Source organism: Rhizobium sp. 21-4511-3d, from assembly GCF_053522545.1.
Genome location: NZ_JBNWCF010000007.1, coordinates 1 through 54,748 on the forward strand (window position 1 = coordinate 1; position 54,748 = coordinate 54,748).

Consider the following 54,748-nt stretch of genomic DNA (forward strand, 5'->3'; position numbering starts at 1 on the left):
AATCACCTTAGCGGCAAGGCGGAAAGCATTGATTTTCTTGAGGTTTGGAGTGGTGCCCAGACGCGGATTTGAACCACGGACACGCGGATTTTCAATCCGCTGCTCTACCAACTGAGCTATCTGGGCATTCCTGCTTCGGCCTGCATTCCTTCCAAGAAGGAACCGGAGGGTTTGGTGTGCCCCGGAAGCGAGCGGGGTTATAGCATCTTGTCGGGACATGGCAAGCGTCAAATGACAGTTTTTTGCCAGTTGTCGAATTTTTACAAATTAACGAGCAAAATGAATGAGTTCGCTCGCAAAAATCTGCGGCTATTCCTCGTCCTCGTAACCGGCCTTCTTCTCATCCTCGGCAACGGGGATGGCATAGGAGCCCGTCAGCCAGCGCGAGAGATCAACCTCGCGGCAGCGGTTCGAGCAGAACGGGTAGTGTTCGCGATGCGATGGCTTGCCGCATTCCGGGCAGGGACGCGTCTTGCGTAGCGGTTCGACCTTGGCGGTCGGCTTCTTTTCATCTTCAGACATGAGGATGTCTCCTCCGGGCTTAGCCCTCGGGCCACCGGCTGTGCACGTCGAAGCCTTCGCCAGTCAGCAAGAGGATGGTTTCATAGAGCGGCAGGCCCACGACATTGGTGTAGGAGCCAACCATTTTCTGCACGAAGCTACCCGCCAGGCCCTGGATGCCGTAGGCACCGGCCTTGCCGCGCCATTGCCCGGAGGCGAGATAGCTTTCGATCTCGAAACCGGAGAGGCGCTTGAAGCGCACCTTGGTCTCGACGATCTTCTGACGGACCTTGCGATCCGGGGTTACCAGGCAGACGCCGGTATAGACCCAGTGGCTGCGGCCGGAGAGCAGATGCAGCGAGGCAGAGGCCTCGTCCGCAAATTCGGCCTTGCCGAGGATGCGGCGGCCGACGGCCACGACCGTATCGGCCGCCAGAATGTAGCTGCCCTTCCAGGCCATGTCGCCCTTGATCGCAGCGAGAGCGGCTTCCGCCTTTTCAGTGGAAAGCCGGCGCGCCAGCGAGCGGGGATGTTCCGATTTCTTCGGCGTCTCGTCGATATCCATCGGCATCAGCCGCGACGGTTCGATCCCTGCCTGATTGAGCAGGTCGACGCGGCGCGGCGAACCGGAAGCCAGGATGAGCTTGTATGTGAGCGCCATGGAACCTCGACCGGAAAGGAAGCCTCGAGGGCTTGCGGCCCAAGCTTACTTGAAACGGTAGGTAATACGGCCCTTGGTGAGGTCGTACGGGGTCATTTCCACAAGAACCTTGTCACCAGCCAGAACGCGGATGCGGTTCTTGCGCATGCGGCCGGCGGTGTGGGCGATGATTTCGTGATCGTTCTCAAGCTTCACGCGGAAGGTCGCGTTCGGCAGAAGTTCGGTCACGATACCCGGAAATTCAAGGACTTCTTCTTTAGGCATATAAGGCTTTTCTTCCTGTCGGTTGAGATGGCGGAGCTGGGCCGCCTCAAAATTTGCGCGGAAACTACACAATCAAGGGTCATTTGTGAACCTAATTGATTGGGCTTTCTTCCTTTTGTTCACGCGGACTGCGCGGCGATGCCACTTCGCCTGAGTAGCCGGCTCTCGATCAGCGCCGATATGTGATCCCGCACCTCTCTATAGGCATCGAGAATCTGCTCGCGGCTGCCGGTTTCGCCGGTCGGATCCATGGTCGGCCAATACACCACTTCAACGGCGTTGACGCGCGTCAGTTCCAGGGCGGCGTGATGGGCCTGCGGCGACAGCGTGATGATGAGATCGAAATAATCGTCTTCGAGCTCGTCCAGCGTCTTCGGCAGATGGCGGCCAAGCGACAGACCGATCTCCTCGAGCACAACATCGACGAAAGGATCGCGCTCGCCGGCGCGAACGCCTGCAGAGCGTATATAGGTATTTGACGGCAGCACACTGCGGGCGATCGCTTCGGCCATCGGCGAGCGGATGGCATTCATGCCGCACATGAAGAGGATCGCGCCCGGCGCCTTGCCTTCAGCGGTGAGCGGAGCGGGCTCCATCCCGGTCATCCGCGCCAGTAGAGCACGCAGACCAGCGTGAAGATGCGGCGCGCCGTGTCGAAATCGACGTCGATCTTGCCCTTCAGCCTGTCCTTCAGGGTCTGCGAGCCCTCGTTGTGGATGCCGCGGCGGCCCATGTCGATCGCTTCGATGCGGCTGGGCGAGGCCGAGCGGATCGCTTCGTAGTAGCTCTCGCAGATCATGAAGTAGTCCTTCACGATGCGGCGGAACGGCGTCAGCGAGAGGATGTGGGTCGCGACATCGCCGCCCTCCTCCGTCCTGATGACGAAGACCAGCTTGCTGTCGACGAGCGAGATGTTGAGCCTGTAGGGCCCACCCGGATGACCGGCAGGCTCGAAGGTGTTTTCCTCGATCAGATCGAAGATCGCGACGGCGCGCTCGTGTTCGACATCGGGCGTCGAACGGCCGATCGTGTCGTCGAGGACGACATCAGAAAGCCGGAAGTCGCCCTTCGCCATGCCTCACCTTTCGAGATTGAGGCGGATCGCGACCGATCGCGCGTGGGCATCGAGGCCTTCGGAAACCGCAAGCGCGATCGCCGCCGGGCCGAGCTCGCGCAGCTGCTGCGGGCCGAGGCGCAGGATCGAGGTGCGCTTGACGAAATCGAGCACTCCAAGGCCGGACGAAAAGCGCGCCGAACGGGCCGTCGGCAGAACGTGGTTCGAGCCGCCGACATAATCGCCGATCACTTCAGGCGTATGCGCGCCGATGAAGATCGCGCCGGCATTGCGGATGCCATCGAGCAGCGCATCCGGATCGGCGGTGGCAAGCTCCAGATGTTCCGGCGCGATGCGGTTTGCGAGCGGGATAGCGTCCTTCAGATCCTTGACGAGGATGATCGCGCCGAAATCGCGCCAGCTGGCGGCAGCGGTATCGGCCCGGTTCAGCGTCTTCAGCTGGCGCTCGACGGCGGCTTCGACGGCCTTGGCGAATTCCGCATCATCGGTGGCGAGGATCGCCTGCGAGCTTGCGTCATGTTCGGCCTGGGCCAGAAGATCGGCGGCGATCCAATCCGGATTGTTGTCCTTGTCGGCGATGACGAGAACTTCCGAGGGACCGGCGATCATGTCGATACCGACGGTACCGAAGACATGGCGCTTGGCGGCTGCGACATAGGCATTGCCGGGGCCGGTGATCTTGGCGACCGGGGCGATCGTTTCCGTGCCATAGGCAAGCGCCGCAATCGCCTGCGCGCCGCCGACACGGTAGATTTCCGAAACGCCTGCCAGCTTGGCGGCAGCGAGAACGGCCGGGTTGACGACGCCGCCGGTTGCCGGCACGGCGATGACGATGCGATCGACACCGGCGACCTTGGCCGGAACGGCATTCATCAGCACTGAGCTCGGATAGCTCGCGGTGCCGCCGGGCACATAGAGACCGACGGCTTCGATCGCCGTCCAGCGCGAGCCGAGGCCGACGCCCATCGTATCCTCGTAGATATCGTCCTTCGGCAGCTGGCGGCGGTGATGGGATTCGATGCGGACGGCGGCGACCTTCAGCGCGCCCAGCACTTCGGCCGGTACGGCTTCGACGGCAGCGTCGATCTCGGCTTCGGTGACGCGCATCGGCACCTTGGCGAAATCGATGCTGTCGAATTTCTTGGAGTATTCGGCAAGTGCGACGTCGCCGCGGGCGCGGACATCATCGATGATGGCGCGGACGGCGATGTTGACGTCTTCCGAGACCTCGCGCTTGGTCGTCAGGAAAGCGGCAAAACGCTGCTCGAAACCTTCGGATGCCTGATCAAGCCAGATTGCCACGCTCAATTCCCTTCCAAACCAACGCTAAACGCCAAACAGCGCAGAAAAGATCGTTACGCGCCGGGATGGCGCGGCTTGGAGGCGGTTTCCCATGCTCCACCGATATCTGCAAGCTGAACTTCGATGCATTCGACATCAAGAACGATCTCGGCAGCACCCGACAGCGTGATTTCGATCGTGCCTTCCGGACCCTCGCCCTTCGGCTCGAAGACGACGGAGAGGAGCGACAGCACTTCATCGCGGCGCTTGCGGTCGATGCCGGTCGAGCGGACCGCAAGAACGCGCTTGAAAACGAGGGCGGCGCGGCGGCGCTCGAAGCCCTTGCGCTTGCCATTCGCCTCTTCCCAGACGAAGCGGTTTGCAGCGAAGGCGAACTGCGCGTCCTTGGGCGACCAGGCGATGTCGCCGATCTTGAAAACGGCGTCCTGCAGATGCGCGGAGACCACGGCGAGGTCTTCACTGTCGAGTGCAAGAAGCTTCAGATCGGTCATGCAGGCTGTACCCCCGGTCGATGATGCCGCATCGCCAGTATGACGATGCGCTAGACAAGGGAAATAGGACGCCGCGCGGCAATGCGCAACTCCCAAGCGGCAATGCGGCGCGGCCGCATTGCCGGGGGATAAAAGGGCGGAAACCGCCCTTCCCTTATTCGCTGACGCGCTCGACGATCGCGCCGCAGCGCGTGAGCTTTTCTTCGAGACGCTCGAAGCCGCGATCAAGGTGATAGACGCGCGACACCATGGTCTCGCCTTCGGCCGCAAGACCGGCGATGACGAGCGACACGGAGGCGCGCAGGTCGGTCGCCATGACCGGTGCGCCCTTCAGGCGCGGAACGCCTTCGATCTTCGCCGTCTGACCGGACAGCGAGATCTTGGCGCCGAGACGGGCAAGCTCCTGCACGTGCATGAAGCGGTTTTCAAAGATGGTCTCGGTGACATGCGAGACGCCCGAGGAACGGGTCATCAGCGCCATGAACTGCGCCTGCAGGTCGGTCGGGAAGCCCGGGAAGGGATCGGTGACGACGTCGACTGGCTTGATGCCGGCGCCATTGCGCTTGATGCGCACGCCGCTATTGGTGGCCGAGACATCGGCGCCGGCGCGGCGCAGGGTTTCGAAAGCGGTTTCGAGCAGCGCCATGTCGGTGTTCTCGAGAACGACGTCACCGCCGGTCATGGCAACGGCCATGGCATAGGTGCCGGTTTCGATACGATCCGGAAGAACGCGGTGGCGGGCGCCGGAGAGCGACTGCACGCCTTCGATGGTGATGGTCGAGGTGCCGGCGCCGGTGATCTTGGCGCCCATGGCGATCAGGCAATTAGCAAGATCGACAACTTCGGGCTCGCGGGCGGCATTGCCGATCACCGTCGTGCCGCGGGCAAGCGTTGCCGCCATCATCATGACGTGGGTGGCGCCGACGGAAACCTTCGGGAAGGTGTACTTGGCACCGATCAGGCCGCCCTTCGGGGCGGTGGCGTTGATATAGCCGCTGTCGATCTCGAGATTGGCGCCAAGCGCCGTCAGGCCTTCGAGGAAGAGATCGACCGGACGCGTGCCGATGGCGCAACCGCCCGGCAGCGAGACGCGGCACTGCCCTTCGCGCGCCAGAAGCGGACCGATGACCCAGAAGGATGCGCGCATCTTCGAGACCAGCTCATAGGGGGCGGTCGTATCGACGATGGTGCGGCAGGTGAAATGGATCGTGCGGGAATAGGCATCGTCCTGGCGCTCGCGGCGGCCGTTGACGGCAACGTCGACGCCATGATTGCCGAGAATGCGCATGAGCAGCTCGACATCGGCCAGATGCGGCACGTTTTCCAGCGTCAGCGTGTCGCTGGTCAAGAGCGAGGCGATCATCAGCGGCAGTGCGGCATTCTTGGCGCCGGAAATCGGGATGATGCCATTCAGCTCATTCCCGCCGACAATTCTGATACGATCCATGGGGGCTTACGGGCTGCGCCCGCCTTTCCTGAAAGTTCTGCCTTTAAAAGGGATGGGGGTCTTTAGACGAATTCCCGCGACGCTTCAATTCGCCGCGGAGCCAACATTACGATTCGTCCATTTTTGCGGCAGGCAGGCCGATCGTCTGATCTGCCTCGCCGGAACGGCGCGCCCGGGTCTGCTGTTTGCGCCTCGAAAGATTTTCCCGAAGTTTTTCTGCAGCCCGCTCCCGCCGGAGCCGGGCCTGCTCTTCGATCGCCGCCTTGCGGCCGTTTACAGGCTTTTCGCTATTGTCTTCCATGTGTTCTGCTTACCGGATTCCCGCCCTTGTCAAAAGAGCTTCGTCGTTAATCCACGCGAAGTTGGAAATTGCGGCTTGCGCTTGTCAAGAACCTGTGGCAATAGGCGCCCCGTCCACGCAACACAGCCCAACGGCTCGAAGCGTTCCTGGTCCTGCTGCCGTAGCTCAGTGGTAGAGCACACCCTTGGTAAGGGTGAGGTCGGTGGTTCAATCCCACTCGGCAGCACCAGTTTTTCTCTTTTCTTGAAACCATCCCCGATAAGCTTGAATAGTGCGGAGATTTTATCTTAGCGAACGGCCGAGCCTCTCTCGCTCCTACGGAGGCGCTCGCTTGCGGCGACGTATCGGTAGGCCTTCCTTTCGATATAACTCATCATCATCATCCTTCCGCGAGCATCTGCCAGCGTCCGATATCGATGATCCTGCGGCTGCGCATCAATCGTGGAGATAAACATCTCCTGAACATCTTTGAAAACGTGGAAAATGTCGGTAATCTCGCGCCTTTGCGTCGTTATGTTCTGGAATTCATTCCAAAGCAGTACCAACATACTAAGAGTAGATAGCGCTACCCCTGCTGCGGCGACTATTCCCGACACCCGTCCTTCAGTCAGAATAGCCTCAGGGGTAGCTCCTATCATCGAAGCGACCGAAAACGCCGTAGAACCCAGCGCCACACCAGTCGCACCTCCGACGATAAACAGCCTGAAGCGTCGGCGCGATGCTTCGTATCGATCAATTGCGAACGTGAGGCGGCTGGACCAGAAATCAACGATTTCCCAGAGACCCTGAACGTCCCTTTCTATCGCTGACTGATACTCAGTCATATTGCTTCCTAGCTGCGGCCAGTCGAAACTATTCATTCGCACATTCCGTCGATCAGCGCTTCGAATCTCTTCAGATGCGAGTTTTGTATGTTATCATCATACCCGGCCGCCGTGCTGAAAATTTGGTGATTATCAATTGTTCGATGGTTGAAATGACCATAGCTCACCGACCAAATCTCATGCGAAAAGTTGTTGGCTCCAAGAAGCCCGCGCAGTTTCGATATTGCCGCTTGGTATGGCAGTGCCTCTGATTGATAATGTTGCCTGACCGCCATCCTGTCTGGCCACCATAAGTCCTGCTTAGTTACCAACGTAATAAATTTGATTTTTGTCTTAAACAAATCGGCATGCGCGACTATTTCATCTAGGGCTTTCTGTTCATCCGCCAACCGCCTTGATCTATAAGAATTTATATTGTCGGAGGTGAGCCCCGTCGAAAACTCGGGAATGCTAGACAACTCTAACTTTGCAGGCGAGTGCATACCCCAACACACGACGTTTATTATTATGGGAACTCTCTTGGATTCGATTATCTCTCTAACAAGCTGAGACCAAGTGGCGCGATATGTTTCCTGACCCGGTGGAATTTTAACATTCACAAAAAATCGACCTTTTAGCCCCCAATTTTCCATCTTTGTTGACAGGTTGTACTCCCCGTTGAGCTGATTGCCCGCGCTGTTTCCTGAGAGGATTTGACCGGTAGTCGACTTGCCAGTTCCGCCGCATCCAAACATCACGATGAGGTTTTTTCCATCTTTGCATCGGGCGTAGAAATCCCTTCCCCACTGCAAAACGGCACTTCGGTTTTCATAGGCTGCATTGACCGCCGCATCAGCGGCGAGCCCCCCCACCAATTCTAGAAACATTTCTCTACCTCAAAATCAGCCGACGTATTTACTTGAACAAGACTATTTCAAAATGCAACCCTTGCAAGAACTTCGATTCGCCGGCTCGAGTGGTGTTAGCCGAAGCGTAGCAAAACATCTCCCCCATTGCCCCGCCAAAATAACCCGCTAAAATACCCTCATGCAGCGCCCTTCCGGGAGGAACGCGAGGGGCTGGCTGCGCGTTTTGGCGTACACACTGGAGGAATACGCCTATGGCAACTGAAAGATGGGATAGTCCGGTCAAGGTGGGTTTCGAAGATACCGATGCCCGTACCGTGAACGGTCCGTTCGATGCATTGAAGTGCCTTGCCGACCTGTGGCCCGCAGCGCGCGGCCTCCGTTACCTCAAGGCCCGCAGCACCTGCCGCGCCGCTCTCGATGGCCGCAAGACCGCAGAGGAAGCCCGGACGGAATTCGTCGCCGCCGCGCAAGAGGCGAAGCTCAAGCTTCATTAAGCAACCTCCCCGGCGGGAGCGACGCGCCAGCCGGGCATGGCTTGTCGGCGCGAGACGTTCGCTGTCCGGGTGCCGGACGATCATTGCTGAATGCGGTTTTGCCGGCGCCGTGCCGGAACGGGATGGCCGTTAATTTTTACTTAACTGTGAGGGAATCTGGCGCGGGATAGCCCAAGTATTGCCGTTGCGCCCTCGCGTTGTGCATCAATAGAACATCTGCAGCCATCATGATGATGGTCAGAGGCTCGTCACCCTCTGCACTATGCAGACGAGCCTCGCACAACCGATATTCTGGCAATACTTCAAGAATTTCATGCGTTAACAGCCGGCGTCGCTCTGGCTGTCCATCTCCAGATAGCCGACACCGATGATCGTTCCGTCGGGAGCGCGGATGAAGGACGGCACGTAGTGGGATTCGGGCTGCGAGCAGGCGACGGTACCGCTATATTCGTTCAGCGCCATCTGGTCCTGCGGCAGGGCCGAGTAATAATCGACATCGGTTTCGAGAGCGGCGGATGCGGGAATGGCGAAAGCGGCACTTGCAATAAAAAGGGCTGGAACCCCCAGACGGATGCAGGTCCTCATGACTATCTCCAGCGTTGAAATCCGCCCAATCAACCCGTGAAGGGCAGCTTTGGTTCCCCGCTTTTCTTCGCACGATTTCGTGCACACTTGCCGGAACTTTTCGGGCAGCGGCGCTGTTCAATAAGGTTGAGAACAGCATGGCCGGACGAAGTAGAATTAATCATGAAAACACTGATGCTGATCATCATCGCGCTCATGGTCGCTTCCATTCTGAGTATCCTCGTCGTCAAGCCCTTCGAACAGGGCGGCAGCCAGGACGACACACCGCAAAAGACCATCCAGCAGCCGGAGCCTAAGTAGCGCCCCGCTCTTGCCCCCGCAAATTTCGGCGCGCTCTACTTGGCGAAGCGGATTTTTGGCGCCATATCAATGATGGGTCGAAATGGGGGCAGCTTTCATGTTCAAGGTCATCGTTCCGGTTTTCACCGCCGCCGCCATGCTTGCGGCCTGCAGCGCCGCCGATAGCGCCGGGCCGACGCCGATCCCGGGAAGCCTCACCTATGGCGGGCCGGCGCGTTCGAAGCTGACGAAGTCGCCGCCCGGCAGCTATGTCTATAACAGCTTCTACAATTCGAGCGGCCAGAAGGTGCAGGAGACCTATATCCTGCAGCCGGACCGGACGCTGAAGCTGACGCGCCAGGAAGTGGTTTCAGACTTCGTTTACTGACCGCGCTTGACAGGAATCACTATCAAGAACATTCAAGGAACGTCTCATAGTCCGTGACGCCAAGCGCGCGGGCGCCAACCGGACGGCTGGATGTATCTCGAAAAGCTCAACCCGCAACAGCGCATGGCCGTGGAACACGGAACCCTTACCGAGGGCAGCCATGTCGCAGGCCCGCTGCTCGTCATTGCGGGCGCCGGTTCCGGCAAGACCAACACGCTGGCCCATCGCGTCGCGCATCTGATCGTCAAGGGCGCCGATCCGCGCCGCATCCTGCTGATGACCTTTTCGCGCCGGGCGGCCTCCGAGATGGCGCGGCGCGTCGAGCGCATCTGCGCCGAAGTGCTCGGCGCCAATTCGGGCATCATGGCGGATGCGCTTGCCTGGAGTGGCACGTTCCACGGCATCGGCGCGCGGCTGCTGCGCGATTATGCCGAGCAGATCGGTGTCGATCCGGCCTTCACGATCCACGACCGGGAAGACAGCGCCGACCTGATGAATATCGTGCGCCACGACCTCGGCTTCTCGAAGACCGAGAACCGCTTTCCGACCAAGGGCACATGCCTGGCAATCTATTCGCGCGTCGTCAATTCCGAAGGCGAGCTGCCGCTCGTCTTGCGCGATGCCTTTCCCTGGTGCGCGACCTGGGAGAACCAGCTGCGCGAGCTCTTCGGCGCCTATGTCGAGGCCAAGCAGGCGCAGAATGTTCTCGATTACGACGACCTGCTGCTCTACTGGGCGCAGATGGTGGCCGAGCCGATGATTGCCGAGGATATCGGCAACCGCTTCGACCATGTGCTCGTCGACGAATATCAGGATACCAACCGGCTGCAGTCCTCGATCCTGCTGGCGCTGAAGCCCGATGGGCAGGGCCTGACCGTCGTCGGCGACGATGCGCAGTCGATCTATTCCTTCCGCGCCGCAACGGTGCGCAACATTCTCGACTTTCCGGCCTCGTTCACGCCGGCCGCCAATATCGTGACGCTCGACCGCAATTACCGCTCGACGCAGCCGATCCTCGCCGCCGCAAATGCGGTCATCGATCTCGCCTCCGAGCGCTTCACCAAGAACCTCTGGACGGAGCGGCAATCTGCCGAGCGGCCGCGCCTCGTCACCGTGCGCGACGAGGCGGATCAGGCGCGCTTCGTTGCCGACAAGGTGCTGGAGAATCGCGAAGAAGGCGTGAAGCTGAAGAGCCAGGCGGTGCTGTTTCGCGCCTCGCATCACAGCGGCGCGCTTGAAGTGGAGCTCACACGGCGCAACATTCCCTTCGTCAAATTCGGCGGGCTGAAGTTTCTGGACAGCGCGCATGTGAAGGACATGCTGGCCGCACTGCGCTTTGCGCTCAATCCGCGCGACCGCGTCGCCGGCTTCCGCCTGATGCAGATCCTGCCCGGTGTCGGGCCCTCGACGGCGCAGAAGACGCTGGATCATATGGCGGCCGATCCGAGCCCGATCCAGGCGCTTGCCGAACTGGCAGCACCGCCGCGCTCCGGCGATGACTGGACGGCCTTCGTGTCCGTGATGCAGGAGCTGAAGACCGGCAAGGCGGGATGGCCGGCCGAGATCGGGCTCGTGCGGGAATGGTACCAGCCGCATCTGGAACGGCTGCATGAGGACGCCTCGACGCGCCAGGCCGACCTGCTGCAGCTCGAGCAGATCGCCGCAGGCTATCCTTCCCGCGAGCGCTTCCTGACGGAACTGACGCTCGATCCGCCGGATGCGACCAGCGATCAGGCCGGGGTACCGCTGCTGGACGAGGACTATCTGATCCTCTCTACGATCCATTCGGCCAAGGGGCAGGAATGGACCAAGGTGTTCATGCTGAACGTCGTGGACGGCTGCATTCCCTCCGACCTCGCTGTCGGCACCAGTGCGGAAATCGAGGAGGAGCGACGGCTTCTCTATGTCGCGATGACGCGGGCGAAGGACAATCTCGATCTCGTCGTGCCACAGCGCTTTTTCACGCACGGGCAGAATGCCCAGGGCGACCGTCACGTCTACGCCGCCCGCACCCGCTTCATCCCGGCAACGCTCTTGCAGTTCTTCGAAGTCTGCGGCTGGCAGCAGGCCAAGGCCGAAACGGCCGCTAGCCAGCACGCCCGTCAGGTGCGGATCGATGTGGGCGCGCGCATGCGCGGCATGTGGCGCTAGCACCGCCTAAAGCGACAGAGGTTTGACGCTGCCGAAAAACGGTTCGATCGTTTCCTGGCCGACGGCGGCAAGCTCGGCCGGTTTCCATTTCGGATTGCGGTCCTTGTCGATGACGGCGGCGCGTACACCTTCGTAGAAATCCGGAGTCTTCAGGATCTGCATGCATGCGGCGAGCTCGCGGTTCAGGCATTCGGCGAGATCGGCACTCGCCCTGCCCTGGCGCAGCAGCCTCAGCGTCACCTTGAGACTGGTCGGCGAGCGCTTGAGGATGGTGGCGCGTGTCTCGGCGGCAAACTCGCCCTCCTCTGCCTCCAGGGCCGCGACAATCTCCTCGACGCTGTCGAAGCGGAAGGCGCGGTCGATCACATCGCGGTTATGCTGCAGGTGGCCGGCATGCGGGTGGATGGCGATATGCTTCAGCAGCGCATCGACCGCGGTCGAAGACGATCCGAGCGGCATGCGGGCCAGTGCGTCGATCATCTCTGGCAAGCGGCCGGAGGCGATCTTGACGTCGGCGAGACCGGCATAGAGCGCGTCGGTGGCGTTCATCTCAAGACCTGTGAGGCCAGCCCAGGTACCGGTTTCGCCGGGCATGCGCGGCAGCAGCCAGGTGGCGCCGACATCCGGGAAATAGCCGATGCCGGTTTCCGGCATGGCAAGCCGAGTGCGCTCGGTCACGACCCGGTGGCGGCCATGCGCCGAGAGGCCGACACCGCCGCCCATGGTGATGCCATCCATGACCGCGACATAGGGTTTCGGGAAGTGGGCGATGCGATGATTGAGCGCGAACTCCTCGCGCCAGAAGGCTTCAGCATCCTCGGATCCGGAAAGACCGCTCTGATGCAGCGCGCGGATATCGCCGCCGGCGCAGAAGCCGCGCTCGCCCTCGCCTGTGACGACCACGGTTGCGACGTCAGAGTCATCCTCGAATTCGTCAAATGCAGCATCCAACATGCGCACCATCGGCAGCGTGAGGCTGTTCAGAGCCTTGGGGCGATTGAGGCGGACAATGCCGGCGCTGCCGCGCTTTTCGATGAAGACTTCCCGGTCGCTGTTCTTGTGCATGGTGTGCCGCGCCTCCTTGATCAGCTAATCAATAGACAGGCAGGGCACTTCGTTCCAGTGGGGATCAATACGGAAGCAGCGCGTGGAGCGGTTCGTGGGCCATCGTCATGGCGTCGCGCTGGAGCGCATAGTCGATCGCGGCGTTGAGTTTCAGCGGCCTGGAGAAGTGATAACCCTGGGCCAGCCGGACGCCCATGGCGCGCAGGCCATCGGCGATTTCCTCGCTCTCGACGCCTTCGGCGACCGAGGCGATGCCGAGGTTCTGGCAGAGATTGGCGACCGAGCGAGTGATGTTCATCGAGCGGACATCGCGATCGAAGTTCATCACGAAGGTCTTGTCGATCTTCAGCTTGTCGAAGGCCAGGCGGTGGATGTGGCTGAGGCTCGAGAAGCCGGTTCCGAAATCATCGAGCGCGATCGAAATGCCGGCGGCGCGCAGCAGGCCGATCACCTGGTCGGCAGTATCGAAGTCCGACAGCAGCGCCGTCTCGGTGATTTCGAACTCGATGCGTTTCGGATCGACGCCGGAGCGGTGGATCATCGCGAGCAGGTTCATCGAGGTCTCGTGGTCGCAGATGTCGCGGGCCGAGAGATTGAACGACAGGCAGAGATGATCGGGGATTTGCTTCAGCGCATCGAGCGCCTGGCCGAACAGCACGCGGGTCATCCGGCCGATGACGGCGGTGCGCTCGGCGGCGGGGATGAAGGCATCCGGGCTGATGCGGCCGAAGCGGGCGCTATCCCAGCGCGCAAGCGCCTCATAGCCGACAACACGGCCGCTCTTCAGCTCGATGATCGGCTGGTATTCCAACGACAGTTCGCTGGAGAAATCGTTGGCCTGCAGTTCGAGCTCGATCTGATAGCGCTGGTTGAGGATCTTCTCGTGCTCCGAAGAGAAGAACTCGACGCCGCCGCGGCGCTTGCTCTTGACCTGATAGAGGGCAAAGTCCGCCTTCTCATAGAGGTCTTCGGCGGTGGAATCACGATCCTCGGGATAGACGATGCCGCAGGAGGCCGACACCCGGACCGAGCCATCGGGGATTTCGAAGGCTTCGTGCACGGAGGCGCAGAGGGCGTGGCCGAGATCGGCGACATCCTTGCGGCTGATGCCCTGCGGGAAGATCAGGCCGAATTCGTCGCCGCCGAGACGCGAGACGACCGCTTCGCTGCCGGCAAGTGCGGCAAAGCGGCGGGCGGTTTCCTTCAGCACGAGATCGCCTGCCGAATGGCCGAAGACGTCGTTGACCGGCTTGAAGCCGTCGAGATCGATGATGCCGATGACAGGCGGCTCGTTGGGATTCTGCTGCAGCAGGCGCTCCAGCGACAGGAAGAAGCTGCGGCGGTTGGCAAGGCCGGTCAGCTGGTCCTGCAGCGCGTTGCGGCTGTTGACGAGATTGAGCTCCTCGGCTTCGGCCTGCTTCTTCTCCAGCTCCTCGGTCATCTGCACGAGACCGGCGAAGTTCTGGAAGTAGCTGTTGATCACCCTGAGGAACGGCAGGATCAGGAAGAGGCCGCTGACGGCAGTGGCGATGAAAACCGGATTGCCCGAGGACAGGAAGGTCAGCGCCATCGCGGTGAAGGTGATGACCGTGGTGATTGCAGCCGCGATCGGCAGATGCATGAGACAGAAGATGCAGGAAATGCCCGTTACGACCAGGAAGTAGGCGATCTGGCCCTGCTGAAAGGCATTGCCATAGCTATAGAGCGCCACCGCCCAGAAGCCGAAGGCAACCGTCAGGATGCAGGAGCCGACGATCGTGAAGCGCATCAGCTTGTAGGCGCGCTCGGGAGTGACGTTTTCCTTGCCGTTGATTTCCCACCAACAGAGACGGAAGAGGCAGACGACGCTGAGGCCGGTCGGAATATAGAGCGCCAGCCAGAGCGGCGCGGTCTTGATATGGGTGATCGCGACGGAGAGCGCGTTGATGATCAGCAGGACATAGAGAATCGGGATCTGTGTCGACAGAGCCTGAAACTGTGCCATCAAGAACTTCGGGTTGTCTTTTTGCAGCCGTAGCGAAGCGATGAAGCTTTTCATTGTCCCTTTTCCCTTGGCCATAAAGCAGCCAGAGAAAGCTTGATTTTTTCTTAGTTTCGCTGTTTTCGCACGGCTATCCCGCCGCGGATGGTAAATGCCGTGTTAGCGCGATCAGAACGACGCAGCAGCCAGTTCGCGGTAGATGCCCTGCAGATCGCCGACGCGGCGCTGCATCAGCTCCAGTTCCCAGTCGAGCGCGCTGCGCACGATGGTTTCGAGCGCATCATGCTGCGGCACCCAGCCAAGCACGCGGCGCGCCAAGGTTGCGTCGGCGACGACACTCGCGGAATCGCCTGGGCGGCGTGGCGCCATGTGGATCTTGAAGGAGTGGCCGTGAACGCGGGTCACCATATTCAGCACGTCGAGAACGGAGTAGCCGAAACCATAGCCGCAGTTGGCGACCAGCGAACCCTTGCCCTGGCGCAGGTGCTGCAGCGCCTTCAGGTGCGCATCGGCGAGATCGGTGACGTGGATGTAGTCGCGCACGCCGGTGCCGTCATGCGTCGGGTAATCGACGCCGTAGACGCTGACTCCGTCGCGCTTGCCGAGAGCGGCTTCGCAGGCGACCTTGATCAGATGCGTGGCGCCATTGGTGGACTGGCCGGCGCGGCCCTGCGGGTCGGCTCCGGCGACGTTGAAATAGCGCAGTGCCACATAGTTGAAGTCATAGGCTGCGGCGGCATCGCGCAGCATGAACTCGGTCATCAGCTTCGACTGGCCGTAGGGATTTTCAGGATTGAGGGTCGCGGTTTCCTTGACCGGATCCGACGTCTTCTGCGGACCATAGACGGCCGCGGTCGACGAGAAGACGAAATGGCGGACGCCGGCTTCGATAGAGGCGCTGAGCAGCGCGCGGGTCTTGCCGGAATTGTTGTCGTAGTATGAGAGCGGATCGGCGACAGAGACCGGCACGACGGCCGAACCGGCGAAATGGATGATCGCTTCGATATCGTTCTCGATGAAGATGGTCCGCAGGATTTCGGGGTCGGCGACATCGCCGAGATAGAAGCGGGCCGCCGGCGCCACCGCCCAGCGGAAGCCCGTCGACAGGCGGTCTAGAACGACGACGTCCTCACCTGCCTCCAGCAGTGTCCAGACCATATGGCTGCCGATATAGCCAGCGCCGCCCGTCACCAAGATTGCCATGTCCCGCATTCCCTGTTTTATCGCACAGGGGCATCAGACGGATTTTCCCTTTCGGATTTTCTTATCAAAAGCCCGTTTTGGGCCGTTCCGGCGGGTAAGTTTGCGGGTGTGGTTAGAGGCCGATTTCCGCTTTCGCTACAATTTTATCGAACCGGCCGAATCCGGGGCAGATGCCCGGCTGAGGGAGCCGGGCATGCCGTGTTCAGCGGCTCATGATGTAGTCGCAAAGACGCTCGGCGGCGATGCGCACCTGAGCCGGATCGCGCAGGAAGCAGGCGCGCAGGAAGAGCTCGCCGCCAGCGCCGAAGGCCGCACCGGGCGCCAGGCCGACGCCGGTCTTGTCGACGATATCGAGCGCCGCCTTGCGGCTGTCGGTGACGCCGTCGATCTTCAGGAACGCATAGAGCGCGCCATCCGGCTTCAAGGTCTCGACGCGATTGGTGGCAATCAGGGCGTCGCAGAGGATATCGCGGGCTTCGGTGGCCTTGCGGACGTTGGCGGCGACGAAATCATCGCCGTGGTTGAGCGCCGCAACCGCGCCCTTCTGCATGAACTGCGCCACACCCGAAGTCGAATACTGGATCAGGTTTTCCAGCACCTGGCCGGTTTCCGGCGGGCCGACGATCCAGCCGACGCGCCAGCCGGTCATCGACCAGTTCTTCGAGAAGGAATTGACGAAGAAGATCTTGTCGCCGGGCTCCATGACATCGAAGAACGACGGCGCGCGGCCGCCGGCATAGAAGTAGCGGGCATAGATCTCGTCGGCCATGATCCAGAGGCCGTGCTTGCGGGCGATCTCGAGGATCTGTTTCAGATCCTGCTTCGTCGCTGTCCAGCCCGTCGGGTTCGACGGCGTGTTGACGAAGAGGCCCTTGGTCTTCGGGGTGATGGCGGCTTCGATGCGGTCGAGATCGACAGCCCATGTGCCGCCTTCGAACTGCAGCTCGACGCCGACAGAGCGGGCGCCGGCGATTTCGAGGGCCGCCGCGATATTCGGCCAGGCGGGCGTCAGGTAGACGATTTCGTCGCCGGGCGAGGTCATCGCCTGCACGGCGATCTGGATCGCCTGCATTCCCGAGCCGGTGACGTAGAAATGTTCAGGAGACAGCGTCACGCCGAAGTGGCGGGCATAGTAATCCGAGAGTGCCTGGCGAAGCTCGGGAATGCCGCGCTGCCAAGTGTAGAAGGTCTCGCCGGCCGCCAGCGCATCCATCGCTGCCTTGCTGATGAAATCGGGCGTCGGCAGATCGCCCTCGCCGACCCAAAGGGGCAGCAGGCCTTCGCGGCCGCGGGCATAATTGACGACTTCGACGATCCCGCTTTCGGGTGCCGTGATGGCGCGCGGGCTGAGGCTATTGACGATCGACATGAAGGACTCCGGTTTTGGCCTTCATAGAACAAAACCCGGCGCAAATCCCAATGAGAATGCGTGATGTCACATCGATTTTCGTGATGGATGGAGCCCTGCCGGAAAGCAGGGCTCAAATGCCCCCGGATCAGGCCGGGCGCTTGGCCAGGAGATCGCGGATTTCGGTGAGAAGCGCGACATCGGCCGGCGGCGGCGCAGCTTCCGCAGCCTTCTCCTCGTTGCGCTCGACCTGCTTGCGCAGCGTGTTCACGCCCTTGACCATCAGGAAGATGATCCAGGCGAGGATCATGAAGTTGATGACGACGGTGATGAAGTTACCGTAGGCGAAGACGGCGCCCTGGGCACGAGCGGCAGCCAGCGTCGGTGCATTGACCGCCGACGACAGGCCGATGAAGTAGTTGGAGAAGTCGAAGCCACCGAAGATGGCGCCAACGATAGGCATGATGATATCGTCGACAAGCGACTTGACGATACCGCCGAAAGCGCCACCGATAATGACACCGACCGCCAGGTCCATGACGTTACCGCGGGCAATAAACGCTTTGAATTCGTTGAGCATCCGATCTGTCTCCCTCTGAAGTGCTCTCACTGACAGTCCGTGCGTTCATTAGCTACATCTCCGCCACAATTATTCAATTGTTAATTTTGAATAATCACCGGTTCCTGCGTCTTGGACTTAATGCCTAGATCACCCCAATTTCCAAAGTGGGGGATTTCACCTAATCTCGCATGCATCAGGGAGAACCGGCGCATGACACGCCGGTGGAGGATCGATGCTTCCGGGTTGGGTGATCATTGCTTCTGCCTTCGGCTACATGCTTCTGCTGTTTGCCGTCGCAAGCTATGGCGACCGCAAGAGCCGCCGGCTCGGCACTCTTGAGGGCGGCTGGCCTGTTGTCTATGCGCTGAGCCTGGCGATCTACTGCACCTCCTGGACCTATTTCGGCGGCGTCGGCCTCGCCTCGCAGCATGGGCTTGAGTTCGCCGGCATCTATATCGGCCCGATCCTCGTCTTCACGCTCGGCATGCCGGTATTGAGGCGGATCATCGAACTCGCCAAGGCCGAGAAGCTCACTTCCGTCGCCGACTTCATCGCGGCGCGCTATGGGAAAAATTCAACCGTCGCGACGATCGTGGCGTTGATATCGCTGGTCGGCGTCATCCCCTATATCGCGCTGCAGCTGAAGGCGATTTCGAGCACGGTATCAGTCGTCGTCAATCCGCAGGATTACGGCATCGGTAGCGGCAATCTCTATTTCCTCGACCTGCCGCTGATCGTGACTCTGGTGCTTGCCTGTTTCGCCGTGATGTTCGGCACCCGCCACACGGATGCGACCGAGCATCAGGACGGGCTGATCCTTGCCGTCTCGATGGAATCCGTCGTCAAGCTGATCGCCTTCCTGACAGCCGGGGTCTGCGTCATCTGGTTCCTGTTCGACGGGCCGATGGATCTCTGGGAGAAAAGTGCGGCGAACCCGCTGGTGACGGCGGCCCTCGATTACCAGACGCCGATCAGCCGCTGGATCGTACTGACGCTGCTTTCGGCCTTCGCGATCATCATGCTGCCGCGGCAATTCCATGTGACGGTCGTCGAAAACCGGACGGCGAAGCAGCTGAAGCTCGCGGGCTACCTGTTCCCGCTCTATCTCATCGCCATCAATCTGTTCGTGCTGCCTGTGGCGATCGGCGGGCTGCTGACCTTTGGCGGCGCCGGCAATGCCGACCTCTATGTGCTGTCGCTGCCGCTGGCGGGCCAGATGCCGGTCGTTTCGCTGATCACCTTCATCGGCGGCTTCTCAGCGGCGACGGCGATGGTGATCGTCGATTCCGTGGCGCTGTCGATCATGGTGTCGAACGACATCATCATGCCGATCTTCCTGCGGCGTAAGCTTGCCGGGCGGGCCAGCCAGCGTGACGATTTCGCCAAGACGCTCCTCAATATCCGCCGCAGCGCGATCTTCGCCGTGCTGCTGCTTGGCTATGCCTATTACCGCTCGACCGACAGCACGGCGGGCCTCGCCTCGATCGGCCTGCTCTCCTTTGCGGCAATCGGGCAGATCGCGCCGGCGTTGTTCGGTGGCCTCATCTGGCGGCGGGCGAATGCGCGGGGCGCGATCCTCGGCCTGACCTCCGGCTTCGTCATCTGGTTCTATCTGCTGTTCCTGCCGTCGCTCGGAGGGCCTGACTATTCCTATATCGCCAGCGGCTTCCTAGGCTTCCTGTTCCCCGGCACGACGGTTTTCACCGCCCCGGATGCCGATCCGCTGGTGAATGCCACGGCGATGAGCCTGCTCGTCAACACCGCCTTCTTCATCGTCGGGTCGATGACGCGCAATGCGCGGCCGCTGGAGCGCATCCAGGCGGGCATCTTCGTCAAGCGCCAGTCGCGCTCGCAGTTCGCCACGCGCGGCTGGAAGACGCGGATCAGCGTCGGCGACCTGAAGGCGGCGATTGCTCGCTATCTCGGCGAGGAGCGCATGCAGCGCTCGCTCGCGACCTACGAGCAGAGCTCCGGCCGCAAGCTGGAGGACGACCAGCCGGCCGACATGGCGCTGATCCACTTCACCGAACAGCTGCTCGGTAGCGCCATCGGCTCGTCTTCTGCACGGCTGGTGCTCTCGCTGATTCTGCAGAAGATCGAGGATGCCTCTTCCGACACGGCCTGGCTGCTCGATCAGGCGAGCGAGGCGCTGCAATATAACCAGGACATGCTGCAGACGGCGCTCTCGCAGATGGACCAGGGGATCGCCGTCTTCGACAGCTCCAACCAGCTGACGATCTGGAACCGGCGCTTCCGCCAGCTGCTGGACCTGCCCGAGGATGCCGGACGCGTCGGCTTCCCGCTGTCGGAGATCGTTGCCATTCTCGGCCAGCGCGGCGATATCGCGCCCGCCGATCTGGTGCAGACCGTTCGCCATTTCCAGACGCTCGACAAGCCCTTCTCGCTGGTGCTCGGCGGCGGCGAGCGGATCATCGAAGTGCGCTCCAATGCCATGCCCGACAAGGGCATTGTCGCGACCTTCACCGACATCACCCAGCGCGTTGCCGCAGACCAGGCCCTGAAGCAGGCGAACGAGACGCTGGAGCAGCGCGTTGCCGAGCGCACCGTAGAGCTGACCCGGGTGAACCACGAGCTCGGAGAAGCGCGGGCCGCCGCCGATGAAGCCAATATCGGCAAGACGCGCTTCTTCGCCGCCGCCGGCCACGACATTCTGCAGCCACTGAATGCGGCGCGGCTTTACTCCTCGGCGCTGGTTGAGCGGATGGCGCAATCCGACAACGGGCCGATCGTGCGCAACATCGATTCGGCGCTGGAATCGGTCGAGACCATTCTCGGCGCGGTGCTCGATATCTCGCGGCTCGATACCGGCGCCATGCGGCCGCGGCTGACGACGGTGCCGCTCTCCGACCTGCTGCAGCGGATCGAGACCGACTTTGCGCCGATCGCGCGTGAGAAGAAGCTCAAGCTTACCGTCATGCCGACGACGCTGCGGGTGCGCTCCGACCCCAATCTTCTGCGCCGTCTCGTGCAGAACCTCGTCTCGAACGCGATCAAATATACGCTGACGGGCAAGGTGCTGGTCGGGGTCAGGCGGCGCGGCGACAAGGTGGTGATCCAGGTGATGGATTCCGGCATCGGCATTCCGCCCTCGAAATTCCGCACCGTCTTCAAGGAATTCGCGCGTCTCGACGAAGGCGCCAAGACGGCGACGGGGCTTGGGCTTGGCCTGTCGATCGTCGATCGCATCGCCCGCGTTCTGAACCATCCGGTCGAGCTGCACTCGACCCATGGCAAGGGCACGGATTTCCGCATCGTCATGCCGCTCGATGTGGCGAAGGCGGGGAGCGCGCCTGTCGCGGCCGTGGCGGCGGAACGACAGACGCAGACGCTGCGCGGTCTCAACATCCTCTGCGTCGACAACGAGCCGAAGATCCTGGAGGGGATGCGGCTCCTGATTTCCGGATGGGGTTGCGAGGTGCAGTCGCTGGCCTCGCTTGCGGAGGTCGCCGATTTCCGCTCCGCGGCGCCCGATCTTGTCATTGCCGATTACCATCTCGACGATGGAACCGGCATTGCCGCCATTCTCGATCTCCGGCAGCGTTTCGGAGCCGAGCTCCCGGCGCTGCTGCTGACCGCCGACCGAACGCTCGAAATCCGCGCCGAGGCGGAGCGCTACGGCATTGCCGTGCAGCACAAGCCGGTGCGCCCGGCAGCGCTGCGCGCCTTCATCACGCAGATTTCAGGGCAGAAGCGGGCCGCGGCGGAATAGATTTCATCATGTCTTCGACCAGTGCCGAGACACGCTCCGGCCCCAAGGCCTTGTCGAAGAGAATGCGGTAGATGATCGGCGCAACGACCCGATCCAGCACATGCTCGATATCCGGAAAAGCCTCGCCGCGGCGGGCGGCGCGGGCGGCGATCACGCCGATCTGCTGGCGGGTGAAATCGCAGCATTGCTGTGCGCCCGCGGCCTCGATGGAAGCGAGCGTATCGCGGATGACCTGGCGTCCGGGGCCGGAGGCCATTTCCTCGGCATATTGCTCCGCCCATTGCTGCAGGTCGCGCTGGGCGTTGCCGGTGTCGACCGGCTGCATGTCCGGCCGCAGGCGCTCGACGGCGACGTCCGCCATGAGTTCGCGCAGATCGCCCCAGCGGCGATAAATCGTCGAGGGCGTGACGCCGGCTTCGGTGGCAATCAGCGGCACGGTGATCTCGGCGCGATCCATCTTTGCCAGGAGATCCTGCACGGCCTTGTGCACCGATGCCTGAACCCTTGCGCTTCTGCCGCCCGGACGCGGGCCTTCCCTGCCTGCCATCTCTCTTACCCTGCCTTTCCTGCCCCGGCGCCGATGGTTCAACGATTCTCATAGAACCATAAACGCAAATTATTTGCTTTTAGTATCGCGCCACCCTACATGAGGCAAACGCAACGACTTAGCTTTAAGGGGTATATAGATGGTCTCGGATCGCAAATCCAGTGAAGCGGATGCCGCACCCCGCAATCCGATCGCCTTTCATGCCGTGACGCTCGCCACCTTCTTCGGCGCGTCGGCGGCGCCGACGCCGCTCTATCGCATCTATCAGGAGAGCTTCTCCGTCTCGCCTGTGATGATCACGATCGTCTTCGCCGTCTATGCCTTCGCGCTGCTGACGGCGCTGTTGATTGCCGGTTCGATTTCCGACCACCTCGGCCGCAAGCCGGTGATCTTTACCGCGCTCGTGCTGGAGATCGCGGCAATGGCGCTGTTCACCGTCGCCAGCGGCCCCGGCTGGCTGATCGCAGCCCGCATCGTCCAGGGTCTTGCCACGGGCATTGCCGGCGCCTCGATCGGCGCAGCGCTCGTCGATGTCGACCGCGCCCGCGGGCAGCTCGTCAATTCGCTGGCGCCGCTTTCGGGCATGGCGGTCGGCGCGATCGGCACCAGCGCGCTGATCCAGTACGGCCCCTTTCCGCTGCACCTTGTCTATGCGCTGCTGCTGATCGGCTTTGCGATCCAGGCGGCCGCGATCTGGTTGACGCCGGAGACAGGTGGCAAGCGGCCGGGGATGCTCGCCTCGCTGAAACCGCGGATCGCCGTACCGCCGCAGGTGAAGCGAACACTGGCGCTGGTGACGCCGATCAACATCGCCAACTGGACGCTCGGCGGCTTCTATTTGTCGCTCGTGCCCTCGCTCGTCGTCTCCACCACGGGCAGCCATGCGCCGCTGACGGGCGGCGCTGTCGTCACCGCGCTGATGATCTCGGGCGCAATCGCCGTCTATCTGCGCCGTGCGCAGGCGCCGAGGGCCAATCTTCGCTTCGGTGTTTCGGCAACGACTGCGGGTATTCTGACCGTCGTCGCGGGCGTGCATCTTGCCGATGTTCCAGTGCTGCTCGCCGGCACGCTGCTGACCGGCATCGGCTTCGGCGTCAATTTCATGGGCTCGGTCGGCTCGATCATGCCGCTTGCCAAGGCCGACGAGCGGGCGGGCCTGCTCTCGGCCTTCTACATCCAGAGCTATCTCGCCTTCAGTCTGCCCGCTATTCTCGCCGGTTTCCTGGCGAAATCGATCGGCTACGCGCTGACGACCGATATCTATGGCACGGCGATCGTGCTCGTCAGCCTTGCCGGGCTGCTGGCTGTGATAAGGGCGGGAAAGCCAAGCGCGGCGGTTGCATAAAACGCAGCCGCCTATGCGCGCATTGGTAGGCTAATGCAAAAGGCTGAATTGCAATAGCGTGCGATCCATCGCCTCATTGAGCCGGGCAACAATCTTCTATCCTCATCGACACGGGTCCGCCCTGGGCCCCTGGCAACGCTTTGGTTTCACACATGCGCCTGATTGTCGTCAATGACGTGTCCGTTGTCCGGGGTGGCGCCACCAAGGTTGCGATCCAGTGCCTGGAGGCATGCGTCGATGCCGGGGTCAACTGCACCTTCTTCGTCGGCGACGACGGGGCGGGGCTGAAGGAATACGGGCTCGATGTGCGCACCATCGCGCTCGGCGAAAAGCCGCTGCGCGACGGCCCTGCGATCGCCAATATCTTCGACCGGCATTTCAACAAGCGGGCCTATGAAGCACTCTCCGGCCTGCTCGCAGAATCCGCCGACGAGACCGTCGTGCATGTCCATGGCTGGAACCAGATCCTCTCGCCATCGATCTTCCACGCGCTGTCGCAGAGCAACGCGCGCGTCATCATCACCGCCCATGATTTCTTCCTGAATTGCCCGAATGGCGGCCTGCTGAACTACAAGAGCGGCGAGATCTGCTCGGTGACGCCGATGTCGATGGGCTGCCTGACGACCAATTGCGACAAGCGCAACTATCTGCACAAGCTCTGGCGCTTCCGCCGGACCTTGGCGCAGGCGGGTGTCGGCGATGCCTTCTGGGAGCGGATCGAGGTGATCCTCGCCCATGAGAACATGGAGGCCTATCTGACCCCGGGGCCGCTCAAACACTTCCAGACGCTGCGCACCCCGACCGAACCGCTGACCCGCCAGCCGACCGAACCCTGGCTGCGCGACCGCATCATGTTTCTCGGCCGCATGACCTGGGAAAAGGGTGTGCGGACGCTCGGCGAAGCGCTGCGCATGACCGGCCAGGCAGCGACGCTAATCGGCCGCGGGCCGCTGCTCGAGGAAATGCAGAAGACCCTGCCGCATTGCTGGGTGCCGGGCTGGCTCGACGATGCCACCGTTGCCAAGCTTGCCGGCGAGGCGCGCGTCTTCATCATGCCGTCGCGGATGCCCGAGCCTTACGGCCTGGTCGCGGCCGAGGCGATCATGAGCGGCATTCCGCTGATCGTCAGCAGCAATGCGCTGATCTCCGAAGAGATCGCGGCAAATGGCGCCGGACTGGTGTTCAAGAGCGGCGATGCCGCCTCGCTCGCCGATGCGCTCAACAAGGTCAAGAGCGACAGCCTTGTCCAGAAGCTTACCGAAGGCGCCCGCGCCTTCGGACAAAAGATCGCGCCCTCCCGCCAGGAATGGGACCAGCGGATGATCGCGATCTACACGGGGGAAAATGCCTTTCTTGCGGCCTAGGAGGGATCATGGCGCGTGCATTGGTGACTGGGGGATGCGGCTTCGTCGGCCGGCATCTATGCGAGCGGCTGCTTGCAGAAGGAATGGACGTCGTCTCGGTGGACCTGATGAAGCCGGGCACCGGCGCGCTGCCGCCATCGCCTAGACTGCTTTCCAACCGCCGTTTCACCTTCCTGCAGGAGGATTGCCGCAGCTATTTCGAGCGCACGAACGAGCATTTCGACTATGTCTTCCATCTCGCGGCACTCGTCGGCGGGCGGATGACGCTGGAGAACCAGACGCTTCTCGTTGCCGAGGATCTCGCCGTCGATGCTGCGCTCTGGCGCTGGGCGGGCGAGAGACGCCCAGGCAATGTCGTCTATTTCAGTTCGAGTGCCGCCTATCCCGTTTCGCTGCAGACCTTCGAGGCGCAGACGATCCTCTCCGAAGACATGATCTCCTTCGACCGGCCGATCGGCGTGCCCGACCTCAGCTACGGCTGGACGAAGCTGACCGGCGAATATCTGATGAAGCTCTATGTCGAGCGCTACGGCGGCCGCGCGGTCGCCTACCGTCCCTTCAGCGGCTATGGCGAAGATCAGGACCTCGCCTACCCCTTCCCCGCCATCTGCCGCCGCCTGATCCGCGAGCGCGGGGCGCCGAACGTCTCCGTCTGGGGCAGCGGCCACCAGTGCCGCGACTTCATCCACATCTCCGACTGCATCGGCTTCGTCATCGACACGATGGACGCCATGACATCAGGCACCAGCCTCAACCTCTCGACCGGAGACGCTACTTCCTTCATCGAACTCGCCAGACTGATCGCCCGCGAACTCGGCTGGTCACCTGAGGTAAACGGCACCGCCAGCCGCCCGGAAGGCGTGTTCTACCGCTGCGGGGATACGGCGCTGCAGCGGGAATTCGGGCTGGCGCCGAAGGTGAGCCTTGAGGAAGGGATCAGGCGGTCGCTGGAGTTTCATCGGGAGATGGAGGTGATGGCTTGAGGGGTTAGGAGGACTTACTCTCGCCAATCCTATCCTCCAGCAAATCGGCAAAGTGATCCATCTCCGTTTCCTGTATGACCTCAGGCTCCAAAGGAGCGTCGCTTAGAAAAGCTAGTGCGCGCTCATATGCTGGCAGCATTTTATCATCCGTTGGTTTCCCGACGAGGAAATAGGGCTTAAATTTCTCTTCAGCCTTTGACAGCCCAACCATCATCCCCACCCATCGGGCTGCTTTTTCCTGAATGCCGTCTTCTGTTGTGAGATCGAATGATAAGGGCTGTATACAATGCCATTTACCATTTTTCCACGCGTGCTCGAATTCAACTTCGTTTCGAGGCGAGCTAATAGTTTTGGCTTGGAAAAGATCGGCAATTTTGCGTTCGAGAAGCCTGTCGCGAAACGGCTTCCAAATGTCAGCATCAGCTCGCCGTTGCACTTGCTGCTCGTCATACTGACTTATGAAACGGGAATGCAAATCTTCCAGTGTCCTGCCCGCATCAATCGTCGTGCCAGAGCTCAAGTCGCCCCACACCAAAGAGCTATCATCGACTGGCAATATCCGATGAGCAAAAGAAAGTGCGGTAAGCTCGTTCGACAGCAAATCGCCGGTCTCTCTACGCTTGGAAAGCTTCGCAAAATCACGCTCAAGCTGCATCAGGTCGTGCTTAAGCACGGCGCCATTAACATCCGGGAAAACTTTCGTTATGCGACCGTATGCCTTCCTGAATAGCGCACCAAGGAAGCCACTTTTGGGAGCAAAAAGCACTACGCCAACGTTAATCTGCTCGCCGGCGATAGGATCATGGCGATAGCGCAAAATTACATAGGTGTATGGTTCTCGTCTCATGACAACACCCTTCTTAGCTCTGTTACACAGCTACCGATCTGATCTCGAACTTTCTTAATGTGGTCGAGTGCCTCGGTAAGAATAGGACGAACTTCGGACCACTCTGCCGGAAGAGTGGCGTCATACTGTGCAATTCGTATGTCTGACAAGCCTTCCCATTTTGCTTGAATCGCTTCGAAAGCCAAATCACTGTTTTTGGCAAGCTGCTTGGCAAAGATATGCTCGCTATCTGTGCCATAACGTTTGAGGAGCTCCAGATTCCCAGACTTCCATGGCTCACACCGCGGAAAAACTTTCATCCGAAAACCAAACGCACTTTCATGATCAATTAGTCGCCAGAGTTGATCTTTTACGAGCATATTTGAGTTAGCTGGGCTGCGATCGGAGTTGGCGATACAGGCGTCAAAAGTCAGTATTGATAGCGCTAAGCCAATTTGGCTGTCCGATATCCTATCGCTGGGACCCCATCGCCGCCACTGCTTTCCTGCATGCTTCGACGCAAATGCCACTTGCGACGATCCTCGCATCCTTTGCCTTATTGCTTCGTTGGAAACCGAACTCACAAATTCATCATCAATGCGAACGAGGAAGGGCTCGTTCACCGGAAGCTCAAGGTCCGCAGCCAAAAGAGATCCCAGCATTTCATTGGCCAGACCTTCAATTGTGCACTCAGGCCCGTTCGATATCTTCATGACGACGTCGTGCTCGTCGCCGTCATCGGTCGCCACTACCACTCTAAGAGGCCTAGTCCTTCCATTTTCTGTCAAACGATCAAATCGAACTGGAATGGCATTTCGGATCATACAAACGTTGCCCTTGAGCTGCCGTGTCGAAAATGTTTGATTTTGCCTGACATACAACGAGACTGAAGCCGATCACGTTAGAACGACACCGACGCGACTACGGGAGATCGTCAGCCTTGGCGCATCTTGCAATCATTGCGAGAAAATTGCTAGCCGCCTTTCGGCGCTCATTGGGTTTCACCCCCATCAACCCCTTGTTAAACCTTTATTGACCATAATCGCCGCTTCAGGCGCGGTATTGTAGGCGTTCACCGGACCTCTGCTGCCTTTACTCGCGTAAGACGGAGATGGTCATATGGAATGTGCGGCGAAGACGCGGGCGGGTCAGGATGGGAAGGGGTTTGGCCTCTTTTCGGCGCTGGCGCGGCAGGCTGTGCGGGCCGTCGTGGCGTCGTTTCTGGCGGTGCCGGCCTTTCTCGGGTCCGAGGTTGCGGCTGCGGCCGAAGACCGGGCGCTGAAGCTTTATTTCACCCATACCGGCGAGAAGGCGACGATCACCTTCAAGCGTGACGGCAGGTTCGATCCGCGCGGGTTGAAGCAGATCAACCGCTTCCTGCGCGACTGGCGCCGCAACGAGCCGGCGCGGATGGATCCGCGGCTGCTCGATCTCGTCTGGGAGGTCTATCAGAAGGCCGGCGGGCGCGATTATATCCATGTCGTCTCCGCCTACCGCTCGCCTGCCACCAACAACATGCTGCGCACCCGCTCGCGGGTGACGGGCGTTGCCAAGAACAGCCAGCACATGCTCGGCAAAGCGATGGATTTCTATATTCCGGGCGTGCAGCTCGCCAAGTTGCGCGGCATTGCCATGCAGATGCAGGGCGGCGGCGTCGGTTACTATCCGAAATCCGGTTCGCCCTTCGTGCATCTCGATGTCGGCCGGGTGCGCGCCTGGCCGCGCATGTCGCGCCAGGAGCTGGCGCGAATCTTCCCGAGCGGCAAGACCATGCATGTTCCCGCCGACGGACGGCCGCTGCCGGGCTACAACCAGGCGGTCGCCGAATATAAGAAGCGCGGCAGCGTGAAGACCGTCGAAGTCGCTTCCGTCGAGGACGACGAGGATACGGGCAGCAGTGCTGCGCTTCCGAGCAAGCTCGCGACGGCGTTGGTGCCGACGCCGCGCAGCAGCGTGAAGCGTGACATTCCGATGCTTTCGGCCGTGCCTGTGCCTGAAAAGCCCGCGCCGGAGAGCTATACCAATCTCGCCTCTCTCAGCGTGCCGCTGCCGGTTCTGCGGCCGGGCAGCGAGAAGGCGAATGCGCCTGTCGATCCGGTGCAGACGGCTTCGATCGATCCGGTCGCCATCCGCCCGGAAATCCGCCCCGCCGGTCCCTCCTTCGGCACCAGCGCGCTTGCCTCTCTGAAGCCGAGCTCGATGCCCGGCGCGCAGGCCGAGCTGATGGCGGCGCTGCCGCTTGCCAAGTCGCCGGAACTCGATGGCGGCGTTTCCAGCATCTCCGACGAGGCACTGATGGGCTGGGCGCTGCATGGCAACGGCCGCGAGCTCGGCATGAGCGCGCCCCGCATCATCCGCCGGGCGATCCTTGCCGATCACAGCATGGCCTACGAGATCCTCGACGACGAAGAGGAAGCCGACGAAGCCGAGTTCGATGTTGACCGCTTCGGGTCCGATCAGGCAGGCTGAGGGGATGGGCGCCGCCTGAGCGCCCCTCTGCGCCCGATGATGGCGCGTGCCTGAATGGAGTCTTGAGAATTGAGTACCGCTTTCGTCAAGGAAGAGAGCGCCGAAACCGCGGCAGAAACCCACCTGCCCGACCGGCCGATCTCGCCGCATCCGAACCTCGTCACCGAAGCCGGGCTGAAGGCGCTGGAGGCGCAGCTGCAGCAGGCGCGCGAGGGCGTGGAAGCGGCGGCCGGGATCGAGGATGTCAACGAGAAGCGCCGCCAGACGGCCATTCCGCTGCGCGATTTCCGCTATTTCGCCGAGCGCGTGCGCACCGCGCAGGTCATGCCGGCGCCAGCCTCCAACGACGTCGTCGCCTTCGGCAGCAAGGTGACCTTCAGCCGCGACGATGGCCGCGTGCAGACCTACCGCATCGTCGGCGAGGACGAGGCCGACCCCAAGGCGGGGTCGATTTCGTTTGTCTCGCCGGTGGCGCGGGGGCTGATGGGCAAGGTCGTGGGTGACCTTGCCATGGTGGGCGATCAGGAGTTGGAGATTACGGCGATCGCTTGAGTACGGCCACCAAGGCCGTCATCCTCGGCCCTGTGCCGAGGATCTAACGAGTCCCTACGCGAACCGTTTCGCTCCACGTCAGCCGTTGCAGATGCTCGGGACAGGCCCGAGCATGACGGCGTGGTGGCCGGCCGCGGCCTGCCCTACCCGACCATAGGCGGCCTACGCCGCCTCCTTCTCCCCGCGATAGGGATCGAAGCGGCCGTAGAAGGTTTCGCCCTTGGCGGCCATGTCCTTCAGGAGCGGTGTCGGCTTGAAATGCGGGCCGTAGGAGGCCGCGAGCTTTTCCGCCAGTTCGACGAAGGCCTTGGCGCCCATGCCGTCGATATAGCTCAGAGCGCCACCGGTATAGGGCGCGAAACCGAAGCCGAGGATGGAGCCGACATCGGCCTCGCGCGGATCGGTGACGATGCCTTCCTCGACGGTGCGGGCCGCTTCCAGCGCGATGGTGACGAGGAAGCGCTGCTTCAGCAATTCGATATCCACCTCATCGGCCTTCTTCTGCGGATAGAAGGTCTTCAATTCAGGCCAGAGCGTTTTCTTGGCGGGCTTCGGCGGGTAGTCGTAGAAGCCCTTGGTGTTCTTGCGGCCGAAGCGGCCTTCCTTCTCGACCATGCGGGCGACGAGCTGCATGTGGTGCGGGTCGATCGCCGTTGGCCCAAGATCCGCAACAGTGGCCTTGAGGATCTTCAGCGACAGGTCGATCGCGACTTCGTCGTTCAGCGCCAGAGGTCCAACAGGCATGCCGGCCATCTTGGCGGCATTCTCGATCATGACAGGCGGCACGCCTTCGATCAGCATGTCATAGCTTTCGGCCATGTAGCGCAGGACGCAGCGGTTGACGAAGAAGCCGCGGGTATCGTTGACGACGATCGGCGTCTTCTTGATCGCGGCAACGTAATCGAGCGCCACGGCGAGCGCCTTGTCGCCGGTTTCCTTGCCGAGGATCACTTCGGTCAGCATCATCTTCTCGACCGGCGAGAAGAAATGGATGCCGATGAAATCGGCAGGGCGCTTCGAGCTCTTGGCCAGACCGGTGATCGGCAGCGTCGAGGTGTTGGAGGCGAAGATCGCGCCCTCGGGCAGCACTTCCTCGACAGCCTCGATCACCGCCTTCTTCACGTCGCGGTCTTCGAAGACGGCTTCGATGACAAGCCCGGCATCCCGGAGATCGGCGTAATCGGCAGATGGGGTGATGCGGGCGAGGATCGCGGCTGCCTCATCCTGCGTCAGCCGGCCCTTGCCGACGGAATCCTTCGCCAGGCCCTCGCCCGTTGCCTTGCCCTTGCTGGCGGCGTCGATATCGCGGTCGATCAGCGTTACTTCGAGACCGGCAGCGGCGGAGACATAGGCGATCGAGGCGCCCATGAAGCCGGCGCCGACGACGCCGATCTTCTTGAGCTCGGTCTTCGGCTGACCGGCCGGGCGGCGGGCGCCCTTGCCGAGTTCCTGCATCGAGATGAACAGCGAGCGGATCATCGAGAAGGCTTCGGTGGTCTGCAGCACCTGGGTGAAATAGCGCTGCTCGATCTTCAGCGCCGTATCGAAGGGCACCTGCAGGCCTTCATAGACGCATTTCAGAATGGCGAGCGCGCCCGGATAATTGCCTGCCGTCTCGCGGCGCAGGATGGCCGGAGCGGCCGGCCAGAGCTGCGCGGAAGCCGGCGTCCAGATGCCGCCGCCGGGAACCTTGAAGCCCTTCTCATCCCAGGGAGCGACCGGCTTCAGGCCATCCTTGATCATTTGCTTGGCTGCCGGGATCAGCTGGTCCGGCTCGACGACCTGATGCACGAGGTTCATCGCCTTGGCGCGCGAGGCGGTCAGCGACTGGCCCGTCGTCATCATCTGCAGGGCGGACTGGGCATCGGCGAGACGCGCGACACGCTGCGTGCCGCCGGCGCCCGGGAAGATGCCGACCTTGACCTCGGGAAGCGCGATCTTCACCGACTTGGCATTCGAGGCGACGCGGCCATGGCAGGCGAGCGACATCTCGAGCGCCCCGCCCATGCAGGTGCCGTTGATCGCCGAGACCCACGGCTTGCCGCAGGTTTCCAGCTTGCGGAACAGGCCGGTCATGCGACCGACGAGATCGAAGAGCTTCTGGGCGGCCGTATCCGGATTGGCGGCCTTCTCGGTCTGGTACAGCGTGAACATCGACTTGATCATCGACAGATCGGCGCCGCCGGAGAAGGACGACTTGCCCGAGGTGATCACCACGCCCTTGACGGCACTATCGGCGACGGTGGCGTCAACGATGGCGTTGAGTTCCTCCATCACCTCTTCGGTGAAGACGTTCATCGACTTGCCGGGCATGTCCCAGGTGACGAGCGCGATGCCGTCTGCGTCGGTCGCGACAGTGAAATTCTTGTATGTGGTCATGGGGATTTCCTCTTCCCTAAATTTCCCTGGCTCTCAGAAGATGCCAAACAGATAGCAACTCACGCCGACAACGATGGCGAGCAGCACCAGAAGAGCGCGATTTTGGCCGCGCAGCCGGCGCGCATGCTCTTTCGGGTTGACTTGAAAGGCCTCGGCCGATGCCCGTCTCATGTCTCCGTTCAAGTCGCGGACCTGAAAATGCTGTTCCGTCTCGTTCTGGCCCATTGAGTGCTTGCCTCCGGCTTTCTCAGACGCGTTCGATGACGGTTGCCGTGCCCATGCCGGCGCCGATGCAGAGCGTGACGAGCGCGGTATTCAGGTCGCGGCGCTCCAGTTCGTCCAGCACGGTGCCGAGGATCATGGCGCCGGTGGCGCCGAGGGGGTGGCCCATAGCGATGGCCCCGCCGTTGACGTTGATCTTGTCGTGGGCGATGTCGAAGGCCTGCATGTAACGCAGCACGACGGCGGCGAAGGCCTCGTTGAGCTCGAAGAGATCGATATCGGCAAGCGACATGCCGGTGCGCTTCAGCAGCTTTTCGGTGACGTCGACGGGGCCGGTCAGCATCAGCGCCGGGTCGGAGCCGATATTGGCGAAGGCCTTGATGCGGCCGCGCGGCTTCTTGCCGAGGCTTTCGCCACCGGCCTTGGAGCCGAGCAGGACGGCGGCGGCGCCATCGACGATGCCCGAGGAATTGCCGGCATGGTGGACGTAGTTGATACGCTCGACTTCAGGATGGGCCTGGATGCCGACGGCTTCGAAGCCGCCCATCTCACCCGGCATCTGGAAGGATGGGTTGAGCGAAGCCAGCGCCTGCATGTCGGTGCCCGGGCGCATGTGCTCGTCATGGGCGAGGATCGTGAGGCCGTTCTGGTCCTTCACCGGGATGACGGAGTTCTTGAAGTAGCCTTTCTCCCAGGCGTTGGCGGCGCGCTTCTGGCTTTCGACGGCATAGGCATCGACGTCGTCGCGGGAGAAGCCGTATTTCGTGGCGATCAGATCGGCCGATACGCCCTGCGGCATGAAATAGGCCGGGAAGTTGACGGAGGGGTCCATGAACCAGGCGCCGCCGGACATGCCGAGGCCGACGCGCGACATGCTTTCGACGCCACCGGCAATCACGATGTCATCGGCACCCTGGGCGATCTTGGCCGCGCCGAAGTTCACGGCATCGAGGCCGGAGGCGCAGAAGCGGGAGATCTGCATGCCGGGCGCAGTCGTCGAGTACCCGGCTTCGAAAGCGGCAGCCTTGGGGATGACGGCGCCGGCATCCATGACCGGATCGACGCAGCCCATGATGATGTCATCGACCGTTGCCGTATCCAGCCCGTTGCGATCGCGGATCGCTTCCAGCGTCTTGGCGGCAAGGCGCACGGACGGTACTTCATGCAGCGAGCCATCCTTCTTGCCGCGGCCGCGCGGCGTGCGCACGTGGTCGTAGATGAATACGTCGGTCATCGTCTCTTCTCCCTGGCGGCGCATGGCGCCGGTAAACCTAACTCCCTTCTCCCCGTGGGGAGAAGGTGGCCCCGAAGGGGTCGGATGAGGTGGCTCGGGCTTCGGCCTTGCGGCCGTTCGCGCTTTGCGCTCCCCCCTCATCTCCGGTGCAACGAGTTGCACCTGAAACCTTCGGACATCTTCTCCCCGCTGGGGAGAAGGAAATCTCAAAACGCTTCGGCGGCCAGTTCCATCATCGTGTCGGCACCGGTTTCGATGCGGGCCTTGCGCAGCGCCGTCTCCGGCATGATGCGCTCCATGTAGAACTTGCCGGTGACGAGCTTGGTCTTGAGGTAGTCGGCGCGAGCGCTGTCGCCGCTCGCAAGCGCGTCCTCGGCAGCCTTTACCATCTTCGCCCACATGTAACCCAGGACCACGAGGCCGAAGAGGTGCATGTAGTCGGTCGAGCCGGCACCGGCATTGTCGGGCTTGGCCATGGCATTCTGCATGAACCACATGGTCGCCGCCTGCACGTCGTTCAAGCCCTTCTTCAGATGCTTGGTGAAGAAGGCGAGCTTTTCGTCGTTGCGGTTTTCCTCGCAGAAATCGCCGATCTCCTTGAAGAGCGCCATGACGGCGCGGCCGCCATTGAGGCCGAGCTTGCGGCCGACAAGATCGAGCGCCTGGATGCCGTTGGCACCTTCGTAGATCATAGCGATACGGGCATCGCGGACATACTGGCTCATGCCGTGTTCTTCGATATAGCCGTGGCCGCCAAAGACCTGCTGGGCCATGACGGCGTGGTCGAAGCCCTTGTCGGTCATCACGCCCTTCAGGATGGGGGTGACGAGGCCGAGGATATCGTCGGCCGTCTGGCGTTCCTTGTCGTCGGCGGAGCGGTGGGCGATGTCGGATTTCAGCGCGGTCCACAGCAGGAAGGCGCGGCCGGCCTCGTTGAAGGCGCGGATGGTCATCAGCGAGCGGCGGATATCCGGATGGACGATGATCGGGTCGGCCTTCTTTTCCGGCGCCTTGGGGCCAGAGAGGGAGCGGCCCTGGATGCGCTCGCGGGCATAATTGACGGCGTTCTGATAGGCGATCTCGGAGATAGACAGGCCCTGCAGGCCAACGCCGAGGCGGGCTTCGTTCATCATCACGAACATGGCGTTGAGGCCGCGGTTTTCGGCGCCGATCAGATAGCCGGTCGCCTCGTCATAATTCATGACGCAGGTGGCGTTGCCATGGATGCCCATCTTGTGCTCGAGCGCGCCGCAGGAGACGGCATTGCGGTCGCCCGGCGTGCCGCCTTCCTTGACCATGAACTTCGGCACGATGAACAGCGAGATGCCCTTGGTGCCCTCGGGAGCGCCCTCGATGCGGGCGAGCACCAGATGGACGATATTGCCGGTCATGTCGTGTTCGCCGGCAGAGATGAAGATCTTTTGTCCGGAGATCTTGTAGCTGCCGTCGCCCTGAGGCACGGCCTTGGTGCGCAGCAGGCCTAGATCGGTGCCGCAATGTGGCTCGGTCAGGTTCATGGTGCCGGACCATTCGCCGGAGACCATCTTCGGCAGGTAGGTCTGCTTCTGCTCGTCGGAACCGTGGACGAGGATCGCGGCGATTGCGCCTTGGGTCAGGCCCGGATACATCATCAGCGACATGTTGGCGGCGGAGGTGTATTCGCCGACAGCCGCATGCAGCGTGTAGGGAAGGCCCTGGCCGCCGAATTCTTCCGGCGCGGCGAGCCCGGTCCAGCCACCTTGGCAATAGGCGTCATAGGCGGCCTTGAAGCCCTTCGGCGTTGTGACGGAGCCGTCATCGGCGCGCTTGCAGCCTTCCTGATCGCCCGAATAATTGAGCGGGAAAAGCACCTCTTCAGCCACCTTCGCGGCCTCGCCGAGGATCGCCTCGATCATGTCAGGTGTCGCGTCCGCAAAGCCCGGGAGATTGTTGTAGCGCTCCAGACCCAGCACGTCGTTCAGCACGAAGAGCGTGTCATTAACCGGGGCCTTATAGACTGGCATCGTTCGAATTCCTCCAATTCGCAGACCGGACCGAGACCGGCACATGGGAGTGTCTTACAAAATATTGACGTTTGCGTAAACGTCAAATTCTGCATTTGCTCGAATTTGTGATGAGGATCACGGACAGCGGATCGACGGAGATTTCCGCCTGGAGGTCAGTGAAGTTCGGCCGACAGCGCGGCGCTTCTGCGAACGACGTCGCTCATGGTTTTCAACAGTGAGGAAAACTCCTCGAGGACGAGGCCGAAATAGGCGTCGTCGGTCTCGGCAAGCGCCGTTACAGAGGCGCAGGCATTGAAGATCAGCTTGTCGAGATTGTCGCTCTGATCGAACAGTCCTCCGGAAAGCTCGTCATCGCGCAGCGTGTGAAGCTCGTCGACAATCTTGCGGATGAGCGAGCGGCGCTGCCAGCGATGCATGCCGGAGATGTTCTTCTGCGCATGCCGGATTTCGGACATCAGATTTCTATGCAAGAATCAGCCCTCGTGAGCCGCCCACTCTAGCTGCGCTTTGTAACGCTATCGTGTGAGCCTCGGGCGCAGGCAATTTGCCATCAATTCCTGCTTGGTGGCGAAGTGGCCGAAGAGCTGGACAAGCTCGCGCTCCTGCTTGCGATCCAGGCCTTGTTTGCGGGCGAAATCGCTGACACTCCAGACTTTTCTGGCATCCTGCAGCGATGTGACTTTGGGGTCGATATGCGAGCTCATGGGACCGCCCTCCTTCAAGGCGTCAAATCAACGCCGAGGACTACCCCTCAGTTCCTGCCGATCACGGCTTTTTGCTCTCTGTACGAAAGAAGACAAAGGGCGGGAAAACGCGCCGGAATTGTCGGGAAGCGCTCCGCTCAGCCGTCCTCGGATTGTTCAACCCCAAAAGGCAACAGAGGAGGACTTCTCATGACCCGGATCTCGAACAATCTCTGGTTCGAAAAGGACGCCCAGCAGGCAGTGGATTTCTATGTCTCCGTGATCCCGGACTCGACCTTCATCCGCTCGACCGTCATTCCCGCCGATACGCCGAGCGGGCCGGAAGGCAGCTGCAAGGTGATCGAATTCCGGCTCGGCGACCAGAATTATCTGGCGCTTGAGGCCGGACCGCTCGATGCCTTCAACCATGCCTTCTCGATCATCGTGGAATGCGACAGCCAGGCCGAGATCGACCGCATATGGGATGCGTTTCTGAGCAATGGCGGAACGACGGAAGCCTGCGGCTGGCTGAAAGATCGCTGGGGCCTCTCCTGGCAGATCACCCCGCGCGTGCTCGGCAAGATGATGGCCGATCCGGATCGTGCCAAGGCGCGGCGGATGACGGCAGCGATGCTGCAGATGGTGAAGCTCGACATGGCCGAGCTGCAGGCAGCCTTCAGCGGCTGAGTGCGGCGCCAGTCACAGGTGGAGCGGCCTTGGCGAATTTCTTCGCGCCGGCGACGCAGGCAACCACGGCCAGCGTTGCCGCCAGCATGCTCCAGCTGACGCTCTCCTTGAGCAGTGTTGCCGCCAGCACCAGACTGAAGAACGGCTGCAGCAGCTGCAACTGGCCGACACCGGCGATGCCGCCAAGCGCCAGGCCGCGATACCAGAAGATGAAGCCGATCAGCATGCTGAACAGCGACACATAGCCAAGGCCAAGCCAGGCGGGATTGCTCATTTCAGGCAAGGTCTGCGGCATCGCAACGACCGACAGGACCAGCATCAGCGGCAGCGACAGGACGAGCGCCCAGGAGATCACCTGCCAGCCGCCGAGCTTGCGGGAAAGGCGTGCGCCCTCGGCGTAGCCCAAGCCGCAGACGACGATGGCCGCGAGCATCAGGAGATCGCCGACCGATGTCGCGCCATCGCCCTGCGCCAGCGCGAAGCCGGCGACGATGGCGCTGCCGAGGCAGGAGAACAGCCAGAAGACCGGCTGCGGCCGCTCGCCGCCGCGCAGGACCCCGAAGATCGCCGTCGACAGCGGCAGCAGACCGATGAAGACTGTCGAATGGGCCGAGGTGACATGCTTCAGCGCGATTGCGGTCAGCAGCGGAAAGCCGATGACGACACCGAAGGAAACGACCGCGAGCGAGACGAGATCGCTGCGCAGCGGGCGCTTCTCGCGAAAGAGGATGAGCAGGCCACCTGCCAGAATGCCGGCGATCACCGCCCGCGCCACAGTCAGGAACAGCGGATCGAAACCGGCAACAGCAACACGGGTCGCGGGAAGCGAACCGCTGAAGATGAGGATCCCCATAAAGCCACTGAGCCAACCGGCTGCCGTCTTGTCCATGTGCGCATGCTCCTGTTCTCGCCCGCTATGAACCCGAAGGCATGGCATTGCCAGCAACAGTACGGTACAGTTTGCGCAAACTGTTATGGACACGGATACAGTACAGATGGATCAAGCGGTCAAAAACCTGGACAGTGGCAAGCGCATTGGCGCCGTGATGACGGAGATCCGCCGGCGGATTGCCGGGCGGGAACTGGTACCGGGGTCGCGCCTGCCATCGGTGCGCGCTTTCGCGAAGACCATGCACGTCTCGGCCTCCACCGTCGTCGAGGCCTATGAGCGACTGGCGGCCGAGGGGCTGATCCGCTCGCGCCCGGGCTCCGGTTTCTATGTCTCGAGTTCGCCGCAGCCGCTGACGCTGTCGGAGATCGGGCCGAAGCTCGACCGGGCGATCGATCCGCTCTGGGTCTACCGGCAATCGCTGGAGGACAGCCCGGATCTCCTGAAGCCCGGATGCGGATGGCTTCCGGAAAGCTGGATGCCGGTCGATGCAATCAGAAAGGCATTGCGCACCATTGCCCGGGGAGAGGATGCCGTTCTTGCCAATTACGGCACGCCGCTCGGCCAGCTTCCATTGCGGCAACTGCTTTCCCGGCGGATGAACGAGCGTGGCATTCCCGCCTCCCCCGATCATATCATCCTGACGGAATCCGGCACGCAGGCGATCGATCTGGTCTGCCGGTTGTTGATAGAGCCCGGCGATACCGTCATCGTCGACGATCCCTGCTACTTCAACTTCCATGCATTGCTGCGCGCCAATCGCGCCAAGGCCATCGCCGTGCCGATGACGCCGCAGGGACCGGATATCGAGGCCTTTGCGCAGGCGATCGAGCAGCACAAGCCGCGGCTCTACATCACCAATTCCGCCATCCACAATCCGACAGGAGCCACCTGCTCCGCCGTCGTCGCGCACAAGCTGCTGAAGCTCGCGGAACGGGCCAATCTGACGATCATCGAGGACGACATCTTCGCCGATCTGGAACATGAGCCCTCCCCGCGCCTTGCCGCCTTCGACGGCTTGGAACGGGTCGTGCATGTCGGCAGCTTCTCGAAGACACTTTCCACCTCGGTGCGCTGCGGCTTCATCGCGGCCAAGCCGGAATGGGTCGAGCCGCTGATCGATCTCAAGCTGGTGACGAGCATCGGCGGCGGCCGCCTGAATGCCGAGCTGATCCTCCTGCTTCTGACCGACGGCAGCTACCGCAAGCATCTCGATACGCTGAAGGTGCGGCTTTCGAAGGCGATGGACGAGACGATCGGGCGGCTGGCGCCGCTCGGCATCACGCCCTGGATCAGGCCGCAATCCGGGATTTTCCTGTGGTGCCAATTGCCTGACGGGATCAATGCGGGCGATATCGCCCAGTCCTGCCTTGCCGACAGTGTGGTGCTGGCGCCCGGCAATGCCTTCAGCACGGCGCCGGAGGGGAGCCGGTTCCTGCGCTTCAATGCCGCGCAATCCGGCGATCCGCGCATTTACCGCGCGCTTGAGAAAGCCCTGAAGGCGGCTCGTCACATGCCGGCGATCAGGTAGCGGTCGCGGCCTGCGGCCTTTGCCTGATAGAGCGCGGCATCGACGACCTTGAGGAGATCGATGCGATTGCTGCCTGCCTGTGGCGCCAGCGCCCCGCCGATGCTCAGACGGGCACCGACCGATATGCCTTCGACCTCGAAAGGTTCGCGGAAAGCGGCGACCAGGCGCTCGGCGACGGACGATAATGCGGCGGCATTCGGCGGGTTGGGGATGAAGACGGCGAACTCGTCTCCGCCCATGCGAACGGCAATATCACCGGCCCGGATGACGGCGCGGATACGGTTTGCCGCCTCGCGCAACACCTCGTCGCCTGCATGATGGCCGAGGCGGTCGTTGATGCCCTTGAACCCATCCATGTCGAGATAGAGGGCGCCGAAGGTCTGGCTCGCCGCAAGCGACCGTTCGAGTTCGCCATCGACAAGGCTCGCAAGCGCCGTTCGATTGTAGAAGCCGGTCAGCGGATCGGTCATTGCCGCGGCGCGCAGGCTGGTTTCGGCAAGGCCCATGACCATATTGGCCTTCTGCAGGCGCAGCAGCGCACCCGCGACCAGCGCGAAGCGGCTGAGATTGCCGATCTCGGCATCGGACAGATCCCGCGGTTCCACATCGAGAATGCAGAAGGCGCCGACGGCCAGGCTGCCCTCCATCTCGATCGGCGCGCCGGCATAGAAGCGGAAATGCGGGTCGCCGGTTACATAGGGCATATCCGACAATTCGGGATGGCGCCGCAGATCGGGAACGATGACGAGATCGTTGGCGTAGACGACACGGGTGCAGATGGAGAGATCGCGCGAGCACTCGGCGAGCTTCATCCCCGCCTGGCCGGCAACGCGCTGCCAATCCTCATCGATGATGTTGATGGCCGCGAAGGGTGTTTCGAAGACGCCGCGCGCCAGCTCGGCGAGAGCCGCAAGCTCCGGCGTCGAACTGCGGCTTACGGCATTCAAGGCGCGGACCGCCAGCAGCCGCTCTGCTTCATTGGCGGGGAGCCGGACGACCTGTCCCATTCATACCTCCGTCAGTTCGCAACCCGTTGCTAAAACATGATGTCATGATTTGTCACGGCAAGGGCAAAGTTTGACGAATGTTAACAAGGCGTTGCCAGCAGCAATGTCTGGCAGCGGACATTGGCGCGGAAAGCTGGTAAACTGATTTCGGGCTTGCAACCGGAGGAGCGCATGGACGACCGTCAAGCCATTTCAGATCTGATCGAGCGGCAGTTTGCCAGTCTCAGCTGGGCGCATGGCACTGGGCCCGACGCCGAGGGCTTCATGGAGGACTTCCATCCGGATGCCCTGCTGTTTGCCTCGGCGCGTCCCGCAAGAGCACAGACGCCGCGGAAATTCCTGGAGCGCATGGAGGGGCTGTCGCAGACGTCGCTGCGCGCCTTTGCCGAACATTGTCCGGCGCGAGAAATCCGCATCTTCGGTAATGTTGCCGTTGCGATTGCTGCCTGTGAGAACGTCGAGAACAATCGCGAGCGCAGCCGCAATGTCGAGATGATGCTGCTGGTGAAAGACAGCAGCGGCTGGAAGATCGCCGCGCAGGCATGGGACAAGATGACGCCGGGCCAGAGCTTTCCGGACTGGCTTTCGTAAGGCGGTTGCTTCCCGCGACAGGTGCGTTACATTTCGTTGGCTAACCGAAGAACGAGCTTGGGAGGAGCGACTTCATGAGACGGATGTGGCCTGAGGAGTTCAATTTCATCCTGAACGGCGCGGAGGAAGTGACGCTGGATATTCCGGCGACCGTGCACGAAGACGGCTCGCATGGCGAGGCGACCCATCGCCAGGCGCTGCGGGTGCGGATTTCGCAGCAGGATTACGAGCGCATCTGGCCGCTCGCCGAGGCGCGCTACCGCCTCGACGGCAAATTCGCCGGCAAGGCGATCACGCTGATCGCCAATAATCCACATTACCATACCTGGCATCCTGCCGATGGCGGCACCGCGGACGAGACATCGGACAGCGGCAGGCACTACACGACGAAATATGTCGTCGTGCATTTCCTACTGGATGACGTGCGGGAGGCAGCGGCGGCCTGAGGCCGCCCGCCCTTACGCCTCATCAAGCGCCAGCGTGAGATCGGCAATCAGGTCGTCGGGATGCTCTATCCCGATCGACAGGCGGATCGTTGATTCCAGCACGCCGATGCGCTGGCGCACATCTGCCGGCACGCCCGAATGCGTCATCGTCGCCGGATGGGAGGCGAGCGATTCCGTTCCGCCGAGGCTGACGGCCAGCTTGAAGATCTTCAGCGCGTTCAGGAATTTGAACGAGGCCGGCTGGCCACCCCTGATATCGAAGGAGAAGGTCGAGCCGGCACCGCTGCACTGGGCCGTAAACGTGCGGCCGACCGGCGACTGCGGATCGTTGTAGGGCAGATAGTGGATCTTCTCGACCTTCGGATGCTCGCGCAGGAAACCGGCGACGGCTTCGGCATTGCTATTGGCGCGCTCCATGCGGATCTGCAGCGTTTCCAGTGAACGGCCAAGCATCCAGCAGGAATGCGGATCGAGCTGCGTGCCGATTGCGCCACGCAGCGCCTTGACCTGCTTCATCACGGCCTTGCGGCCGAGTGCGGCACCGGCGATCAGGTCCGAATGACCACCGACATATTTGGTCAGCGAATAAAGCGAGATATCGGCGCCATGCTCGATCGGCCGCTGGAAGACCGGGCCGAGCAGCGTGTTGTCGCAGGCGATGATCGGCGTATGGCCCTGCTTTTCGCCGATCGCATCGGCGACACGGCGGATCATCGCGACATCGACGAGGCTGTTGGTCGGATTGGCCGGCGTTTCGATGAGGATGATGGAGACGCGGCCCTTGGCCATCGCCTGTTCGGCCGCGGCCTTTACCGAGCTCTCGCTGACACCATCGGCAAAGCCGACGGCGGAGACGCCGAGATTGAGGAAGGTCCTGGCAAGCAGCGTTTCCGTGCCGCCATAGAGCGGCTGCGAATGCAGGACGGTATCGCCAGGACGGACGAAGGCGAGCAGCGTGGTGGCGATCGCCGACATGCCGGACGAGAAGAGCGCGCAGCTTTCGGTGCGCTCATAGACGGCAAGGCGATCCTCGACGATCTCGCTGTTCGGATGGTTGAAGCGGGAATAGACGAGACCCGCACCCTTGCCCTCCGGCGGCTCCTTGCGGCCGGAGACATAGTCGAAGAAATCCCGGCCATCCTCGGCGGACTTGAAGACGAAGGTCGAGGTCAGGAAGACCGGCGGCTTGACGGCGCCTTCCGACAATTCCGGATCATAGCCGTAGTTCAGCATCTGGGTTTCCGGATGCAGGGCGTGATTACCGATATGGGTTCTCGACGGATGCGGCGCGGTCATGAAACGTCTCCTCAAGCAATGTCACGGACTTCGCCCGGCAAATTATATCAGATGCAGCGGCGGGTTCTTGCTATTTGGCGCGGCCTGATATTGTTGGAAGCAACTTCTTGCGGAGATCAGCGAAAAGTGACGCAGAAAATTGCCGATACGATCGACCGCCGTATCCTCAAGGAACTGGCGGCCGACGCGCGCATCACCAACAATGAATTGGCGGAGCGTGTGGGGCTTTCGGCATCGGCTTGTTTGCGGCGGCTGCGGCGTCTGGAAGAGACCGGCGTCATCCAGGGTTACACCGCGATGATCGACCCGGCCGTCGAGGGCTGGACGATGACGGCGATCGCCTCGGTGCGGCTCAGCCGCCAGCACGAGGACGAGATCCGGATGTTCGAGGATGCGGTGCGCGGCTGGGACGAAGTGCTGGAATGCCACCTCGTTACCGGTTCCAAGGACTATGTGCTGAAGGTGATGAGCGCCGGGCTCGAACAATACGAGCGGTTCATCAAGGACAAGATCGCCAAGCTGAAATGCGTCGACACGATCGAGACCAGCTTCGTGATGAACACCATCAAGGCGCGGCGCTCCTGAGCGTCAAAAATGCCCACAAAGCCTCAAGTGTTAAAAAATTCTCACACAAATTAACGGGTTGTTTACCACGTTTCGTGAAAGGTGCGCGGTGAGCAGTGGTGATCCGCATTCCTTTTCCTAGTCTCGCGTTTTTCGTTGGAATGCCGCTACGCCGTCCAGTTTGAGGAAAGTCTAAAAAACTAAACTCGGATGAAACGGTCTCTCAAGCCAATAGCCGAACCCTGACGAGGGACGCGGCAGACGAAGCGAGCAAGAAGATGAACGGATCGCGATCAAATTCTCCCCGGAGCGCCGACAGATCCTCCCTCGACGCGCTGAACCGCACGATCGAAGGGCTCGAGGCGCGTATCGAAGGGCTGATGGGCACCAACGGTCCGCGGGATCCGGCGCCACGGGCTGCTGCTCCCGAACGCGATAGCTACGCACGTTCCTACGAGCCGCGGCCGGCCTACGCCGCCGCCGAGCCCCGTCCCGACCCGCTCGCCGAAATCCGCCAGCGCCAGCGCATCCTCGAAGCCGGCCGCGAACGCGCAGCCGCCGAGCGTGCCGCCTACCGCGAACCCGCTCCTGCGCCGCGCGCACCGGCTCCAGCCGCAGCTCCCGTCTACGGTGCCTCGAACGACACGATGACCGAAATTGCCCAGGCGCTCGTCAACCTGCGCCAGGACCTCAAGCGCGACATCTCCGAGGGCGTGACGCGGGAGATGAATGCACTGCGCGGTGAGCTCCGCGAGATCAAGTCTAGCGCTCAGGACAACCGTTTCGCCGACGACATCCGCGCCGACATGGGCCGTCTGGCGCACAGCATCGACCAGCTCTCGCACCGCTCCGCGAGCCCGGAAGCCGCTGGCCTGCGCAGCGAATTCGACGAACTCCGCTCGCTGATGGATGGCTTGGCCCGCGAAGATTCCGTGCGCCACATGGAGCGCCGCTGGGACAGCTTCGAAAACCAGCTGCACACGATCGACACCGCCGGCCTTCAGGAAGAACTGGTTTCGCTCGCCTACCGGCTCGACGATATCAAGCGCCATATCGGCGGCATGGGCGAGAGCCCGGCTGTCCGCGCCCTCGAAGACAAGCTGATCTCCATTGCCAGCGCGATGGAGCAGTTCGGCAGCATGATCCAGCCGCATGACCGGGCGATGTCCGAGCAGTTCGCGGCCATGGATACGCGCCTCGACGAAATCAGCCGCGCCATTGCCGCCAGCAGCCGCAACGCCTCCAGCGGCGACCCGGCGCTGATGCACCGCCTCGAAGGCCGTCTCAATGCGCTCGGCGAGCAGATCGACCTGATGGGCCGCAGCGTTGCCAACCGCACGGCACCGGCCGATGGCCTGACCGACCGGCTGGAAATGCTGACGCGCCGCGTCGAAGAGCTGGCCAATACCAAGGCGACGGCTCATCTCGACGAGCGGCTGGAGCAGCTCTCTTACATGCTGGAGCGCGCCCAGAAGGCCGCACCGCAGCCCGACCTCAACCGCACGCTGGCCGATATCTCCAGCAAGATCGACGCGCTGGAAACCGGCGCGGTCAACGACGTTCTCGCCGAGCGGCTCGACTATCTCGCCCGCCGCATCGACCAGATGGAAATCCAGCCGGCTCCCGTCATGGCGGCACCTGCCATCGACGACAGCGCTTTCCGCCGGATCGAGGGACGCCTCAGCGACATCGCCGCCCGTCTCGAAGAAAGCACCGCGGCACCGGCAACCGACTCGCGGGCGCTGAAGAGCCTCGAAGACCAGATCGCCAATCTCTCCACGCTGCTCCACGAGCCGCGTGCAGATGCCGGTATCTCCGCCGATCTCGACCGCCGCATGGGCGCCATCGAAGATTACATGGCGACCAGCGACGAATATATCATCGAGGCTGCCCGCCAGGCGGCTGAAGCGGTCGTCGAAGCCTATTCGCGCAATGGCGGCCTGCAGGCCGGCAGCGTTCCGGCCGCCGACATGTCGGCGCTGAATGCGCTGGCCGCCGATCTTCGTCATCTTGAAGATCTCAGCCGCAGCGGCGAGGAACGGACCCACAAGACGTTCCAGGCGCTGCATGAAACGCTCGTTCATATCGCCGACCGCCTCGACGACATGGAAACGCGCAACCGGCCTGCCGCCCGCATGCCGGCCGCCAATGTCGATTTCGAAGTCGACCCCTATTCGCTGATCCCTGCCGGCGCAGAGGCGGAGAAGCCTGCGGTGTTCGGCACCAAGGGCGTGGCGGCACCGCGCGCCGCCGTGGCTGAAGCCGTTGCACCGCAGCCGGCCCCGGCTCCCGCCGTCAGCGAAACCAGCGCCATCGCCATCGAAGCCGCCACCAAGCATGCGGCCGAAGCCAAGCAGAGCAAGAGCCTGTTCCTGGCGATCGGCAAGAAGCTGATGCCCGGCAAGAAGGCGCCGAAGGCCGATGCCGCCGAGCGCACGATCATCGATCCGGCTCCGTCCATCGACCCTGTCGATGTCGTGCCCGGCGAAGAGGCCAACGAGCTTCTCGAGCCCGGCTCCGGCGCGCCTGACGTGAAGAAGATCCTGGAGCGGGTTCGCGCCAGCCAGAGTGCGGCGCGCGCCAACCCGAAGCCTGCCTCGGAAAACGACCGCGCCGACTATATCGCCGCTGCCCGCCGTGCCGCCCAGGCCGCCGCTATCGAATCCGACCCGAAAGCGCAGCCGCTGAAGGCCGACAAGAAGAGCAAGGCGCCGAAGCCTGCCGGTGGCGCCAGCGCCTTCTCGCGCTTCCGCCGTCCGCTGCTTCTGGCAGCCGGCGCCGTGCTTCTGGCGATCATGGCATTCCCGCTTGCCCGCACGCTGACCACAGGCCAGAGCGCACCGCCCGCCGAAGTCGCGGTCATGAGCGATGCGAACCAGGCTCCGGCAACGGCAGACACAGCGGCCGTACCGCAGATCGATAACCAGGCGACCGCCAATCTCGAAGCACCGGCGGCACCAGAGGCCGTTCCCCCGGCCGCCGATCCGGCACCGGCATCACCGGCCGATCATCTGACCGATGCCGCGCCGCTCGATGGCGAAGGTGCTGCGACGCTGACGCAGGGCGCTCCGGCTCAGGATGCCACGGCCTTTGCTCCGAAGGATGCTCCGGCCACCACCAATGCGGCACCGGCACAGCCTGAAATCGCTGTTCCCGATGTAGTCCAGCCGGCGGCGCTTGCCGATGCGGCACGCGGCGGCGATGCGCTTGCCCTGTTCGAAATTGCCGCCCGCTACAGCGAAGGTCGCAACGGCGTCACCGCCAGCGAAGCCGATGCGGTCAAGTGGTACCAGATGGCCGCCGACAAGGGCTTCGCCCCGGCGCAGTACCGTCTTGGCAGCATCTACGAGAAGGGCACGGGTGTCGCCCGCGACATCAACAAGGCCAAGGGCTTCTATGAGCAGGCTGCCGATCAGGGCAATGCCAGCGCGATGCACAATCTCGCAGTGCTCTACGCTTCCGGCGCGCTCGGCCAGCAGGACTATGCGACGGCTGCCAACTGGTTCACCAAGGCCGCCAATCTCGGCATCACCGACAGCCAGTTCAACCTCGCCATCCTCTGCGCCCGCGGCAATGGCGTGACCCAGGATCTCGGCGAGAGCTACAAGTGGTTTGCGATCGCTGCCAAGGGTGGCGACAAGGACGCCGGCGCCAAGCGCGACGAAGTCGCCAAGGCAATGAAGCCTGCCGACCTCGACAAAGCAAAGGCCGCAACCGACGCCTGGAAGCCGCAGCAGCTCGACAACAAGGCCAACGGCATCGACGTGCCCGATGCCTGGACCGGCAAGGGCACCAGCACCTCGAGCGTCGACATGAAGAAGGCGATCCGCAACATTCAGGCGATCCTGAACAATAACGGTTTCGACGCCGGCACGCCTGACGGCGAGATGGGCGCCAAGACCGTCGCGGCGATCAAGAGCTTCCAGAAGTCGATCGGCCAGGATCCGTCCGGCAAGATCAACGACGACACGGTCAAGGCCCTGCTGGAGCGCAACGCCAAGAACGCCACCAAGGCATAGGGCGCCAATCCGGCCCTCGCCTCGAAAATTTGAGACGACCCTTTTGCCTTCGCCGCAAAAGGGTCGTTTTGCTTTCAGAGTTTCGCGGCGGGATTGATTGCCGGTCGGGGGATTCGTTAGCATTCAGCGGGACAAGGTTCCCTATTTCAGCCAGTGGGAAACGCCGGAGATGACGTTATCAGTGCTTGCCGAGGGTTCGGCGGCGCTGCTGCGGGATCCGCTCTGGCGGCAATCGGGCGCCGAGACGGTCGAGGACTATGCGCGCTGGGCGGTCAATGTCTGCGGCATGGCCTGCCTGAAGATGATCCTGGCAGCGCGCGGCGACCTGCATCCGACGCTTGCTCTCGCCCGCGCCTGCACGGTTTATGGCGGCTATGTCGTCAACGAGCTCGATGCCTCGATCAAGGGGCTGATCTACGCGCCCTTCGTCACCTATGTGCGCGAACGCTTCGGGCTCTCAGCGGAGACGATGACCGGTATTGCGACAGAGAGCATTCCCGGCCTGCTGGCCGATCGTCCGTTCTTCATCGCCTCGGTCAATAGCGGCATCCGCTGGCCGGAGAAGATACCGCCGTCGAAAGGCGGTCATCTGGTGCTGGTGACGGCAGCCACACCGGAGACGATCCGCTTTCACAATCCATCCGGCCATGACGCCGCAAGCCAGGCAGACGTGACGCTGCCGCTTGCCGTCTTCGACCGCTTCTTCGCCAATCGCGGCATCGCGATCGGCTTCTGACACACATTTTGGCACGAGATCATTTTGGAGGTTTTCATGACATCTTCCCGCGGCAAGCTGCGCATCGCCGTTCTCTTCGGGGGCCGCTCGGCCGAACACGACGTCTCCATCATGTCGGCGACGAATGTCATGGGAGCGCTGGAGCCTTCGAAATACGAGGCGGTGCCGATCTTCGTGACGCGGGAAGGCGAATGGCTGCTCAGCCGCTTCGAGAATGGCACGCTCGCCAAGCCGGCAAGCGGCACCGAAATCGCGCTGGTGCCCGGCGGGCGCGGCCGGATGATCGCGATCGACGGCGGGCGGATGAGTGATGCCGGAAAGATCGATATTCTCTTCCCGGTGCTGCACGGAATTTTCGGTGAGGACGGCTCGGTGCAGGGGCTGGCCGAAGTGGCCCGTGTGCCGTTGGTCGGCTGCGGCATCCTGGGTTCGGCAACGGCGCTCGACAAGGATATAGCCAAGCAGCTCTTGCGGGCCGCGGGGCTGCCGGTGGCGCGGGCGGTGACCGTCCATGCGGAACAGGCGCCGTCCTTCGATACGCTCGAGAGCGCCCTCGGATTGCCGCTGTTCATCAAGCCGGCGCGGCAGGGTTCTTCGGTCGGCGTGCGCAAGGTTTCAGGCAGCCAGGAATTTGCGCCGGCGCTTGCGGAAGCCTTCAGGCATGACCGCAAGCTGCTTGCCGAGGAGTTCATCCGCGGCCGCGAGATCGAGTGCAGCGTGCTGGAGGACACCAGGGGCGGATTGTTCGTCTCCCGTCCGGGCGAGATCATCCCGGCCGAGAGCCACGGCTTCTACAGCTACGATGCGAAATATATCGACGAGGACGGCGCGGCGCTGAAGGTTCCGGCGGAGCTTCCGGCCGAGGTCGAGGCGAAGATCCGCGAGACCGCAGCGCTTGCCTTCCGGGCGCTCAGCTGCGACGGCATGGCGCGCGTCGATTTCTTCCTGACCGAGGACATGAGCTTCCTGGTCAACGAGGTGAACACCATTCCCGGTTTCACCAATATCAGCATGTATGCGAAAGCGATGGCGGCAAGCGGCGTCAGCTATCCTGAGGTGATCGACCGGCTGGTCGAGCATGGTCTCGCACGCGCCGGTCTCTGAGCCGGAAAGGCCCCTTCCCGGTGTGGCAGGTACGCACCGGGAAGAAAAACGCCGCGACTTCGCCCCACGTTGTCACAAAACCTGAAAAAAGCCGGATTATTCGGGAGTTATCGCTCGCGGAATGTGCGGCCTGGATGTCGTTTCTCGAAAGCCTCTGGCAACGATTTCCCATTATGATGCGCCATTCGAACGGGACAAGCGCGCCTGCCCGGCGGGGGCAGTGAGTAATCGGGGTCGGTTGTGGCAATCTATCTGCCCATCGCAGAATTGTCGGTGAACATCTTCATCATTCTTGGCATGGGCGCCGCTGTCGGCTTCCTGTCGGGCATGTTCGGCGTCGGCGGCGGCTTCCTGATCACCCCGCTCTTGATCTTCTACAACATCCCGCCCGTCGTCGCCGTCGCCACCGGCGCCAACCAGGTCGTGGCCTCCTCGATCTCCGGCGCTATCACGCATTTCCGGCGTGGTACACTCGACGTCAAGCTCGGGTCGGTGCTGCTGATCGGCGGTCTTTCGGGCGCCACAGTTGGTATCTGGATCTTCTCGCTGCTGCGCCGCCTCGGCCAGCTCGATCTCTTCATTTCGCTGCTCTACGTCGTCTTCCTCGGCACAGTCGGCGGGCTGATGCTGCTCGAGAGCGTCAATGCCATGCGCCGCGCAGCCAAGAACGTGCCGCCGACGCCACGCAAGCCCGGCCATCACCACTGGGTGCACCGCTTGCCCTTCAAGGTGCGGTTCAAGAAATCGAAGATCTATCTCAGCGTCATCCCGGTCATCGCGCTCGGCTTCGCGATCGGCATCCTGACCTCGGTCATGGGTGTCGGCGGCGGTTTCATCATGGTTCCCGCGATGATCTATCTGCTGCGCATTCCGACCAATGTCGTTGTCGGCACCTCGCTGTTCCAGATCATCTTCGTCACCGCCTATACGACGATCGTGCAGGCGGCGACGAACTTCTCCGTCGATATCGTGCTCGCCTTCATCCTGATGGTCGCCGGCGTGATCGGTGCGCAATATGGCGTGCGCGTCGGCCAGAAGCTGCGTGGCGAACAGCTGCGCGCGCTGCTCGGCCTGCTCGTTCTCGCCGTCGGCATCCGTCTGGCGATCTCGCTGGTGGTAACACCGGCCGATATCTACTCGATCGTCATGGGAGGCAATTGATGCGCTGCCTTCCTGCCCTTGCCCTTTCGCTCTTCCTTGCCCTGCCGGGTCTCGCCGCGGCGCAAACGCTGCTGCCGGGGCAGAATGCCGAGAGCGTGCGCGAGGGACTGGAGATCGGCACCTCGACCAGCGAAATCGCCATCACCTCCGACTTCAAGGGCGCCGATCTGACGATCTTCGGCGCGGTGACCGAAACCGATCAGCTGCTGCTCGCCGTCGGCCAGTATGATGTCGTCGTCGTGCTCGAGGGGCCGCGTGAGAACGCGACTGTGCGTAAGAAGCAGCGGGTCTTCGGCATCTGGATCAATACCAGCTCGATGACCTTCGAGGCCGTGCCGCATTCCTATTCGATGTCGAGCTCGCGGGCGATCGACGATGTGACGACGCCGCTCGACCTGACCGACGAGGGCATCGGCATCGACCATATTCCGCTGACGCCTGTCGGCTTCGTCGGTGATGGCAGCAGTCTCGGGGAATTCCGCGAAGCCTTCCGGCGGCTGCAGCAGAGCGGTGGCCTCTACGAGCGCGACCCATCCGGCGTGCGCTTCGTCAGCTCCAACCTGTTCAAGGCGAGTCTCCGCCTGCCCGCCAACATTCCGAACGGCGTGCACACCGTTCGCGCCTATCTCTTCAAGAGCGGCAAGCTGGTGAACCAGAAATCGGTGCCGCTACGCGTCATCAAGACGGGCATCGAGCAGATGATCACCGATGCGGCGCACGAGCGGCCGATCGAATACGGCGCATTCGCCGTATTCCTGGCGCTGGTGACGGGCTGGGCCGCCAGCATCGTGTTCCGCAAGGATTGATCAGGCGCTCTTTTCGCGCGCTGCGACCTCGTTGCGGGCACGCGTCAGGCGGGCAAGCACGGATGGCGTATCCGTCGGCAATGGCGTGCCGAGATGCCTGGCGCGCAGCTCGTCCATGAAATCCGACCACAGCTGTGGGCCGCCCTCTTCCAACACTTCGGCGCGGATCGCCAGCGCGTCGGAAACCGGCAGATGCTTGCGGCCCCAGGCGCCCATATGCGCGAGAAGCGGAACTAGCTCGATGGCCATCTCGGTCAGGCTATAGACCGACTTCTGCTTGTGGCTCGGGTCGTCTTCCTTGGTCAGCAGGCCTTTCTCGACAAGGCGGCGCAGGCGGTCGGCGAGGATATTGGTGGCAATGCCCTCGTTGGAGCCCTGCAGCAGTTCGCGGAAATGGCGCCGGTTGCCGAACATGATGTCGCGGATGACGATCAGGCTCCAGCGGTCGCCGAGAACCTCCAGCGTCAGGTTGATGGGGCAGCCGGAACGGTGCTCTTCACTCATGCTCATTCTCCAAAAGCCGCTTGCATTTTGCCATCAGAATACCGGCGGTTCAATCAGGTGCGAGCGGCAGCGGCGACCAGTGCCGCAGCGGCTTTTCCGGCGGTCTCGATATAGGATGGATCGCGGCGCAGAAGCACGGTGGCGAAGCCGCCATCGAGCAGCAGCATGACCTGCCGCGCCAAAGTTCTACTGTCGCTTACTCCATCGGCTTCGAAGATCTCCGCGAGCCAATCCTCCACGCGCTGCTTGTGGACGATACCGGCCTTCACCGCGGGATGGCCGGGCATATCGGCAAGCTCGGCGGCGGTGCGTAGGAAGCCGCAGCCTTTCCATTTCGGATGGCGCGCGGCTTTCGCCAATTCATCGAAGATCGCCTTGACCTTCTCCCCCAGCCCGCCGTTGGCCGCCGCATACCATTTCTGGAACAGCGCGAGGTTCGGCTGATCGCGGCCTTCGAGATAGGCGGTGATCAGGTCGTCCTTGCTGTCGAAGTGGTAGTAGAGCGTCCGTTTCGTGACGCCCGCCTTCTCGGCGACGGCATCGACGCTGACGGCGCGGATACCCTGCCCGTAGAAGAGCTTGGCGGCTGCATTGACGATACGGTCACGGGTGCTTTCTGTCGGCTGTTTCATGAAGGCAAAGTATACCGACTAGTGAGTGTTACCAAGAGCGCTGTGAGCCTATGGATCAGCTCCTCGGAGATGGTGGAGCGAGCGGCGATGGATAGCGGGAGCCAGACGGGCATTGCAGGGCAGCGTATCGATATCGGATGCCGCGATGGCGTGATCCTAGGCGGTCACTTCTGGCCAGCGGTTGGCCGGTGCGATGGCACCGTCATCATCAACCCGGCAACCGGCGTGCTCGCCAGCTACTATCACCGCTATGCGCGGTTTCTCTCCGCTCATGGCTTCCAGGTGCTGACCTATGACTATCGCGGCATCGGTCTGTCGCGCCCGGCGCGGCTGCGCGGCTGCGGCTATCATTGGCGTGATTGGGGAAGGCTCGATTTCGAGGCGGCGTTCACCTTCGCACGGGAGCACGATCCGCTGCTGCCGGTTGCTGTCGTCGGCCACAGCATCGGCGGCTTCCTGCCGGGATTTGCGGAGAGTGCTCCCGGCATTGACCGCATGCTGACAGTCGGCGCGCAATATGGCTATTGGGGCGATTATGCCAGATCGCAGCGCCGCTCGCTGTTCTGGAAATGGCATGCCGCCATGCCCGCTCTGACAGCAGCATTCGGCTACTTTCCAGGACGACGGCTCGGATGGCTGGAGGATCTTCCGGCCGGTGTTGCCAATGAATGGAGTTTTCGCGGCGCGCGGATGGAGCATAGCTATCCGGCTCCTGAGCGGAAGGAAATCATTGCACGCTTTGCCGCGGTACAAGCACCCATTCTGGCGATCGGCATGTCCGACGATCCGATCGGCACGCCGGCCGCGATCAGCCGTGGGCTTAGCTATTACAGGAATGCGAATGCGAGACAGGTGATGATCACGCCGGGCGATCTCGGGCTTGAGGCTGTCGGCCATTTCAGCCTGTTCCATCAGCGGCATGCGAGCGGCTTCTGGCTGGATACGCTTCTGTGGCTGCGCGACGGGATCAATCCGTGGCCGCAGCGGCTCTGCCCCGCTCCCGCCTTTTGAGGGACACAACTTCGCCTTTGAATAAAAACCGGTCTTTAAGATTTACCAGTTAGTAATCTCTCGAAACGAGAGGTTCTGTTTTGCGTATCCGTACACTTCTCGCCCTGGTGCTGCTGGCGCTCGTTGCCGGCTGCGCAACGGCACCCCGTCAGACCCGGAACATCTGCGCGGTCTTCGACCAGCGTGACGGCGTTTTCACCAGCTGGCAGCGTTCCGCCGAGAAGGCACAAGCCAAGTATGGCATCCCGGTGCCGATCCTGATGGCGACCATGTATGTCGAATCCGGCTTCCAGCCGAATGCCCGTCCGCCACGCACCAAACTCTTCGGCTTCATTCCCTGGACGCGGCAATCGACCGCCTACGGCTATTCGCAGGCGCTTGACGGTACCTGGAGCCATTATCAGTCGGAGACCGGCAACTGGACCGGCCGCCGCACCAACTTTGCCGACGCCATCGATTTCATCGCCTGGTACCACTACAGCAACAGTCAGGCGACAGGTATCCAACGCAATGACGCCTACAGTCTCTACCTCGCTTACTATTCGGGCCCGACAGGCTACAAGCGCGGCGACTGGCGCTCGAACGGGCAACTGCAGAAGACGGCGCAGAAATTCGCGAACATGGCCGCGACCTATCAGCAGCAGTTGAACGGTTGCAATTGAGGTTTCAGATTATCCGCGCAGATTTCCGAACCTGACGGAATAGATGCGGTCGCGACCCAATAAATGGGCGACAAGCGATGCATGATCGAACAGACCCTTCATCGCCTTGTGACCGAGATCGAGACCGCCGCTCATGACGCCGAAAGCGGGCATCAGCAGGCGGGCGCCGTCGGTGGCGAAGCAGGGGCGGCGGATGGATTTTTCGCGGCGGCGGACGGTCGCGGCCGGGTGCAGGTGGCCGGCGATTTCGCCCTGCTGCAATCCGCCCTTCGGCTCGTGGCGGAAGGTGAGCCCGCCATAGTGGATTTCGTCGGCGCAGATGCCGGGCAGATCGACGGTCCCGTCAGGGTCGTGATTGCCGTTGATCCAGATCCATTCGCGGCCACGCGCCTTGTCGGCAATCAGCGTCCGGAAGACATCGGGCAGGTGCTCGGAGCCGACGCGATCATGGAAATTATCGCCGAGCGAGACGACGATCTTCGGGTCGTAGCGGGTGATGACGGCCGAGAGGACCGTGAGCGTCGCCAGCGTATCGTAGGGCGGCAGCATCATGCCGCGGCGCGCGAAGGCGGCGCCTTTCTCAAGGTGGAGATCGGAGACGACGAGCGCGCCTGTGTCGGGCAGGTAGAGAGCGCCGAGCGGATCGCAGACGGCGGCAACGCCTGCGACCGACGTTTCCACGCCGGGCATCGGGACCATTCCGTTGAGTTCGCGCGCCAGCGCCAGGCGGTTCATTGCGGTCTTCTATCCTAAATCTTCAGCTCATCGCCTCGGCGATGAGGTCGTCTGCCGCTTCGGCCAGCAGTGCATCATGGGCTTCGCCCGGCACCGCCTCCTTGCCGATCTCGAGCATGACAGGCACGGCGAGCGGCGAAATATGGTCCAGCGCGCGATGCGTGATGTGACCCTTGATTCGTCTCAGCATATCGCCAAGGCGTGAAATATCCAAAAGCCCGGTGCCCGCATCCTGCCGCGTCGCCTGCAGCAGGATA

General features: G+C 62.2%; 55 protein-coding genes and 2 tRNA genes (1 of these 57 cut by a window edge). 23 read left to right on the forward strand and 34 right to left on the reverse strand.

Features of this window, described 5'->3' with window-relative positions:
• Positions 1–50: 50 nt before the first annotated feature.
• The 10 genes from ACQZ5H_RS16225 to ACQZ5H_RS16270 all read right to left on the reverse strand — a co-directional run bounded on the left by ACQZ5H_RS16225 (position 51) and on the right by ACQZ5H_RS16270 (position 6,042).
• A tRNA-Phe gene (locus ACQZ5H_RS16225) sits at positions 51–126 on the reverse strand.
• Between the two features lie 183 nt (positions 127–309).
• Positions 310–522 carry a DNA gyrase inhibitor YacG gene (yacG, locus tag ACQZ5H_RS16230; RefSeq protein ID WP_112713388.1) on the reverse strand — a complete coding sequence of 71 codons (213 nt, stop codon included), beginning with the start codon at positions 520–522 and terminating at the stop codon, positions 310–312.
• A gap of 19 nt (positions 523–541) precedes the next feature.
• Entirely contained in the window at positions 542–1,162 is a 621-nt protein-coding gene (locus ACQZ5H_RS16235; RefSeq protein ID WP_112713390.1) for a Maf-like protein, read from the reverse strand.
• A gap of 45 nt (positions 1,163–1,207) precedes the next feature.
• A complete protein-coding gene (infA, locus tag ACQZ5H_RS16240) occupies positions 1,208–1,426 on the reverse strand; it encodes a translation initiation factor IF-1 (protein ID WP_112713392.1) in 219 nt (72 codons plus the stop codon).
• 119 nt (positions 1,427–1,545) lie between these two features.
• Positions 1,546–2,031, reverse strand: a complete 486-nt coding sequence (locus tag ACQZ5H_RS16245; protein ID WP_449098372.1) for an arsenate-mycothiol transferase ArsC — start codon at positions 2,029–2,031, stop codon at positions 1,546–1,548.
• Complete coding sequence (locus ACQZ5H_RS16250) at positions 2,028–2,501, reverse strand: UPF0262 family protein (RefSeq protein ID WP_203429597.1); 474 nt, start codon at positions 2,499–2,501, stop codon at positions 2,028–2,030. Before ACQZ5H_RS16250 ends, ACQZ5H_RS16245 begins: the two co-directional genes overlap by 4 nt.
• Positions 2,502–2,504: 3 nt before the next feature.
• Entirely contained in the window at positions 2,505–3,803 is a 1,299-nt protein-coding gene (gene hisD / locus ACQZ5H_RS16255; RefSeq protein ID WP_449098373.1) for a histidinol dehydrogenase, read from the reverse strand.
• Between the two features lie 53 nt (positions 3,804–3,856).
• The gene (locus ACQZ5H_RS16260) at positions 3,857–4,294 is read right to left on the reverse strand and encodes a DUF2948 family protein (RefSeq protein ID WP_203429599.1); all 438 of its coding nucleotides are present in this window, start codon (positions 4,292–4,294) and stop codon (positions 3,857–3,859) included.
• A gap of 154 nt (positions 4,295–4,448) precedes the next feature.
• Positions 4,449–5,741, reverse strand: a complete 1,293-nt coding sequence (murA, locus tag ACQZ5H_RS16265; protein WP_130279079.1) for a UDP-N-acetylglucosamine 1-carboxyvinyltransferase — start codon at positions 5,739–5,741, stop codon at positions 4,449–4,451.
• Between the two features lie 106 nt (positions 5,742–5,847).
• The gene (locus ACQZ5H_RS16270) at positions 5,848–6,042 is read right to left on the reverse strand and encodes a hypothetical protein (RefSeq protein WP_130279080.1); all 195 of its coding nucleotides are present in this window, start codon (positions 6,040–6,042) and stop codon (positions 5,848–5,850) included.
• A gap of 154 nt (positions 6,043–6,196) precedes the next feature.
• Here ACQZ5H_RS16270 and ACQZ5H_RS16275 point away from each other — a divergent pair.
• Positions 6,197–6,271: transfer RNA gene (locus ACQZ5H_RS16275), tRNA-Thr, on the forward strand.
• Between the two features lie 58 nt (positions 6,272–6,329).
• Here ACQZ5H_RS16275 and ACQZ5H_RS16280 read toward each other — a convergent pair.
• Entirely contained in the window at positions 6,330–6,902 is a 573-nt protein-coding gene (locus tag ACQZ5H_RS16280) for a hypothetical protein (RefSeq protein ID WP_449098374.1), read from the reverse strand.
• The gene (locus ACQZ5H_RS16285) at positions 6,899–7,732 is read right to left on the reverse strand and encodes a hypothetical protein (RefSeq protein ID WP_449098375.1); all 834 of its coding nucleotides are present in this window, start codon (positions 7,730–7,732) and stop codon (positions 6,899–6,901) included. Before ACQZ5H_RS16285 ends, ACQZ5H_RS16280 begins: the two co-directional genes overlap by 4 nt.
• A gap of 233 nt (positions 7,733–7,965) precedes the next feature.
• On the opposite strand from ACQZ5H_RS16285, the gene ACQZ5H_RS16290 reads away from it, so the two are divergent.
• Positions 7,966–8,208: a DUF982 domain-containing protein gene (locus ACQZ5H_RS16290; RefSeq protein WP_130279083.1), complete on the forward strand. Its 243-nt coding sequence runs from the start codon at positions 7,966–7,968 to the stop codon at positions 8,206–8,208.
• A 318-nt stretch (positions 8,209–8,526) separates the two neighbouring features.
• Here the strand turns inward: ACQZ5H_RS16290 and ACQZ5H_RS16295 are convergent, their stop codons facing one another.
• Positions 8,527–8,793: a hypothetical protein gene (locus ACQZ5H_RS16295; protein WP_449098376.1), complete on the reverse strand. Its 267-nt coding sequence runs from the start codon at positions 8,791–8,793 to the stop codon at positions 8,527–8,529.
• 162 nt (positions 8,794–8,955) lie between these two features.
• Between ACQZ5H_RS16295 and ACQZ5H_RS16300 the strand changes: the two genes are divergently transcribed.
• From ACQZ5H_RS16300 to ACQZ5H_RS16310, 3 genes are all read left to right on the forward strand, one after another.
• Positions 8,956–9,093: a hypothetical protein gene (locus tag ACQZ5H_RS16300; protein ID WP_449098377.1), complete on the forward strand. Its 138-nt coding sequence runs from the start codon at positions 8,956–8,958 to the stop codon at positions 9,091–9,093.
• A 136-nt stretch (positions 9,094–9,229) separates the two neighbouring features.
• A complete protein-coding gene (locus tag ACQZ5H_RS16305; RefSeq protein WP_449098579.1) occupies positions 9,230–9,460 on the forward strand; it encodes a hypothetical protein in 231 nt (76 codons plus the stop codon).
• A gap of 90 nt (positions 9,461–9,550) precedes the next feature.
• The gene (locus ACQZ5H_RS16310) at positions 9,551–11,611 is read left to right on the forward strand and encodes an ATP-dependent helicase (protein WP_449098378.1); all 2,061 of its coding nucleotides are present in this window, start codon (positions 9,551–9,553) and stop codon (positions 11,609–11,611) included.
• Between the two features lie 6 nt (positions 11,612–11,617).
• On the opposite strand, the gene ACQZ5H_RS16315 is transcribed toward ACQZ5H_RS16310, so the two are convergent.
• From ACQZ5H_RS16315 to mscL, 5 genes are all read right to left on the reverse strand, one after another.
• Complete coding sequence (locus ACQZ5H_RS16315; RefSeq protein ID WP_449098379.1) at positions 11,618–12,676, reverse strand: enoyl-CoA hydratase/isomerase family protein; 1,059 nt, start codon at positions 12,674–12,676, stop codon at positions 11,618–11,620.
• A gap of 64 nt (positions 12,677–12,740) precedes the next feature.
• Positions 12,741–14,714 (reverse strand): putative bifunctional diguanylate cyclase/phosphodiesterase, encoded by a 1,974-nt coding sequence (locus ACQZ5H_RS16320; protein WP_203429605.1) that lies wholly within the window; start codon positions 14,712–14,714, stop codon positions 12,741–12,743.
• A gap of 111 nt (positions 14,715–14,825) precedes the next feature.
• Positions 14,826–15,860, reverse strand: coding sequence for a UDP-glucose 4-epimerase GalE (gene galE / locus ACQZ5H_RS16325; RefSeq protein WP_203429606.1), 1,035 nt, complete (start codon positions 15,858–15,860; stop codon positions 14,826–14,828).
• A gap of 202 nt (positions 15,861–16,062) precedes the next feature.
• Positions 16,063–17,229 (reverse strand): pyridoxal phosphate-dependent aminotransferase, encoded by a 1,167-nt coding sequence (locus ACQZ5H_RS16330; RefSeq protein ID WP_449098380.1) that lies wholly within the window; start codon positions 17,227–17,229, stop codon positions 16,063–16,065.
• Between the two features lie 127 nt (positions 17,230–17,356).
• The gene (gene mscL, locus ACQZ5H_RS16335) at positions 17,357–17,788 is read right to left on the reverse strand and encodes a large conductance mechanosensitive channel protein MscL (protein WP_112713422.1); all 432 of its coding nucleotides are present in this window, start codon (positions 17,786–17,788) and stop codon (positions 17,357–17,359) included.
• 214 nt (positions 17,789–18,002) lie between these two features.
• Between mscL and ACQZ5H_RS16340 the strand changes: the two genes are divergently transcribed.
• The gene (locus ACQZ5H_RS16340; protein WP_449098381.1) at positions 18,003–21,500 is read left to right on the forward strand and encodes a PAS-domain containing protein; all 3,498 of its coding nucleotides are present in this window, start codon (positions 18,003–18,005) and stop codon (positions 21,498–21,500) included.
• On the opposite strand, the gene ACQZ5H_RS16345 is transcribed toward ACQZ5H_RS16340, so the two are convergent.
• Positions 21,460–22,047: a TetR/AcrR family transcriptional regulator C-terminal ligand-binding domain-containing protein gene (locus tag ACQZ5H_RS16345; RefSeq protein ID WP_449098382.1), complete on the reverse strand. Its 588-nt coding sequence runs from the start codon at positions 22,045–22,047 to the stop codon at positions 21,460–21,462. The two genes, ACQZ5H_RS16340 and ACQZ5H_RS16345, sit on opposite strands and share 41 nt — an antisense overlap.
• Before the next feature lie 139 nt (positions 22,048–22,186).
• On the opposite strand from ACQZ5H_RS16345, the gene ACQZ5H_RS16350 reads away from it, so the two are divergent.
• From ACQZ5H_RS16350 to ACQZ5H_RS16360, 3 genes are all read left to right on the forward strand, one after another.
• On the forward strand, positions 22,187–23,392 hold the full coding sequence (locus ACQZ5H_RS16350; protein WP_449098383.1) for an MFS transporter: 1,206 nt from the start codon (positions 22,187–22,189) through the stop codon (positions 23,390–23,392).
• 152 nt (positions 23,393–23,544) lie between these two features.
• Entirely contained in the window at positions 23,545–24,756 is a 1,212-nt protein-coding gene (locus tag ACQZ5H_RS16355; RefSeq protein WP_449098384.1) for a glycosyltransferase family 4 protein, read from the forward strand.
• Positions 24,757–24,764: 8 nt separating this feature from the next.
• Positions 24,765–25,739, forward strand: a complete 975-nt coding sequence (locus tag ACQZ5H_RS16360) for an NAD-dependent epimerase/dehydratase family protein (RefSeq protein WP_449098385.1) — start codon at positions 24,765–24,767, stop codon at positions 25,737–25,739.
• 4 nt (positions 25,740–25,743) lie between these two features.
• Here the strand turns inward: ACQZ5H_RS16360 and ACQZ5H_RS16365 are convergent, their stop codons facing one another.
• Together ACQZ5H_RS16365 and ACQZ5H_RS16370 are read right to left on the reverse strand one after the other, a co-directional pair.
• A complete protein-coding gene (locus ACQZ5H_RS16365; protein WP_449098386.1) occupies positions 25,744–26,586 on the reverse strand; it encodes a DUF3037 domain-containing protein in 843 nt (280 codons plus the stop codon).
• Positions 26,583–27,314 (reverse strand): HipA family kinase, encoded by a 732-nt coding sequence (locus tag ACQZ5H_RS16370; protein WP_449098387.1) that lies wholly within the window; start codon positions 27,312–27,314, stop codon positions 26,583–26,585. The genes ACQZ5H_RS16365 and ACQZ5H_RS16370 overlap by 4 nt, the downstream gene beginning before the upstream one ends.
• 370 nt (positions 27,315–27,684) lie before the next feature.
• Between ACQZ5H_RS16370 and ACQZ5H_RS16375 the strand changes: the two genes are divergently transcribed.
• Both ACQZ5H_RS16375 and greA read left to right on the forward strand, forming a co-directional pair.
• Entirely contained in the window at positions 27,685–29,034 is a 1,350-nt protein-coding gene (locus ACQZ5H_RS16375) for a DUF882 domain-containing protein (RefSeq protein WP_449098388.1), read from the forward strand.
• A 69-nt stretch (positions 29,035–29,103) separates the two neighbouring features.
• Positions 29,104–29,586 carry a transcription elongation factor GreA gene (gene greA, locus ACQZ5H_RS16380; protein ID WP_449098389.1) on the forward strand — a complete coding sequence of 161 codons (483 nt, stop codon included), beginning with the start codon at positions 29,104–29,106 and terminating at the stop codon, positions 29,584–29,586.
• A 162-nt stretch (positions 29,587–29,748) separates the two neighbouring features.
• Here the strand turns inward: greA and ACQZ5H_RS16385 are convergent, their stop codons facing one another.
• The 6 genes from ACQZ5H_RS16385 to ACQZ5H_RS16410 all read right to left on the reverse strand — a co-directional run bounded on the left by ACQZ5H_RS16385 (position 29,749) and on the right by ACQZ5H_RS16410 (position 36,131).
• Positions 29,749–31,965 carry an FAD-dependent oxidoreductase gene (locus ACQZ5H_RS16385; RefSeq protein WP_449098390.1) on the reverse strand — a complete coding sequence of 739 codons (2,217 nt, stop codon included), beginning with the start codon at positions 31,963–31,965 and terminating at the stop codon, positions 29,749–29,751.
• A gap of 33 nt (positions 31,966–31,998) precedes the next feature.
• Entirely contained in the window at positions 31,999–32,190 is a 192-nt protein-coding gene (locus ACQZ5H_RS16390) for a hypothetical protein (RefSeq protein WP_449098391.1), read from the reverse strand.
• A 22-nt stretch (positions 32,191–32,212) separates the two neighbouring features.
• A complete protein-coding gene (locus tag ACQZ5H_RS16395) occupies positions 32,213–33,421 on the reverse strand; it encodes an acetyl-CoA C-acetyltransferase (RefSeq protein ID WP_449098392.1) in 1,209 nt (402 codons plus the stop codon).
• A 206-nt stretch (positions 33,422–33,627) separates the two neighbouring features.
• Positions 33,628–35,424 (reverse strand): acyl-CoA dehydrogenase C-terminal domain-containing protein, encoded by a 1,797-nt coding sequence (locus tag ACQZ5H_RS16400; RefSeq protein ID WP_449098393.1) that lies wholly within the window; start codon positions 35,422–35,424, stop codon positions 33,628–33,630.
• Positions 35,425–35,579: 155 nt separating this feature from the next.
• Positions 35,580–35,882, reverse strand: a complete 303-nt coding sequence (locus ACQZ5H_RS16405; protein WP_449098394.1) for a hypothetical protein — start codon at positions 35,880–35,882, stop codon at positions 35,580–35,582.
• 60 nt (positions 35,883–35,942) lie between these two features.
• Positions 35,943–36,131: a hypothetical protein gene (locus ACQZ5H_RS16410; protein ID WP_025555255.1), complete on the reverse strand. Its 189-nt coding sequence runs from the start codon at positions 36,129–36,131 to the stop codon at positions 35,943–35,945.
• Between the two features lie 189 nt (positions 36,132–36,320).
• Between ACQZ5H_RS16410 and ACQZ5H_RS16415 the strand changes: the two genes are divergently transcribed.
• Positions 36,321–36,797, forward strand: a complete 477-nt coding sequence (locus ACQZ5H_RS16415) for a VOC family protein (protein ID WP_449098395.1) — start codon at positions 36,321–36,323, stop codon at positions 36,795–36,797.
• Here the strand turns inward: ACQZ5H_RS16415 and ACQZ5H_RS16420 are convergent.
• Positions 36,787–37,686 carry a DMT family transporter gene (locus tag ACQZ5H_RS16420; protein ID WP_449098396.1) on the reverse strand — a complete coding sequence of 300 codons (900 nt, stop codon included), beginning with the start codon at positions 37,684–37,686 and terminating at the stop codon, positions 36,787–36,789. The genes ACQZ5H_RS16415 and ACQZ5H_RS16420 overlap by 11 nt on opposite strands.
• Positions 37,687–37,792: 106 nt before the next feature.
• Between ACQZ5H_RS16420 and ACQZ5H_RS16425 the strand changes: the two genes are divergently transcribed.
• On the forward strand, positions 37,793–39,217 hold the full coding sequence (locus tag ACQZ5H_RS16425) for an aminotransferase-like domain-containing protein (RefSeq protein WP_449098397.1): 1,425 nt from the start codon (positions 37,793–37,795) through the stop codon (positions 39,215–39,217).
• Here ACQZ5H_RS16425 and ACQZ5H_RS16430 read toward each other — a convergent pair.
• Positions 39,196–40,224 carry a diguanylate cyclase domain-containing protein gene (locus ACQZ5H_RS16430; RefSeq protein WP_449098398.1) on the reverse strand — a complete coding sequence of 343 codons (1,029 nt, stop codon included), beginning with the start codon at positions 40,222–40,224 and terminating at the stop codon, positions 39,196–39,198. The two genes, ACQZ5H_RS16425 and ACQZ5H_RS16430, sit on opposite strands and share 22 nt — an antisense overlap.
• 171 nt (positions 40,225–40,395) lie before the next feature.
• Here ACQZ5H_RS16430 and ACQZ5H_RS16435 point away from each other — a divergent pair, with 171 nt between their 5' ends.
• Positions 40,396–40,815, forward strand: a complete 420-nt coding sequence (locus ACQZ5H_RS16435; RefSeq protein WP_449098399.1) for a nuclear transport factor 2 family protein — start codon at positions 40,396–40,398, stop codon at positions 40,813–40,815.
• 83 nt (positions 40,816–40,898) lie between these two features.
• Complete coding sequence (locus tag ACQZ5H_RS16440; protein ID WP_025555261.1) at positions 40,899–41,261, forward strand: hypothetical protein; 363 nt, start codon at positions 40,899–40,901, stop codon at positions 41,259–41,261.
• Between the two features lie 12 nt (positions 41,262–41,273).
• On the opposite strand, the gene ACQZ5H_RS16445 is transcribed toward ACQZ5H_RS16440, so the two are convergent.
• Positions 41,274–42,557 (reverse strand): cystathionine gamma-synthase family protein, encoded by a 1,284-nt coding sequence (locus ACQZ5H_RS16445; protein WP_449098400.1) that lies wholly within the window; start codon positions 42,555–42,557, stop codon positions 41,274–41,276.
• 126 nt (positions 42,558–42,683) lie between these two features.
• Between ACQZ5H_RS16445 and ACQZ5H_RS16450 the strand changes: the two genes are divergently transcribed.
• The 6 genes from ACQZ5H_RS16450 (at position 42,684) to ACQZ5H_RS16475 (ending at position 50,947) form a co-directional block, all read left to right on the forward strand.
• Positions 42,684–43,142, forward strand: coding sequence for an Lrp/AsnC family transcriptional regulator (locus ACQZ5H_RS16450; RefSeq protein WP_025555263.1), 459 nt, complete (start codon positions 42,684–42,686; stop codon positions 43,140–43,142).
• Positions 43,143–43,399: 257 nt separating this feature from the next.
• Complete coding sequence (locus ACQZ5H_RS16455) at positions 43,400–47,140, forward strand: peptidoglycan-binding protein (protein ID WP_449098401.1); 3,741 nt, start codon at positions 43,400–43,402, stop codon at positions 47,138–47,140.
• A gap of 121 nt (positions 47,141–47,261) precedes the next feature.
• Entirely contained in the window at positions 47,262–47,876 is a 615-nt protein-coding gene (locus tag ACQZ5H_RS16460) for a C39 family peptidase (protein ID WP_449098580.1), read from the forward strand.
• A gap of 36 nt (positions 47,877–47,912) precedes the next feature.
• Positions 47,913–48,980, forward strand: a complete 1,068-nt coding sequence (locus tag ACQZ5H_RS16465; protein ID WP_449098402.1) for a D-alanine--D-alanine ligase family protein — start codon at positions 47,913–47,915, stop codon at positions 48,978–48,980.
• 240 nt (positions 48,981–49,220) lie between these two features.
• Positions 49,221–50,141, forward strand: coding sequence for a sulfite exporter TauE/SafE family protein (locus ACQZ5H_RS16470; protein WP_025555267.1), 921 nt, complete (start codon positions 49,221–49,223; stop codon positions 50,139–50,141).
• Positions 50,141–50,947: a TIGR02186 family protein gene (locus ACQZ5H_RS16475; protein WP_112713470.1), complete on the forward strand. Its 807-nt coding sequence runs from the start codon at positions 50,141–50,143 to the stop codon at positions 50,945–50,947. The genes ACQZ5H_RS16470 and ACQZ5H_RS16475 overlap by 1 nt, the downstream gene beginning before the upstream one ends.
• Here the strand turns inward: ACQZ5H_RS16475 and ACQZ5H_RS16480 are convergent, their stop codons facing one another.
• Both ACQZ5H_RS16480 and ACQZ5H_RS16485 read right to left on the reverse strand, forming a co-directional pair.
• Positions 50,948–51,451, reverse strand: a complete 504-nt coding sequence (locus tag ACQZ5H_RS16480) for a winged helix-turn-helix transcriptional regulator (RefSeq protein WP_449098403.1) — start codon at positions 51,449–51,451, stop codon at positions 50,948–50,950.
• 53 nt (positions 51,452–51,504) lie between these two features.
• The gene (locus tag ACQZ5H_RS16485; RefSeq protein ID WP_449098404.1) at positions 51,505–52,083 is read right to left on the reverse strand and encodes a TetR/AcrR family transcriptional regulator; all 579 of its coding nucleotides are present in this window, start codon (positions 52,081–52,083) and stop codon (positions 51,505–51,507) included.
• A gap of 87 nt (positions 52,084–52,170) precedes the next feature.
• Between ACQZ5H_RS16485 and ACQZ5H_RS16490 the strand changes: the two genes are divergently transcribed.
• Together ACQZ5H_RS16490 and ACQZ5H_RS16495 are read left to right on the forward strand one after the other, a co-directional pair.
• A complete protein-coding gene (locus ACQZ5H_RS16490) occupies positions 52,171–53,094 on the forward strand; it encodes an alpha/beta hydrolase family protein (protein WP_449098405.1) in 924 nt (307 codons plus the stop codon).
• 80 nt (positions 53,095–53,174) lie between these two features.
• On the forward strand, positions 53,175–53,756 hold the full coding sequence (locus tag ACQZ5H_RS16495) for a transglycosylase SLT domain-containing protein (RefSeq protein WP_449098406.1): 582 nt from the start codon (positions 53,175–53,177) through the stop codon (positions 53,754–53,756).
• A 9-nt stretch (positions 53,757–53,765) separates the two neighbouring features.
• On the opposite strand, the gene pdeM is transcribed toward ACQZ5H_RS16495, so the two are convergent.
• Together pdeM and ACQZ5H_RS16505 are read right to left on the reverse strand one after the other, a co-directional pair.
• Positions 53,766–54,491, reverse strand: coding sequence for a ligase-associated DNA damage response endonuclease PdeM (gene pdeM / locus ACQZ5H_RS16500; protein ID WP_449098407.1), 726 nt, complete (start codon positions 54,489–54,491; stop codon positions 53,766–53,768).
• A gap of 22 nt (positions 54,492–54,513) precedes the next feature.
• On the reverse strand, positions 54,514–54,748 hold the 3' end of the coding sequence (locus ACQZ5H_RS16505) for a ligase-associated DNA damage response DEXH box helicase (protein WP_449098408.1). The gene runs 2,276 nt beyond the window's last position; 235 of the gene's 2,511 nt are visible here — the last part of the coding sequence; its start codon lies beyond the right edge, outside the window; the stop codon is at positions 54,514–54,516.

What these genes read in the sequence shown, in the direction of transcription:
- mscL (WP_112713422.1), bottom strand. Translation starts at nt 17,788, where the DNA reads ATGCTCAACGAATTCAAAGCGTTTATTGCCCGCGGTAACGTCATGGAC.
- ACQZ5H_RS16395 (WP_449098392.1), bottom strand. Translation starts at nt 33,421, where the DNA reads ATGACCGACGTATTCATCTACGACCACGTGCGCACGCCGCGCGGCCGC.
- ACQZ5H_RS16245 (WP_449098372.1), bottom strand. Translation starts at nt 2,031, where the DNA reads ATGACCGGGATGGAGCCCGCTCCGCTCACCGCTGAAGGCAAGGCGCCG.
- ACQZ5H_RS16320 (WP_203429605.1), bottom strand. Translation starts at nt 14,714, where the DNA reads ATGAAAAGCTTCATCGCTTCGCTACGGCTGCAAAAAGACAACCCGAAG.
- ACQZ5H_RS16425 (WP_449098397.1), top strand. Translation starts at nt 37,793, where the DNA reads ATGGATCAAGCGGTCAAAAACCTGGACAGTGGCAAGCGCATTGGCGCC.
- ACQZ5H_RS16350 (WP_449098383.1), top strand. Translation starts at nt 22,187, where the DNA reads ATGGTCTCGGATCGCAAATCCAGTGAAGCGGATGCCGCACCCCGCAAT.
- ACQZ5H_RS16270 (WP_130279080.1), bottom strand. Translation starts at nt 6,042, where the DNA reads ATGGAAGACAATAGCGAAAAGCCTGTAAACGGCCGCAAGGCGGCGATC.
- ACQZ5H_RS16490 (WP_449098405.1), top strand. Translation starts at nt 52,171, where the DNA reads ATGGATAGCGGGAGCCAGACGGGCATTGCAGGGCAGCGTATCGATATC.
- ACQZ5H_RS16315 (WP_449098379.1), bottom strand. Translation starts at nt 12,676, where the DNA reads ATGCACAAGAACAGCGACCGGGAAGTCTTCATCGAAAAGCGCGGCAGC.
- ACQZ5H_RS16375 (WP_449098388.1), top strand. Translation starts at nt 27,685, where the DNA reads ATGGAATGTGCGGCGAAGACGCGGGCGGGTCAGGATGGGAAGGGGTTT.
- ACQZ5H_RS16430 (WP_449098398.1), bottom strand. Translation starts at nt 40,224, where the DNA reads ATGGGACAGGTCGTCCGGCTCCCCGCCAATGAAGCAGAGCGGCTGCTG.
- ACQZ5H_RS16435 (WP_449098399.1), top strand. Translation starts at nt 40,396, where the DNA reads ATGGACGACCGTCAAGCCATTTCAGATCTGATCGAGCGGCAGTTTGCC.
- ACQZ5H_RS16300 (WP_449098377.1), top strand. Translation starts at nt 8,956, where the DNA reads ATGAAAACACTGATGCTGATCATCATCGCGCTCATGGTCGCTTCCATT.
- ACQZ5H_RS16235 (WP_112713390.1), bottom strand. Translation starts at nt 1,162, where the DNA reads ATGGCGCTCACATACAAGCTCATCCTGGCTTCCGGTTCGCCGCGCCGC.
- yacG (WP_112713388.1), bottom strand. Translation starts at nt 522, where the DNA reads ATGTCTGAAGATGAAAAGAAGCCGACCGCCAAGGTCGAACCGCTACGC.
- pdeM (WP_449098407.1), bottom strand. Translation starts at nt 54,491, where the DNA reads ATGAACCGCCTGGCGCTGGCGCGCGAACTCAACGGAATGGTCCCGATG.
- ACQZ5H_RS16400 (WP_449098393.1), bottom strand. Translation starts at nt 35,424, where the DNA reads ATGCCAGTCTATAAGGCCCCGGTTAATGACACGCTCTTCGTGCTGAAC.
- ACQZ5H_RS16280 (WP_449098374.1), bottom strand. Translation starts at nt 6,902, where the DNA reads ATGAATAGTTTCGACTGGCCGCAGCTAGGAAGCAATATGACTGAGTAT.
- ACQZ5H_RS16465 (WP_449098402.1), top strand. Translation starts at nt 47,913, where the DNA reads ATGACATCTTCCCGCGGCAAGCTGCGCATCGCCGTTCTCTTCGGGGGC.
- ACQZ5H_RS16260 (WP_203429599.1), bottom strand. Translation starts at nt 4,294, where the DNA reads ATGACCGATCTGAAGCTTCTTGCACTCGACAGTGAAGACCTCGCCGTG.
- ACQZ5H_RS16285 (WP_449098375.1), bottom strand. Translation starts at nt 7,732, where the DNA reads ATGTTTCTAGAATTGGTGGGGGGGCTCGCCGCTGATGCGGCGGTCAAT.
- ACQZ5H_RS16310 (WP_449098378.1), top strand. Translation starts at nt 9,551, where the DNA reads ATGTATCTCGAAAAGCTCAACCCGCAACAGCGCATGGCCGTGGAACAC.
- ACQZ5H_RS16445 (WP_449098400.1), bottom strand. Translation starts at nt 42,557, where the DNA reads ATGACCGCGCCGCATCCGTCGAGAACCCATATCGGTAATCACGCCCTG.
- ACQZ5H_RS16295 (WP_449098376.1), bottom strand. Translation starts at nt 8,793, where the DNA reads ATGAGGACCTGCATCCGTCTGGGGGTTCCAGCCCTTTTTATTGCAAGT.
- ACQZ5H_RS16455 (WP_449098401.1), top strand. Translation starts at nt 43,400, where the DNA reads ATGAACGGATCGCGATCAAATTCTCCCCGGAGCGCCGACAGATCCTCC.
- ACQZ5H_RS16250 (WP_203429597.1), bottom strand. Translation starts at nt 2,501, where the DNA reads ATGGCGAAGGGCGACTTCCGGCTTTCTGATGTCGTCCTCGACGACACG.
- ACQZ5H_RS16415 (WP_449098395.1), top strand. Translation starts at nt 36,321, where the DNA reads ATGACCCGGATCTCGAACAATCTCTGGTTCGAAAAGGACGCCCAGCAG.
- infA (WP_112713392.1), bottom strand. Translation starts at nt 1,426, where the DNA reads ATGCCTAAAGAAGAAGTCCTTGAATTTCCGGGTATCGTGACCGAACTT.
- ACQZ5H_RS16390 (WP_449098391.1), bottom strand. Translation starts at nt 32,190, where the DNA reads ATGGGCCAGAACGAGACGGAACAGCATTTTCAGGTCCGCGACTTGAAC.
- murA (WP_130279079.1), bottom strand. Translation starts at nt 5,741, where the DNA reads ATGGATCGTATCAGAATTGTCGGCGGGAATGAGCTGAATGGCATCATC.
- ACQZ5H_RS16485 (WP_449098404.1), bottom strand. Translation starts at nt 52,083, where the DNA reads ATGAAACAGCCGACAGAAAGCACCCGTGACCGTATCGTCAATGCAGCC.
- ACQZ5H_RS16405 (WP_449098394.1), bottom strand. Translation starts at nt 35,882, where the DNA reads ATGTCCGAAATCCGGCATGCGCAGAAGAACATCTCCGGCATGCATCGC.
- ACQZ5H_RS16305 (WP_449098579.1), top strand. Translation starts at nt 9,230, where the DNA reads ATGCTTGCGGCCTGCAGCGCCGCCGATAGCGCCGGGCCGACGCCGATC.
- ACQZ5H_RS16420 (WP_449098396.1), bottom strand. Translation starts at nt 37,686, where the DNA reads ATGGACAAGACGGCAGCCGGTTGGCTCAGTGGCTTTATGGGGATCCTC.
- ACQZ5H_RS16340 (WP_449098381.1), top strand. Translation starts at nt 18,003, where the DNA reads ATGCTTCCGGGTTGGGTGATCATTGCTTCTGCCTTCGGCTACATGCTT.
- ACQZ5H_RS16410 (WP_025555255.1), bottom strand. Translation starts at nt 36,131, where the DNA reads ATGAGCTCGCATATCGACCCCAAAGTCACATCGCTGCAGGATGCCAGA.
- ACQZ5H_RS16355 (WP_449098384.1), top strand. Translation starts at nt 23,545, where the DNA reads ATGCGCCTGATTGTCGTCAATGACGTGTCCGTTGTCCGGGGTGGCGCC.
- ACQZ5H_RS16480 (WP_449098403.1), bottom strand. Translation starts at nt 51,451, where the DNA reads ATGAGTGAAGAGCACCGTTCCGGCTGCCCCATCAACCTGACGCTGGAG.
- ACQZ5H_RS16330 (WP_449098380.1), bottom strand. Translation starts at nt 17,229, where the DNA reads ATGTCGATCGTCAATAGCCTCAGCCCGCGCGCCATCACGGCACCCGAA.
- ACQZ5H_RS16345 (WP_449098382.1), bottom strand. Translation starts at nt 22,047, where the DNA reads ATGGCAGGCAGGGAAGGCCCGCGTCCGGGCGGCAGAAGCGCAAGGGTT.
- ACQZ5H_RS16475 (WP_112713470.1), top strand. Translation starts at nt 50,141, where the DNA reads ATGCGCTGCCTTCCTGCCCTTGCCCTTTCGCTCTTCCTTGCCCTGCCG.
- galE (WP_203429606.1), bottom strand. Translation starts at nt 15,860, where the DNA reads ATGGCAATCTTGGTGACGGGCGGCGCTGGCTATATCGGCAGCCATATG.
- ACQZ5H_RS16360 (WP_449098385.1), top strand. Translation starts at nt 24,765, where the DNA reads ATGGCGCGTGCATTGGTGACTGGGGGATGCGGCTTCGTCGGCCGGCAT.
- ACQZ5H_RS16440 (WP_025555261.1), top strand. Translation starts at nt 40,899, where the DNA reads ATGTGGCCTGAGGAGTTCAATTTCATCCTGAACGGCGCGGAGGAAGTG.
- ACQZ5H_RS16365 (WP_449098386.1), bottom strand. Translation starts at nt 26,586, where the DNA reads ATGAGACGAGAACCATACACCTATGTAATTTTGCGCTATCGCCATGAT.
- ACQZ5H_RS16290 (WP_130279083.1), top strand. Translation starts at nt 7,966, where the DNA reads ATGGCAACTGAAAGATGGGATAGTCCGGTCAAGGTGGGTTTCGAAGAT.
- ACQZ5H_RS16385 (WP_449098390.1), bottom strand. Translation starts at nt 31,965, where the DNA reads ATGACCACATACAAGAATTTCACTGTCGCGACCGACGCAGACGGCATC.